At 32.7% G+C, this 57,671-nt stretch carries 51 protein-coding genes and 1 other RNA gene (2 of these 52 cut by a window edge); 19 read left to right on the top strand and 33 right to left on the bottom strand.

What is annotated here, in order from left to right:
* The 3 genes from ytxJ to AAFP94_RS12060 form a co-directional block, all read left to right on the top strand.
* Positions 1–157, top strand: partial view of a bacillithiol system redox-active protein YtxJ gene (gene ytxJ / locus AAFP94_RS12070; protein ID WP_316662992.1) — the 3' end only. It extends 236 nt beyond the left edge of the window; the window shows 157 of its 393 coding nt (coding positions 237–393); its start codon lies beyond the left edge, outside the window; its stop codon occupies positions 155–157.
* A gap of 79 nt (positions 158–236) precedes the next feature.
* Positions 237–1,529: a Na+/H+ antiporter NhaA gene (nhaA, locus tag AAFP94_RS12065; RefSeq protein ID WP_316662991.1), complete on the top strand. Its 1,293-nt coding sequence runs from the start codon at positions 237–239 to the stop codon at positions 1,527–1,529.
* Positions 1,530–1,628: 99 nt separating this feature from the next.
* On the top strand, positions 1,629–3,419 hold the full coding sequence (locus tag AAFP94_RS12060) for a DUF885 domain-containing protein (protein WP_316662990.1): 1,791 nt from the start codon (positions 1,629–1,631) through the stop codon (positions 3,417–3,419).
* Positions 3,420–3,457: 38 nt separating this feature from the next.
* Here AAFP94_RS12060 and AAFP94_RS12055 read toward each other — a convergent pair whose 3' ends face one another.
* Positions 3,458–4,633 carry a hypothetical protein gene (locus AAFP94_RS12055; RefSeq protein WP_316662989.1) on the bottom strand — a complete coding sequence of 392 codons (1,176 nt, stop codon included), beginning with the start codon at positions 4,631–4,633 and terminating at the stop codon, positions 3,458–3,460.
* Positions 4,634–4,743: 110 nt separating this feature from the next.
* The gene (gene fahA, locus AAFP94_RS12050) at positions 4,744–6,039 is read right to left on the bottom strand and encodes a fumarylacetoacetase (protein WP_316662988.1); all 1,296 of its coding nucleotides are present in this window, start codon (positions 6,037–6,039) and stop codon (positions 4,744–4,746) included.
* A 201-nt stretch (positions 6,040–6,240) separates the two neighbouring features.
* On the opposite strand from fahA, the gene AAFP94_RS12045 reads away from it, so the two are divergent.
* On the top strand, positions 6,241–7,512 hold the full coding sequence (locus AAFP94_RS12045) for a serine hydroxymethyltransferase (RefSeq protein WP_316662987.1): 1,272 nt from the start codon (positions 6,241–6,243) through the stop codon (positions 7,510–7,512).
* A 9-nt stretch (positions 7,513–7,521) separates the two neighbouring features.
* Entirely contained in the window at positions 7,522–9,243 is a 1,722-nt protein-coding gene (locus AAFP94_RS12040) for an FG-GAP-like repeat-containing protein (protein ID WP_316662986.1), read from the top strand.
* Here AAFP94_RS12040 and AAFP94_RS12035 read toward each other — a convergent pair.
* From AAFP94_RS12035 to AAFP94_RS12025, 3 genes are all read right to left on the bottom strand, one after another.
* Positions 9,240–10,799 (bottom strand): right-handed parallel beta-helix repeat-containing protein, encoded by a 1,560-nt coding sequence (locus AAFP94_RS12035; RefSeq protein WP_316662985.1) that lies wholly within the window; start codon positions 10,797–10,799, stop codon positions 9,240–9,242. The two genes, AAFP94_RS12040 and AAFP94_RS12035, sit on opposite strands and share 4 nt — an antisense overlap.
* Before the next feature lie 68 nt (positions 10,800–10,867).
* Positions 10,868–11,257, bottom strand: coding sequence for an acyl-CoA thioesterase (locus tag AAFP94_RS12030; protein WP_316662984.1), 390 nt, complete (start codon positions 11,255–11,257; stop codon positions 10,868–10,870).
* Positions 11,258–11,260: 3 nt separating this feature from the next.
* Positions 11,261–12,295, bottom strand: coding sequence for a glutaminyl-peptide cyclotransferase (locus AAFP94_RS12025; protein WP_316662983.1), 1,035 nt, complete (start codon positions 12,293–12,295; stop codon positions 11,261–11,263).
* 88 nt (positions 12,296–12,383) lie between these two features.
* Here AAFP94_RS12025 and ffs point away from each other — a divergent pair.
* The 4 genes from ffs (at position 12,384) to fsa (ending at position 14,578) form a co-directional block, all read left to right on the top strand.
* An RNA gene (ffs, locus tag AAFP94_RS12020) (signal recognition particle sRNA small type) lies at positions 12,384–12,482 on the top strand.
* Between the two features lie 59 nt (positions 12,483–12,541).
* Positions 12,542–13,345 (top strand): SDR family oxidoreductase, encoded by an 804-nt coding sequence (locus AAFP94_RS12015; protein ID WP_316662982.1) that lies wholly within the window; start codon positions 12,542–12,544, stop codon positions 13,343–13,345.
* Positions 13,346–13,389: 44 nt separating this feature from the next.
* The gene (locus AAFP94_RS12010; protein ID WP_316662981.1) at positions 13,390–13,806 is read left to right on the top strand and encodes a hypothetical protein; all 417 of its coding nucleotides are present in this window, start codon (positions 13,390–13,392) and stop codon (positions 13,804–13,806) included.
* Between the two features lie 118 nt (positions 13,807–13,924).
* Positions 13,925–14,578: a fructose-6-phosphate aldolase gene (gene fsa / locus AAFP94_RS12005; protein WP_316662980.1), complete on the top strand. Its 654-nt coding sequence runs from the start codon at positions 13,925–13,927 to the stop codon at positions 14,576–14,578.
* A 67-nt stretch (positions 14,579–14,645) separates the two neighbouring features.
* Here the strand turns inward: fsa and AAFP94_RS12000 are convergent, their stop codons facing one another.
* On the bottom strand, positions 14,646–16,070 hold the full coding sequence (locus AAFP94_RS12000; protein ID WP_316662979.1) for a TlpA family protein disulfide reductase: 1,425 nt from the start codon (positions 16,068–16,070) through the stop codon (positions 14,646–14,648).
* 163 nt (positions 16,071–16,233) lie between these two features.
* Between AAFP94_RS12000 and AAFP94_RS11995 the strand changes: the two genes are divergently transcribed.
* Positions 16,234–17,859 (top strand): ABC-F family ATP-binding cassette domain-containing protein, encoded by a 1,626-nt coding sequence (locus AAFP94_RS11995; protein ID WP_316662978.1) that lies wholly within the window; start codon positions 16,234–16,236, stop codon positions 17,857–17,859.
* Here the strand turns inward: AAFP94_RS11995 and AAFP94_RS11990 are convergent, their stop codons facing one another.
* Positions 17,860–18,096: a putative signal transducing protein gene (locus AAFP94_RS11990; protein ID WP_316662977.1), complete on the bottom strand. Its 237-nt coding sequence runs from the start codon at positions 18,094–18,096 to the stop codon at positions 17,860–17,862.
* A 110-nt stretch (positions 18,097–18,206) separates the two neighbouring features.
* Here AAFP94_RS11990 and AAFP94_RS11985 point away from each other — a divergent pair, with 110 nt between their 5' ends.
* The gene (locus AAFP94_RS11985; protein WP_316662976.1) at positions 18,207–18,398 is read left to right on the top strand and encodes a cold-shock protein; all 192 of its coding nucleotides are present in this window, start codon (positions 18,207–18,209) and stop codon (positions 18,396–18,398) included.
* Positions 18,399–18,457: 59 nt separating this feature from the next.
* Here AAFP94_RS11985 and pheT read toward each other — a convergent pair whose 3' ends face one another.
* The gene (gene pheT, locus AAFP94_RS11980) at positions 18,458–20,884 is read right to left on the bottom strand and encodes a phenylalanine--tRNA ligase subunit beta (RefSeq protein ID WP_316662975.1); all 2,427 of its coding nucleotides are present in this window, start codon (positions 20,882–20,884) and stop codon (positions 18,458–18,460) included.
* 189 nt (positions 20,885–21,073) lie between these two features.
* Between pheT and AAFP94_RS11975 the strand changes: the two genes are divergently transcribed.
* A complete protein-coding gene (locus AAFP94_RS11975; RefSeq protein WP_316662974.1) occupies positions 21,074–22,291 on the top strand; it encodes a peroxiredoxin family protein in 1,218 nt (405 codons plus the stop codon).
* 206 nt (positions 22,292–22,497) lie between these two features.
* On the opposite strand, the gene AAFP94_RS11970 is transcribed toward AAFP94_RS11975, so the two are convergent.
* From AAFP94_RS11970 to AAFP94_RS11960, 3 genes are read right to left on the bottom strand one after another with little or no spacing between them, the layout of a single operon-like run.
* Positions 22,498–22,644 carry a DUF2805 domain-containing protein gene (locus AAFP94_RS11970; RefSeq protein ID WP_409628704.1) on the bottom strand — a complete coding sequence of 49 codons (147 nt, stop codon included), beginning with the start codon at positions 22,642–22,644 and terminating at the stop codon, positions 22,498–22,500.
* Positions 22,645–22,692: 48 nt separating this feature from the next.
* On the bottom strand, positions 22,693–24,000 hold the full coding sequence (locus tag AAFP94_RS11965; protein ID WP_316662973.1) for an ABC1 kinase family protein: 1,308 nt from the start codon (positions 23,998–24,000) through the stop codon (positions 22,693–22,695).
* A gap of 9 nt (positions 24,001–24,009) precedes the next feature.
* Complete coding sequence (locus AAFP94_RS11960; protein WP_316662972.1) at positions 24,010–24,666, bottom strand: TetR family transcriptional regulator C-terminal domain-containing protein; 657 nt, start codon at positions 24,664–24,666, stop codon at positions 24,010–24,012.
* 364 nt (positions 24,667–25,030) lie between these two features.
* Between AAFP94_RS11960 and AAFP94_RS11955 the strand changes: the two genes are divergently transcribed.
* Positions 25,031–26,131: a DUF2911 domain-containing protein gene (locus AAFP94_RS11955; protein ID WP_316662971.1), complete on the top strand. Its 1,101-nt coding sequence runs from the start codon at positions 25,031–25,033 to the stop codon at positions 26,129–26,131.
* A gap of 56 nt (positions 26,132–26,187) precedes the next feature.
* Here the strand turns inward: AAFP94_RS11955 and AAFP94_RS11950 are convergent, their stop codons facing one another.
* From AAFP94_RS11950 to recG, 5 genes are all read right to left on the bottom strand, one after another.
* Positions 26,188–26,631 (bottom strand): YybH family protein, encoded by a 444-nt coding sequence (locus tag AAFP94_RS11950; protein ID WP_316662970.1) that lies wholly within the window; start codon positions 26,629–26,631, stop codon positions 26,188–26,190.
* Positions 26,632–26,786: 155 nt separating this feature from the next.
* Entirely contained in the window at positions 26,787–27,863 is a 1,077-nt protein-coding gene (locus tag AAFP94_RS11945) for an alpha/beta hydrolase (RefSeq protein ID WP_316662969.1), read from the bottom strand.
* Between the two features lie 12 nt (positions 27,864–27,875).
* Positions 27,876–28,379 (bottom strand): hypothetical protein, encoded by a 504-nt coding sequence (locus tag AAFP94_RS11940; protein WP_409628645.1) that lies wholly within the window; start codon positions 28,377–28,379, stop codon positions 27,876–27,878.
* A gap of 24 nt (positions 28,380–28,403) precedes the next feature.
* Positions 28,404–28,868 (bottom strand): hypothetical protein, encoded by a 465-nt coding sequence (locus tag AAFP94_RS11935; RefSeq protein WP_316662967.1) that lies wholly within the window; start codon positions 28,866–28,868, stop codon positions 28,404–28,406.
* 109 nt (positions 28,869–28,977) lie between these two features.
* Complete coding sequence (gene recG, locus AAFP94_RS11930; protein WP_316662966.1) at positions 28,978–31,080, bottom strand: ATP-dependent DNA helicase RecG; 2,103 nt, start codon at positions 31,078–31,080, stop codon at positions 28,978–28,980.
* Positions 31,081–31,156: 76 nt separating this feature from the next.
* Here recG and AAFP94_RS11925 point away from each other — a divergent pair, with 76 nt between their 5' ends.
* Positions 31,157–33,106: a M1 family metallopeptidase gene (locus AAFP94_RS11925; RefSeq protein WP_316662965.1), complete on the top strand. Its 1,950-nt coding sequence runs from the start codon at positions 31,157–31,159 to the stop codon at positions 33,104–33,106.
* 99 nt (positions 33,107–33,205) lie between these two features.
* Here AAFP94_RS11925 and corA read toward each other — a convergent pair whose 3' ends face one another.
* The 6 genes from corA to AAFP94_RS11895 all read right to left on the bottom strand — a co-directional run bounded on the left by corA (position 33,206) and on the right by AAFP94_RS11895 (position 41,330).
* Positions 33,206–34,273: a magnesium/cobalt transporter CorA gene (gene corA / locus AAFP94_RS11920; RefSeq protein ID WP_316662964.1), complete on the bottom strand. Its 1,068-nt coding sequence runs from the start codon at positions 34,271–34,273 to the stop codon at positions 33,206–33,208.
* 67 nt (positions 34,274–34,340) lie between these two features.
* Positions 34,341–35,879 (bottom strand): biotin carboxylase, encoded by a 1,539-nt coding sequence (locus tag AAFP94_RS11915; RefSeq protein WP_316662963.1) that lies wholly within the window; start codon positions 35,877–35,879, stop codon positions 34,341–34,343.
* 10 nt (positions 35,880–35,889) lie between these two features.
* Positions 35,890–38,655, bottom strand: coding sequence for an aminotransferase class I/II-fold pyridoxal phosphate-dependent enzyme (locus tag AAFP94_RS11910; RefSeq protein WP_316662962.1), 2,766 nt, complete (start codon positions 38,653–38,655; stop codon positions 35,890–35,892).
* A gap of 3 nt (positions 38,656–38,658) precedes the next feature.
* Positions 38,659–39,066 carry a VOC family protein gene (locus AAFP94_RS11905; RefSeq protein ID WP_316662961.1) on the bottom strand — a complete coding sequence of 136 codons (408 nt, stop codon included), beginning with the start codon at positions 39,064–39,066 and terminating at the stop codon, positions 38,659–38,661.
* 12 nt (positions 39,067–39,078) lie between these two features.
* Positions 39,079–40,014: a carbon-nitrogen hydrolase family protein gene (locus AAFP94_RS11900; protein ID WP_316662960.1), complete on the bottom strand. Its 936-nt coding sequence runs from the start codon at positions 40,012–40,014 to the stop codon at positions 39,079–39,081.
* A complete protein-coding gene (locus tag AAFP94_RS11895) occupies positions 40,011–41,330 on the bottom strand; it encodes an aspartate aminotransferase family protein (RefSeq protein ID WP_316662959.1) in 1,320 nt (439 codons plus the stop codon). The genes AAFP94_RS11900 and AAFP94_RS11895 overlap by 4 nt, the downstream gene beginning before the upstream one ends.
* A 314-nt stretch (positions 41,331–41,644) precedes the next feature.
* Here AAFP94_RS11895 and AAFP94_RS11890 point away from each other — a divergent pair, with 314 nt between their 5' ends.
* Positions 41,645–42,553 carry a patatin-like phospholipase family protein gene (locus AAFP94_RS11890; RefSeq protein WP_316662958.1) on the top strand — a complete coding sequence of 303 codons (909 nt, stop codon included), beginning with the start codon at positions 41,645–41,647 and terminating at the stop codon, positions 42,551–42,553.
* A 1-nt stretch (position 42,554) separates the two neighbouring features.
* Here AAFP94_RS11890 and AAFP94_RS11885 read toward each other — a convergent pair whose 3' ends face one another.
* From AAFP94_RS11885 to AAFP94_RS11870, 4 genes are read right to left on the bottom strand one after another with little or no spacing between them, the layout of a single operon-like run.
* Positions 42,555–43,076 carry a DUF7935 family protein gene (locus AAFP94_RS11885; protein WP_316662957.1) on the bottom strand — a complete coding sequence of 174 codons (522 nt, stop codon included), beginning with the start codon at positions 43,074–43,076 and terminating at the stop codon, positions 42,555–42,557.
* Between the two features lie 3 nt (positions 43,077–43,079).
* Positions 43,080–44,642, bottom strand: coding sequence for an FMN-binding glutamate synthase family protein (locus tag AAFP94_RS11880; RefSeq protein WP_409628636.1), 1,563 nt, complete (start codon positions 44,640–44,642; stop codon positions 43,080–43,082).
* 9 nt (positions 44,643–44,651) lie between these two features.
* Positions 44,652–45,923 (bottom strand): amidohydrolase, encoded by a 1,272-nt coding sequence (locus AAFP94_RS11875; protein ID WP_316662956.1) that lies wholly within the window; start codon positions 45,921–45,923, stop codon positions 44,652–44,654.
* Between the two features lie 10 nt (positions 45,924–45,933).
* On the bottom strand, positions 45,934–46,476 hold the full coding sequence (locus AAFP94_RS11870; protein ID WP_316662955.1) for a DsrE family protein: 543 nt from the start codon (positions 46,474–46,476) through the stop codon (positions 45,934–45,936).
* A gap of 140 nt (positions 46,477–46,616) precedes the next feature.
* Between AAFP94_RS11870 and AAFP94_RS11865 the strand changes: the two genes are divergently transcribed.
* Complete coding sequence (locus tag AAFP94_RS11865) at positions 46,617–48,932, top strand: ATP-dependent helicase (RefSeq protein ID WP_316662954.1); 2,316 nt, start codon at positions 46,617–46,619, stop codon at positions 48,930–48,932.
* Between the two features lie 13 nt (positions 48,933–48,945).
* On the opposite strand, the gene AAFP94_RS11860 is transcribed toward AAFP94_RS11865, so the two are convergent.
* Genes AAFP94_RS11860 through AAFP94_RS11850 form a run of 3 tightly spaced genes read right to left on the bottom strand, consistent with a single transcriptional unit; the run spans position 48,946 to position 51,726 of the window.
* The gene (locus AAFP94_RS11860; RefSeq protein WP_316662953.1) at positions 48,946–49,797 is read right to left on the bottom strand and encodes an alpha/beta hydrolase; all 852 of its coding nucleotides are present in this window, start codon (positions 49,795–49,797) and stop codon (positions 48,946–48,948) included.
* Between the two features lie 7 nt (positions 49,798–49,804).
* Positions 49,805–50,773: a glycogen-binding domain-containing protein gene (locus AAFP94_RS11855; RefSeq protein WP_316662952.1), complete on the bottom strand. Its 969-nt coding sequence runs from the start codon at positions 50,771–50,773 to the stop codon at positions 49,805–49,807.
* The gene (locus tag AAFP94_RS11850; protein ID WP_316662951.1) at positions 50,770–51,726 is read right to left on the bottom strand and encodes a pepsin/retropepsin-like aspartic protease family protein; all 957 of its coding nucleotides are present in this window, start codon (positions 51,724–51,726) and stop codon (positions 50,770–50,772) included. Before AAFP94_RS11850 ends, AAFP94_RS11855 begins: the two co-directional genes overlap by 4 nt.
* Before the next feature lie 88 nt (positions 51,727–51,814).
* Between AAFP94_RS11850 and AAFP94_RS11845 the strand changes: the two genes are divergently transcribed.
* On the top strand, positions 51,815–52,435 hold the full coding sequence (locus tag AAFP94_RS11845; RefSeq protein ID WP_316662950.1) for an L-threonylcarbamoyladenylate synthase: 621 nt from the start codon (positions 51,815–51,817) through the stop codon (positions 52,433–52,435).
* A 6-nt stretch (positions 52,436–52,441) separates the two neighbouring features.
* Here the strand turns inward: AAFP94_RS11845 and AAFP94_RS11840 are convergent, their stop codons facing one another.
* The 4 genes from AAFP94_RS11840 to AAFP94_RS11825 all read right to left on the bottom strand — a co-directional run bounded on the left by AAFP94_RS11840 (position 52,442) and on the right by AAFP94_RS11825 (position 56,361).
* Entirely contained in the window at positions 52,442–53,854 is a 1,413-nt protein-coding gene (locus AAFP94_RS11840; RefSeq protein ID WP_316662949.1) for a Gfo/Idh/MocA family protein, read from the bottom strand.
* Positions 53,855–53,951: 97 nt separating this feature from the next.
* Positions 53,952–54,809 carry an OmpA family protein gene (locus AAFP94_RS11835; protein WP_316662948.1) on the bottom strand — a complete coding sequence of 286 codons (858 nt, stop codon included), beginning with the start codon at positions 54,807–54,809 and terminating at the stop codon, positions 53,952–53,954.
* 119 nt (positions 54,810–54,928) lie between these two features.
* The gene (locus AAFP94_RS11830; RefSeq protein WP_316662947.1) at positions 54,929–55,918 is read right to left on the bottom strand and encodes a glycosyltransferase family 2 protein; all 990 of its coding nucleotides are present in this window, start codon (positions 55,916–55,918) and stop codon (positions 54,929–54,931) included.
* Entirely contained in the window at positions 55,918–56,361 is a 444-nt protein-coding gene (locus tag AAFP94_RS11825; protein WP_316662946.1) for a type I restriction enzyme HsdR N-terminal domain-containing protein, read from the bottom strand. Before AAFP94_RS11825 ends, AAFP94_RS11830 begins: the two co-directional genes overlap by 1 nt.
* A 26-nt stretch (positions 56,362–56,387) precedes the next feature.
* Between AAFP94_RS11825 and holA the strand changes: the two genes are divergently transcribed.
* The gene (holA, locus tag AAFP94_RS11820) at positions 56,388–57,392 is read left to right on the top strand and encodes a DNA polymerase III subunit delta (protein WP_316662945.1); all 1,005 of its coding nucleotides are present in this window, start codon (positions 56,388–56,390) and stop codon (positions 57,390–57,392) included.
* Positions 57,393–57,622: 230 nt separating this feature from the next.
* A protein-coding gene (locus AAFP94_RS11815; RefSeq protein ID WP_316662944.1) for a DoxX family protein crosses the window boundary here: on the top strand, positions 57,623–57,671 show its start. The gene runs 287 nt beyond the window's last position; 49 of the gene's 336 nt are visible here — the first part of the coding sequence; its start codon is at positions 57,623–57,625; the stop codon falls past the right edge of the window.

Raw genomic sequence — 57,671 nt, 5'->3', positions numbered from 1 at the left:
TCTTATAAAGTTTCGGAATGTATCTAACCATATAGCTTCTCAATTTAACATTAGGCATCAATCACCTCAATTGATGGTAATAAAAAACGGAGAAGTAATTAGTCATTCAAGCCACGGTTCAATTAATGATGTCGACTTAAAAAACCTTATGAAGTAATATCGTATTTCTCAAGTTTTGATTTGCTTCAAGAAAAAGGTTAACTTCGTTAAAATTTAATAATCTACCTTCTTTAAAAATGATTAAAAAGGTCATTTTAACACCATTTCAGAAGTTTGTTAAAATTGAGAGCTTCAGTGGCATTCTTCTTTTAGGAACTACGATTATTGCTTTAGTATGGGCAAATTCTACATTTGGTGATAGTTATCAGTCACTTTGGCAATATAAAGTGGGCTTTTCAGCAGAAAACTTTGAGCTTAAAAAACCCTTGTTACTATGGGTTAATGACGGCTTAATGGCTGTTTTCTTTTTTCTAATTGGTTTAGAAATAAAAAGAGAATTTTTAATCGGTGAGCTAAATTCTTTAAAAAAAATATCCTTTCCTCTTTTTGGTGCTTTGGGCGGAATGACAATTCCAGTCATTTTCTTTTTGTTTTTAAATCAAAATCCAGAAACATTACGAGGCTGGGGAATTCCAATGGCTACAGATATTGCATTTTCGTTGGCAGTACTTAAAGTTTTGGGAGATAGAGTGCCGTTGAGCCTTAAGATATTTTTGACTGCCTTTGCAATAGTTGATGATATTGGAGCTGTTTTGGTAATAGCATTGTTCTATAGTAGTTCAATAAACATCTCTCTATTGGTTATAGCTTTTGTATTATTAGGGATATTGTATGGTTTGTCTTTTAAAGGCTATTATTCGAAATTTTTAATCATTTTGTTTGGAATAATTATTTGGACTTTGTTTTTAAAATCAGGAATACATCCAACATTAGCAGGTATTTTATTAGCGTTTTCTGTACCTGTAAGGCAAAAAATAGACACAAAAGAGTTCATTAATAATTTGGTTAGTATAATTACCGAGATTAAAAAAGCAGAAAATACAAAGAAACCAATTTTATCAAAACAACAAATACAGCAAATAGATGACCTTGAAGATTGGACCAATAAGTACCAGTCTCCACTTCAACATTTGGAGCACCAGTTGCACGATTGGGTAGCTTATTTAATTATTCCTGTTTTTGCTTTGGCAAATGCAGGTGTTGTTATCAGCGGAAACCTTGATTTGGATATTTCTTTAGTGACAAACATTATTATATGTTTAGTTTTAGGCAATAGCATTGGTATTTCTAGTATTGTCTTATTTGCAAAAAAAATAAAACTTATAGAAGTTCCAGAGGATATAAGTAACACACAAATTGTTGGAGTGTCATTTTTGGCTGGTATAGGATTTACTATGGCAATTTTTATCGCAAGCCTTGCTTTTGCAGGTAATCAAATTTATATAGATTCTGCCAAAATAGGTATCATAATAGGCTCATTTATATCTGCTATTTTAGGGTTTATTATTTTAAGAATAAAACCAGCGTAATTTTTTTACCTTATCGTCAATGGAGTCTATAAACACTGTTAATTTTCATTGCTGCTTATATTATCTATATATATATTTGTAAAAATTTAAATAAGCCAAATGAAAAACATACTATTAAACTTTTTATTATTTGTATTCTTATTTTCATGTAAAAATGAAACCGCAACTAATGTTGCAACAGATAACACTAGTGAAAAATTTGCAGAATTGCTCCACAATTATAATGAAGAAGGACTTGTTCTAAATCCGTTAAATGCAACCCAAGCAGGAGACAATCGTTTTAATGACCAATTACCTAATTTCTTATCTGAAGACTATAAAGCCAAGAAAAAAGCTTACTATAATAAATATAAGAAAGCTTTATCAGATATTGATGAATCACAACTATCTGATACAGAAAAAATGAGTAAAGCTGTTTTATTATGGGATTGTGAGATTAATCTTGAAGAGATGACATTTCAAAAAGATTTAATGCCTATCGATCAAATGTGGTCTTTAAATCTTGATTTTAATCAATTGGCAAGTGGTTCTACCTCACAACCATTCAATTTGGTCGAAGACTATAAAAACTGGTTGGAAAGGGTAGATTTTTATTTAGAGTGGTTAGAATCAGCCAAAGAGAATATGAAAAAAGGAATGGAATCTGGATATGTGTTGCCATCTTCTCTAATTGTTAAGGTAATTCCACAGTTTGAAGTTTTGGCTGCAGGGAATGTTGAAGACCATTTATATTACAGCCCGATACTTTTTATTTCTGAAGCGTTTTCTAAAGAAGAACGAGAAGAATTGATTAAAGCTTATACAGATATGGTATCAAATAAAATAATGCCAGCTCATAAAGACATGGTAGATTTTTTAAAGAACGAATACCTACCTGCTGGAAAGGAAAACCAAGGTATAGCCGCAGTAACACCTTTGGGAAACCAATACTATGTTCATCAGATAAAAAAATATACAACTACAAATATGACTGCTGATAAAATTCATCAGATTGGATTAAAGGAAGTAGCTCGGATTCAATCTGAAATGGATAGTGTTAAAAAAGTGATTGGTTTTGATGGTGAGTTAAAAGCTTTTTTCGATTTTGTAAGAACAAATAAAGATTTAATGCCGTTTACTGAAATATCTCAAGTCATTGCATATTATGATAGTATTCATAATGTGATGAAACCTCAAATTGATAAGTTGTTCGGAAAACAACCTAAAACACCTTTTGAAGTTAGACGTACAGAACCTTTTAGAGAAAAGTCAGCAGCTGCAAATTATAGTCCAGGCTCTGTTGATGGGACTAGACCGGGAATTTTTTATACACCTATACCTGATGTAGAATCTTACAATATTTTTGATAAGGAAGACTTGTTTTTACATGAGGCAATTCCGGGCCATCATTTTCAAATATCATTAGCGCAAGAAAATGAAGAATTACCAGATTTCAGAAAAACATTATGGTACAGTGCCTACGGAGAAGGATGGGCACTTTATACTGAATCTATGGGAAGTGAATTAGGATTGTATAAAGATCCATATCAGTATTTTGGTATGTTAAGTTCAGAAATCCATAGAGCCATAAGATTAGTAGTAGATACTGGTTTGCATGCTAAAGGCTGGACTCGCGAACAAGCCATACAATATTCAATAAATAATGAAGCGGAATCTGCCGATAGTATTGAAAGAGAGATTGAGCGTTATATGGCGAACCCTGGACAGGCATTGTCATATAAAATAGGACAATTAAAAATTATAGAATTACGAAACAAAGCTGAAAAAGAATTGGGTGATGAATTTGATATCAAAGAGTTTCATAATCAAATATTAGAAACAGGTTGTATCCCATTACAATTGTTAGAAAATAAGGTTAATAATTGGATTGATTCTTACCAAAAAAGTTAAATTGAATAAAAACTCCCAAATAACTTTGGGAGTTTTTGTTAGAAGTTAAATCTATGAATGATGTTTTTAAGCTTAAGTTTTAAATCTTCACCAGTATCATATACCATCTGCTCATTACTTGGAAAAGGGACTCTGTAATTTCTAGTTAAATCTATATCCTCACGAGTTAATGCTCTTTTATCACCTCTATATGAACCAAAAACGTTTTCAAAAACAAAACCACTATCAATAGGAAAGGTTTTTATAAGTTGATTGGTTTTTAAATCAGCGTATACAACATCTGCTATTATCTGTGAAGATTTTATTTGCACCACCTCAAAGAATCTAGCTCTTACTTCAACAATTTTGTCAATTTTAATATCATTTCCCAGACTATCTTTTGCCACATTACCATTACCATCCAATTGATATTCCCAACCGTCTACGATGTCTCTCTTTCTTAAAAACTCACGTTCATTAATTTGTTCTGGTGAAATATTAATCTGTTTTAATTGCAATTGCATAGAGTAATCATAATTTATGTTACCATCCATGTTAGAATGATAGGCTGTCCAGAATTTGTTGAGTCCATATGTATCAAAATTGAGCAAATCTTCTTCCAGACGTCTGGGAATAATCTGATGAGTTCGATTTTCAATAGACACAATAACATAATCTAATCCTTTTTGATAAGCTTCTTCCATCAAGTCTCTCGTATCAGCGTAATTAGGATTAATAGACTCAATATATTCGTAAGTACTATAGGCTTCGCGAATGTTGTTCTTATGTTCTGAATCCAATAATTTCAGTCCTTTTTCGTATAAATAATCAGATGCTTTTTCACGCCATTCAACTATATCATTACTATAGTCATTAAACTTAAATCTTAAATTCTTCCCATTAATATTTAATGGTAATATTGGTTTTATAGCTTCTTGACGAGCATTTAAATCAGAATAGATTTCGTATATATTTTGATACAATTCAGGATTATTATCTTTTTTAAGATGCGAGATGTCGTTTAAGTCTCTTTCAACAACCTTATAATAGGCATCTTGAAGCATAAAGGCATAGTCTTGCTTACGCTTTTTATCTTTGTTTGTTTCAAGTTTTTTTAGTGCATCATTAATTGCTTGATCGTAATTACCAGAATTTAATGCTTTTTCTACTTGTTTTCTTCCACTACAAGATATAAGTAATGAAAGTATTACAGAAAGGAGTAGTATTTTTTTCATAATGCTGGGGTTTACAATTATGATATTAGATTTTCAAATATGATGCCAATTAAGGGAAAATAATACTAATAAACAACAAATATGGTTTTAAATTGTTTATTATCAACAAGTTATTTTTTTATTTTCTTTGGTTTGAAAACAGGAAGCAACTGCGTTTTAACTTCGCCAAACCCGATTCTAGTACCATCATTTTCACAATAACCTCTCATAATTACCGTGTCAAAATCATTAATGAATTTTCGTTCAGTCCCATCTTTCATTTTAAGAGGTTTTTCACCTCTCCAGGTTAGTTCTAGCATAGAGCCATAAGAATCTGGAGTAGAGCCAGAAATAGTTCCACTACCCATCATGTCTCCTGAATTCACTGGACAACCATTTACGGTATGGTGTGCCAATTGTTGAGACATATTCCAATACATATATTTAAAATTTGATCTACTTACAACAGTTTCTTTAGACCCTTTGGGCTGTATGGCAACCTCAAGATTTATGTCAAAACTCTTTTTTCCTTTGTATTGTAAATAAGGTAATTGTGGTTTTATTGGTTTAGGACCATCTACTCTAAAAGGTTCTAAAGCATCTAAAGTTACAATCCAAGGAGACATAGAGGACGCAAAATTCTTTGCTAAAAATGGTCCGAGAGGAACATATTCCCATTTTTGAATATCACGCGCACTCCAGTCATTAAACAATACAAGACCAAAAATATATTCTTCGGCCTCATCAATAGGAATAGGCTCACCTAAATCATTAGCATCTGTCGTAATAAATGCCATTTCCAATTCAAAATCGACCAACTTACTTGGTCCAAAAACGGGTTCTGTCACTCCAGCAGGAAGCGTTTGTCCTTGTGGTCTGTGAACTGGAATACCGGAAGGAATAATGGACGAGCTTCTACCATGATACCCGACGGGGATATGTAACCAATTCGGCATTAATGCATTATCAGGATCTCTGAACATAGTGCCAACATTAGTAGCATGTTCTATACTAGAATAAAAATCTGTATAATCACCAATTTGTATTGGCAATTGCATTTCAATTTCATCTAATCTAAACAATACAATCTCTTTATGCTTCTTATTGCTCTTTAGAGTTGTATTTTCTGAATCAAAAATTTCTGCTATTCTGTTTCTAACTGCCCTCCACGTTTTTCTTCCATCGGCAATAAAATCGTTTAAAGTATCTTGAAGAAAAATGTCATCAGTTAAAGGAATTCCATCAAAATATCCGAGTTGATGTAATGCTCCTAAATCTATAGCAGTATCTCCAATCCTTGTTCCAATTGTAATAATGTCATCTCTAGTTAAGAATACTCCAAAAGGAATATTCTGTATTGGGAAATCTGAATTTTTATCAACGTGTAGCCACGATTTTCTATCAGGATTATTAGCAGCGATTGACATATGGTTTAAGTTATTGGTTTTATATAATTGATTTCAAACCTACATAATTTTTTTATTTTAAAAGGAAAAAAGCAATAAAAATTATCTTCTTGATAATCGTTAATAAATTAGTTAAAAACTTAAAGGTAAATATATATTTTTTACTGTTTTAAACTAATCTATTTCCTATTTTTGACGAATATTAAAATACAATCTTCAAATATGCAACGGGATAAACAAATTTTTGAACTTATAGAGGCTGAAAGAGAACGCCAACTTCATGGAATTGAACTTATAGCATCAGAGAATTTTGTTAGCGACCAGGTCATGGAAGCTGCAGGTTCTGTGTTAACTAATAAGTACGCCGAAGGGTATCCAGGGAAGCGTTATTATGGCGGTTGTGAAGTCGTTGATGAAGTGGAACAGATTGCTATTGATAGAGCAAAAACGCTTTTTGGAGCTGGTTACGCAAATGTTCAGCCTCACTCTGGAAGCCAGGCAAATACTGCGGTTTATGCAGCATGCTTAAAACCAGGAGATAAGATTCTAGGCTTTGATTTGTCTCATGGAGGACATTTAACTCATGGATCACCAGTTAATTTTTCCGGAAAACTATATCATCCTGTTTTTTATGGTGTAGATAAAGAGACAGGTAGAATTAATTATGATAAAATGGAAGCTATAGCAAAGGCAGAAAAACCCAGATTGATTATTGCTGGTGCTTCCGCGTATTCTCGAGATATGGATTTTGAGAGATTCAGAGAGATAGCAGATTCTGTTGGTGCTGTATTAATGGCAGATATTTCTCATCCAGCGGGTTTAATTGCAAAAGGTATTTTAAATGATCCGATTCCACATTGTCATATTGTAACAACAACTACTCATAAAACGTTAAGAGGTCCAAGAGGTGGATTAATTTTAATGGGTGAAGATTTTGATAATCCGTTTGGATTGAAATTAAAAAATGGAAATTTGCGTAAAATGTCATCTTTGTTAGACTCTGCTGTTTTCCCAGGAAATCAAGGAGGACCACTAGAGCATATTATTGCGGCAAAAGCTATAGCTTTTGGTGAAGCACTAACAGATGATTTTATGCATTATACCTTACAAATTAAGAAAAATGCGGATGCTATGTCTAAAGCTTTAGTAGCAAAAGGATATCATATTATTTCTAATGGTACAGATAATCATATGATGCTAATTGATTTAAGAAACAAAAATATATCTGGAAAAGATGCTGAACAAGCTCTTGTAAAAGCAGATATTACGGTTAATAAAAACATGGTGCCTTTTGATGACAAATCACCTTTTGTGACTTCTGGTATTCGAATAGGAACACCAGCAATAACTACACGAGGACTGAAAGAATCAGATATGCAAGCTATTGTAGAGCTTATAGATGAGGTGATTAATAACTATGAAAATGAAAATGTTTTACAATCGGTTAAGGAAAAAGTGAATGAAATGATGGCTCATAGACCATTGTTTGTTTAAAATCATAAAATGCACCTGAAGTTTAAAATACATATACTGTTTGTATTTTTAGCATCTCAATTATTATACACACAAATTTATTTTGAAGATGTAGCTTCAACTCTAGGTGTTTCAATTACTGGTAACTCAGGTACCGTTCTTGGTGGTGTTAGTTTCTATGACTTTAATAATGATGGTTGGGATGATTTAACATTTGCTAGCAAAGAAACATCGCCAGTTAGGTTTTTTAAGAACTTATCTGGAACATTTGTAGAAGAAACATTCAATATAACAATTACAGGCCATTCTAAACAGGTACTTTGGGTAGACTATGACAACGACGGTGATAACGATTTGTTTGTAACTAAAGTAAATGGCGTTAATGCTCTTTATCAAAACAATGGAAGCTTTGTTTTTAGCGATGTTACAACAGCGTCTGGATTTCCTGCGTTAACTGTACTTTATACTTATGGAGCCTCTTTTGGAGATTATGATAACGATGGTTTTTTAGATCTGTTTTTGTGTAATAAAGATAATAGTTATGTAATACCAAATCAATTATATCACAATAATGGTAATGGGACTTTTACGAATGTATCAGCAGCTGCTGGGATAAGTGATGTAGGGCATTTATCTTTCTGCTCTTCTTTTTTTGATTATGATAACGATGGTTTTCAGGATATTTATATTTCTAACGATAGATTTGATAATACAAATATCCTATATCATAATAATCAGGATGGTACCTTTACAGATGTAAGTATAGATTCAGGAACTAATGTTGCTGCAAATGCTATGTCCACAACTATAGATGATTACAATGATGATGGTTGGTTAGATATTTATGTTACAAACACTGTTGAAGGGAATTATCACTTACAAAATAATGGCGATGGTACATTCACAGATGTGGCTTCAACTGTTGGAACTATTTTTAATAGTATTGGTTGGGGTGCCAATTTTTTTGATGCCGATAACGATTCAGATATGGATTTGTACGTGAGTAGCATGGTCAATAATCCTGGAGCCGGTTTAATTATGTCAGGTTTTTATGAATGTGACCAGAGTTATAACTATTCCATTCCTAGTAATGCTGGTTTTGATAATGATGAATACATCAGTTTTTCAAATGCCATTGGCGATATTAATAATGATGGATATCCTGATTTTGTTGTTTCAAATCAAGCACCAGATAATCATACACTTTGGAGAAATTCTGCTGGATCTAACAATTGGTTAAAAGTAAAACTTCAAGGAAATGCGAGTAACAGAATGGGTATTGGTTCTTGGATTGAAATACTAGTCAATGGTAAAATGATGTATAGATATACACTTTGTGGAGAATCTTTTTTAGGACAGAATTCTGGCACTGAATTTTTTGGAGTTGGTAATGCGACCAATATAGATTTTGTTAAGGTAACATGGTTAAGTGGTATTGAAGACACATTTTTTAATGTTACAACAAATCAAGTTCTAAATATTGTTGAAGGTACTGGAGAGCTCTCCAATGAAGATTTTCGTCTGAATGCTATTAAATTAGTTCCAAATCCAACCAATGGTTGTGTAAATGTTACTAATTTTGAGCATGAACTCAACATCATTGTCAGAGACTTTTTAGGCAGAAAAATTAAAGAACAGGTTGTTAATTATAATAATCGAAGTATTGATTTAAAGGAATTATCTAAAGGTGTATATTTCTTTGTCATAGAAAACGGAAATAACGCAATAACTAAAAGAGTTATATTAAATTAATCTTCAAAGATAGTATGCTGATATGCGCCTAAATCTGGCGATGCAATTCTACTTTCATTAAGAATATCAAAAGGTACTTGACTAGCAAATGTAGAATGTCCAGCACCATTTGCACCAGAATCCTGGCCGATAATTAAATCGTTGGTTTCGGTATTACGAAAATCTGGCTCCTCATTAAAAATATTACCTTCGTAATGCGTTAAATCATTAAAATCATAATTAGGTCCAGTAAAGTTATTACTACTATTATCAAACCGAATTAAACAATTTGTAAATTTAAAATTAAAAGCAACGGAAGGATCTTCAATTTCGTCAAGGAAAATTTCGGGATTATCGTTGCCGTAAATAATGCAGTTATTAAAGTTGGCTTCAGATAAATCTGTTAAAAAAGCTGTACCTTCTTCATCTTGTACATAATTATTTAATAAAACTGAAGCAAATTGCCTAAATCCATTATTCCAATAGTTTGCTATGGTTGAATGTGTGAAGTTATATTTACCTCCAAAAATTCCGGCAAAAGACGATTGTCCAGAATTGTTAATGACTACATTTTCTCCTTTAATAGAAGTATTCCGTCCTAAAATTCCGAAGTTGCTAGAATTGTAAATTTTTGAATTTCTTATGGTTAACTTATCATTCATTGCATTTGGATTGGCATCGCTTAAAATACCAATGGTCGCATTTTTAATAGTAGCATAATTAATAACATTATTCATACTGTTTTCGAATAACCAAATAGTTCCCCATTGTCCTGGAATATCAGAGAAATCAGATTCTAAACGGTCGCCTTCAAAAATGACCTCATTTTCCAATGTGCCTTGGTCTGGACTAAAGCTGCCATTTACTTGCAAGGTGCCATTTTCTGCAATCAATAGGCCAGAATCGGTATGAAAGTGAACTCGTGCTCCTGCATCAACAGTTAGTGTTTCTCCATCGGGTACCGCTGCATAACCATAAATGACATAAGGTTTTTCATTAGTAAATGTTAGTTCTGTTGGTAATAGGTAACGCCCTTGAATTTCAGTATCCAATTGTTCTCCATTCACATTAAGGGTTAATGTCTCAATAACCTTTGTGGTATTGTCTCGATCGGGATATATAAATACAGCATCTTGAACCAAAGTAACCAATTCCACTGTTTGTAGATTCGCTCCTGAATCAAACTCTATTTTATCTGTGTATAAATAATTTCTGTTTGGGTTTGTAAAATTGTTAAAGTCTATGGTGGTTTCTATAAAAACAAACATACTGTCTTTTGCAAGAATTTCTACGTTTTCAAAAGATTTGCCAGGTAAGCCATCAACATTCAATCTGTATTCTGAAGTTTCACCAGAAGCTAGTCTTATAGAAGGTACGAGAATATCACTATTACCCTTGTTATAAACCTTTAAATTATAAGTGCTTGAACCAATATTGGTAAATACGGTATCTAAATAAACGGTGTCTTTTGAAAACTCTAGTTGACCTGTACTTGGTGAGAATTCGAAATCGTTACGGCAGGAACTCCAAAACACTAAAATAGAAAGGGAAAGAATAAAATAGAGGCTTCGTTTCATGTATTACAAATCAATTTTGGTAAAAATATAACTTTTGAAATTATGATATAGTATGATGTAAAATTATTTTATTTAAATAAGTCAATGACTTCTTGGGTTATTCTAGTAGGCTTTTTTGTTTGACTATTCATAAAACACCAATTGGTTTCAGATCTTGCAATGAGTTTTTCATTTTTTTCATTGTACATTTCAACAACTCTTGTTGAGGTCACACCTTCAGATTTTATAACAAAGGTTTTTAGTTTAACCTGATCATTTAATAATGCAGATGATTTATACTCTATGCAGTGGTTTATCATTACCCAAAAGTGATCTTTCAACATATTTGGTGTAGCATTTTTCTGCCAATGTTCTTTTGCGATATCATTTACCCATTGCACATAACGAACGTTGTTTACATGATTAAGACTATCTAAATCTGAATCGGAGACAGTAATGAAGTTTTCATAGACTTGCATATACTATTTTTCTACGATTTCAACTTCAAAAAGTTTATCCCAATTTTTCCCAGTAACAAAAATAGTATTGGTTTTAGAGTTATAGGCAATGCCATTTAATACATCAAGTCTGGCATGTTGTTTTACTTTATTTTTTAAAGAAGTAAAATCAATTACTGCTTCAATGGCTCCATTTTTTGGGTTGATAATGGCCACACCGTTTTTTTGATATCTATTGGCATAAATTTTGCCATCAATCCATTCCATTTCATTTAAACCAATAATTTTTCCTTTATTGGTATAAGCTTGTATTTTATCTTTTTCAGTCAAGGTTTCAGGATCTAAAGTCCAAATATTTTCAGTGCCATCACTTTTGTATATTTTTTGAGAGTCGTTGCAAAGTCCCCAGCCTTCTTTACTTACACCATATTTAAAACTACCAGTTCTTTCAAAAGTATGAACATCATAAATAAAACCAGTGCCACTTTCCCAAGTTAATTGATATATATTGTCATTTAAAATAGTTAATCCTTCTCCAAAGAATTCGTTGGATAAATTTAAATTTTTTAAAACCTCACCAGTTTTATAATCTACCTTACGAAGTTTAGACGAACCCTTTTGTCCAGTACTTTCATATAGCTCACCATTGTAAAACTCTAATCCTTGCGTGTAAGATGTAATGTCGTGAGGATATTCGTTTATGATATTGAACGTATAAACTTTAGGAGCTATACTATTTAAAATTGTGATATGAGTTGTTGTGGTTTGCTGATCATCTGAATAGTAAACGGTAGCACTAATTGTATGCTGACCAAGAGGCATATCATTTAATTTTGTTTCTTGCTCAATGGTCTTATCATTCATTTTATACTTGACAGAATCTATAATATGGTGCTTTGGATTTTCTATATCAAGTATTAATATGTCACTATTGGGAAGCGTATTTTTTTTGGCATTTACATTGATTGAAAAATCACTTTTTATATGCCCAGAATTAGAACCACATGAAAAGATTATGATTCCTAAAAACAAGAATAAGAGGAGCTTATAGGTTTTCATTTTTTATTCAAAATTTTCAGCAAGTTATTTATTAAAATTCAGTTTAAAAAATCATTGTGAAAGTTTTAAAAGGTTGTATCTTTGCACTCGGCAAGTCCTACACAACCAGCTCCTGCTTAATCCTCCAGGGCGGGAACGCAGCAAAGGTACGCGGTCGTAGCGGTGTGATGTAGGTAGCTTGCCTTTTTTTGTGCTCATTTCTTTCCTTTTATTATTGTATTTTTGAATTTATAATTTTAAGTGAATATGTCTAAAGTTGTTTTAATAACTGGAGGTTCTTCTGGTATTGGTAAATCTATAGGAGAGCTTCTTTTAGAAAAAGGATACATTGTATATGGTACCAGCAGAAACCCACAAAACTATCCTAATAGTAGGTTTCCAATTTTGGCCTTAGATCTTACCCAAAAAGATACGATTAAGTCTTGTATAGAAATCCTATTTGAAAAAGAAAACAGGTTAGATGTTCTAATTAATAATGCAGGAAAGGGAATCACAGGTCCAATTGAAGAAATATCTGAAGTTGAAATTAAGAGAAATTTTGAAACAAATCTCTTTGGGCCTATCAATACTATTAAATTTGTTTTGCCTCACATGAGAAAGCAAAACTCTGGACTCATAATCAATATTACATCCATAGCAGGTTATATGGGTTTACCATATAGAGGAATTTATAGTGCTAGCAAAGGTGCTTTAGAACTGATTACCGAAGCTTTTAGGATGGAAATTAAAGACTTTAATATACAAATGACCAATGTGGCACCTGGAGATTTTGCCACCAATATTGCAGCTGGTAGATATCATGCGCCGGTTTTAGAGAATTCTCTATATAAAATACCTTATGGTAATACCTTAACGTTAATGAATGAGCATGTTAATGGTGGTAGTAATCCAACAATAATGGCTAATGCAATTCTCAAAATAATTCAAACCAACAAGCCTAAAATTCATTATAAGGTTGGTGGTTTTTTGGAAAAAATCTCAATAGTTTTAAAACGAATTCTTCCAGATAGGGTCTATGAAAAAATGCTTTTGAAATTCTATAAGTTATAATCTTGGTACATTAATTGATATGTAAAATTCATAACTTCTGAATTATGAGGCAAATTAATATTGTTTTCATTTTTATTTCCTTTTTGTGTCTAACTAGTTGTGAACAAATTATTGAATGTATCATAAACAAAAGCCCCGAATTACCTGATAAAGTTTTAGAGGTTGGACTTGTAAATGCTTATTATTCAGATTTTATTAATGCTGAAATTAAAAATGAACCACGGGATGATGACTATGGTTATTATTTTGAACTTTATGGTGAGTTGCCTGAAGGTATTGAGATGCTTGTAGATTACAGAAAAGTTTATTTTGAAGGCATACCTGTTGAATCAGGTAGCTTTGATTTTACAATATTGTTAAGTGTTGATCCGCCATTGTTTTATGATTTTGAAACTGACGAATATGAAGATTCATTATGTTCTTACAGTACAACCAAAGGTTATACAATAAGAATTCAATAATACTTATCTTTATTGAAAAGGTTGTTAATTAATTTTGAACAAAAAAAGATAGTATAGTTTCTTATTATTGTAAATTCGCAAACTTAAAAGCTAGTTTAATTTTTTTAAAATACAGATAATGAAATTTTTTATCGACACAGCAAATCTTCAACAAATTAAAGAAGCACAAGATTTAGGAGTCCTTGATGGAGTTACAACTAACCCATCATTAATGGCAAAAGAAGGGATTACAGGACATGATAATATTATGAAGCATTATGTAGATATTTGTAATATTGTGGATGGTGATGTGAGCGCAGAAGTTATTGCTACCGATTTTGAAGGCATGATTAGAGAAGGTGAAGCTTTGGCAGAATTACATGAACAGATTGTTGTTAAGTTGCCAATGATAAGAGATGGTGTAAAAGCCTGTAAATATTTTTCAGAAAAGGGTGTAAAAACCAATGTTACTTTGGTGTTCTCTCCAGGTCAGGCATTATTGGCGGCAAAAGCAGGTGCTACTTATGTTTCTCCATTTATTGGAAGATTAGATGATATTTCTACGGATGGATTAAATCTTATTTCTGAAATAAGACATATTTATGATAACTATGGTTTTGAAACACAAATTTTGGCTGCGTCTGTAAGACATACGATGCATGTTATTGATTGTGCAAAGCTCGGAGCAGATGTTATGACAGGACCTTTAAGTTCTATTGATGGACTATTAAAACATCCTTTAACAGATATTGGTTTAGCCAAGTTTCTGGAAGATTATAAGAAAGGAAATTAATGCATTAAAAGAATAAAAAAAGCCACAACATTGTTGTGGCTTTTTTTATTTATACCTATTCTTTTGTTTATTTATTGAGTAAACCTAAAAGTTGTTCTTCAAAGTTTACATTAAACATATTACCATTGCTAATTGCAATTTTTCCCTTACCATCTACAACCATAACTTTATTTATAGAATTAAGTGCCATGGCATCTTTAGCATCGTGTGGATTTGCAAATTGATATTCATTTTCAAATGGAAAATTATATTGTTTTAAAGCATTTTTCCAATTTTTAGTTTCATCTATATTTATATTAATTCCAACAAATTTTAATTCTGGATATTTTTGCTTCAACTCTATTACTTTGTTGTGACTTTCTATAAAGTGACCTTTCCATGCATAGGTCCAGAAATAGACTACGGTTGGTTTACCTTTAAAAAGTGAACTAGTAACCAATTCAGAATTGTTGTAATCTATCAATTTTATATTTGGAAAATCATAGCCAGGTTTTAATTTCTTAAGCGACTCTGTTAAATAAGCCAACTGTCTTTTATTGGGTTCACTAGAACTTCTACTTAAAAACTCTTTTAAGATTTTATCACAGCTTTCAATATTTTCTGTTGAATTCACATATCGAATAGCATAATGATACAATAATCTATTTTTGATATCAACATCAGTTGAAAGGCTGTCTATAAGTTTGATTTTATCTAGATTATAACATAAAGAGTTTCTCTTAAAATATTGGTCATCAGAATGTTTAAAATGTTCAGCTAATGCCAGATTATCAAAATGATATCTTAAAAAAGCATTATATGGGTAATAATCTTTAATTAGCGTATCGTTATAATCAATATCTTTTCTGTAGTCGTAAAAATGTTTAGGTAAAGACTCTAAATTTTTAAGTTCATTATGTCCATAATAAGCAAAAGGATAAATCTCTTTACTGGCATAATAGTTATAATTTATATTGTCCTTTGCAATTTTATAGAAAACTTCAGAGTCACCATTTTTAGCATAAAAGGTTTCTAATTTTTTAATTTTTTCATCGCGAAGCGAGTCTAATTTTTGTTCAAATTCTAATGGAGTTAATTGACTAAATTTCAACACATTTTCATATTCTGCTTCAGAATCAATAAACATATTGATAAGATAGTTGTTCTTTTTAGCTCCTTGTCCAGTAAAAACCAAAGATTCGTCAAATTCCATTGTATTGAGCCTGAACATAATGCTATCTCTAGGCTCTAACAATACAATTTGATATTCACCACCATGGAAAAATGAATAAAAACCAGTGGTTAAATCTTCAATTTTATATAAAAAACGGTTTTTATCATCAAGATAAATAGTATCTAATGGTTCTTCAGATTTTGATAAGACTACAAAATCACTGTTCGGATTTATAATCTCTCCACCAAAGTATGCATAATCTCCTTTTTCTGAAGTGACATTCTTTTGACACGCCACTAGTGTAAAAAGAATTATAAAAAGTAGGTAATATTGTTTCATAAATGTCTTCATCTAAAAAATAGATGTTATTTCTTTCTCAAACAAAAATATGTTTTGATTATGAAATGTGCTGTTAATACGCTGTTAAATATTAATATAATGCTATTTCTTTCGTCTAATGGATTGATTTTTTTACTTTTGCGCCAAATTTAAAAATTCAGCAATGCTAACAGTTTCGAATCTTTCAGTTCAATTTGGTAAACGCATCTTGTTCGACGAAGTCAATACAACCTTTAACCAAGGAAATTGCTACGGAATCATCGGTGCAAATGGTGCTGGAAAATCTACATTTTTAAAGATCCTTTCAGGAAAGCAAGATCCTACTTCAGGACATGTTTCACTTGAATCAGGTAAAAGAATGTCCGTATTAGAACAAAACCACAATTTGTATGATGAACATACGGTTCTTGAAACTGTTTTAATGGGAAACAAACCATTATTTAAAATTAAGACAGAAATAGATGCTTTGTATGCGGATTATTCTGACGAAAATGCTGATAAAATAGGGGAACTACAAGTACAATTTGAAGAAATGAACGGTTGGAATGCAGACAGTGATGCCGCTGCTTTGTTGTCTAATCTTGGAATTAAAGAAGATTTTCATTACACATCAATGTCTGATTTGGATGGAAAGCAAAAAGTACGTGTACTTTTAGCACAAGCCTTGTTCGGAAATCCTGATGTGCTAATTATGGATGAGCCTACTAACGATCTGGATTACGAAACGATTTCCTGGCTAGAAAACTTTTTAGCAAACTATGATAATTGCGTAATTGTCGTGTCTCATGACAGGCATTTTCTAGATGCTGTTTGTACCCATATTTCCGATATAGACTTTGGAAAAATAAATCATTATTCTGGTAATTATACCTTTTGGTACGAATCCTCTCAATTGGCAGCGAGACAAAGAGCACAGCAAAATAAAAAGGCTGAAGAGAAAAAGAAGGAATTGGAAGAATTTATTCGTCGTTTTTCTGCAAACGTTGCCAAGTCCAAGCAAGCTACGAGTAGAAAGAAGATGATAGATAAGCTTAATATTTCAGATATTAAACCATCAAGTCGTCGTTATCCGGCTATCATTTTTGAACAAGATAGAGAAGCAGGAGATCAAATCCTAAACATTGAAGGGCTTGCTGCTTCAATTGATGGCGAAACACTTTTTCAGAATATAGACTTAAATTTGACAAAAGGAGATAAAGTAGTTATCTATTCTAAAGATTCTAGAGCCGCAACCGCCTTTTATGAAATATTAAACGAAAATCAGAAAGCGGATTCCGGAAAGTATTCTTGGGGAATTACAACTTCTCAATCGTATTTACCATTGGATAATAGCTCATTTTTCAATAATAAATTAACCTTGGTAGATTGGTTAAGGCAATGGGCAACCACAGAAGAGGAAAGAGAAGAAGTTTATGTTAGAGGATTTTTAGGAAAAATGATTTTTAGCGGAGAAGAAGCTTTAAAAACAGCTAATGTACTATCTGGTGGAGAAAAAGTACGTTGTATGTTATCAAGAATGATGATGGTTAGGGCTAATGTCTTAATGCTTGACGAACCAACTAATCATTTGGATTTAGAAAGTATCACGGCATTCAATAACTCACTTAAAAATTTTAAAGGCACTGTTTTATTCACAACGCATGACCATGAGTTTGCTCAAACAGTTGCTAATAGAGTAGTGGAGTTAACTCCAAACGGAATTATAGACAGATACACTACTTTTGACGAATATATGCAAGACCCGAGAATTAAGGAGCTACGTCATAAAATGTATTCAGTAACAGTATAGTTAGTTTTGTAATTCTGAAGTTACATTTTCTACTACAGGAACTGCAGTATCCAATTCATCTTTGGTAACATAAACTTCTTGTAGACCAGGTATTGAAGACCCAAAACCAGCAAGTCTTGCAGATTCGGTTTCGTCTTTAATGACAGGCGTAATTCCTATGGCTTCTAGATGATCAGTAATAAGTTGAGCAATAATAAAACTTCCTGTATATATTTTGATGTAATTTGATTCTTTCATAATTAATTGTTCATCGTTCTTACAAGATACGAAAATTAATTCTGAATTAAAATATCGTAATCAACATTAATAATATTACATTTGTACTTTATTAATTTATATTTATTACAGTGAAAAACGGTACAGTAAAATTCTTCAACGAGTCTAAAGGATTTGGATTTATTATTGAAGAGGGATCGTCTAACGAGTATTTTGTTCATGTTTCTGGCTTAATTGACAGAATCTCTGAAGGAGATAACGTTGAGTTCGAATTAAAAGAAGGTAAAAAAGGATTAAACGCAATAAATGTTAAAGTAATTTAACGCATTAATTTTTTTAGAGTTTTGAAAAAGCCTGCTAATTGCAGGCTTTTCTTATAATATTAACGCAACTCTGCACCAAGCTCTTTTTCAAAATTGGTTTGAAGCTTCTTCATTATTTTATCTATTTGTTTGTCTGTAAGTGTTTTCCTTTCGTCTTGTATGGTAAAACTCACAGCATAGCTCTTTTTCCCCTTGGGTAAATTCTTACCTTGATAGACATCAAACAAATCAACATCTTTCAATAAATCCTTTTCAGTTTTCATTGCGATTGAATCAATTTGCTCAAAAGTAACTTGGTCATCAATTAGTAACGCAAAATCACGTCTTACTTCAGGATATTTTGGAATATTCTTAAAAACAATGGTATGATGTTTAATCAATTGTAAAAGATTATTCCAATTAAAGTTGGCAAATAGTACATCTTGTGAGATACCAAAATGTTTTAAAATCGGTTTTTTAACCAAACCAAACTCCACAATTAGTGTTTTGCCCAAAGACAGATTAATGCCTTCACTAAACACATCATTGGTAAATGGAGAAACTTTATAATTAGAAATGCCTAAACGGTCCAAAATAGAAGAAACAATACCTTTTAAATAAAAGAAATCACTTTGTTGAATTGGAGAATTCCATCGTTCTGTATTTTTATTTCCGGCAACAAACAAAGACAAATATTTATATTCTTCACGATTTTCATTCAATTGATGATAGGTTTTTCCAAACTCAAACAATTTCAAGTCATTTTGTTTTCTATTTAAATTATAACTTACAGCTTCAAGTCCAGAAAACAATAAACTTTGTCGTAACACACTTAAATCTTTGCTTAACGGATTTAACATTTCTACACTATGCTCACTTTGCAATTGCTCACTTAAATTCGTATAGCTTGGAGTAGTCAACGAGTTGGAAAGAATTTCGAAAAAGCCTTGGGCAACCAATTGATTTCCAATAATATTCTGAAGTTTATAGTCTTCAAATTTTGAGGAATTAGAAATAGAAGCATTAAGTTTTTGAGTTGTATCAACATTGTTATAACCGTAAACTCTTAAGATTTCTTCAATAATGTCTGCTTCTCGTTGTACATCATTTCTATAGGCAGGCACTGTTAATCCGAGTCCTGTTTCTGTTACATTATTAATTTTAATATCCAATGACATTAAAATGCGTTTTATAATGTCTCTAGGAATTTCTTGACCTATTAGTTTTGCAGCATTCTCAAAGCTTAAACGCACTTGGAAGTCTTCTATTTTTTTTGGATAAATATCCACAATATCACTTGTTATTTCGCCACCTGCTATATTCTGAATGAGTAGCGCAGCACGTTTTAGTGCATATTCTGTAATATTTGGGTCTATACCACGTTCAAATCTAAATGAAGCATCAGTATTCAATCCATGACGTTTTGCAGTTTTTCTGATACTTATTGGACTAAAATAGGCGCTCTCTAAAAAAATACTCGTTGTAGTTTCGGTGACTCCAGATGCAATACCTCCAAAAACACCTGCTATACACATTGGTTTTTCAGCATTGCAAATCATAAGATCATCTTCGTGCAATTCACGTTCAACACCATCTAATGTTACAAATTTTGTACCTTTTGGTAAGGTTTTAACAAGAACTTTGTTGCCATTGATTGTATTGGAATCAAAAGCATGTAGAGGTTGTCCCAACTCGTGCAACACATAATTGGAAATATCTACTACATTGTTTATTGGGCTCAATCCAATGGCTCTTAATCTATTTTGAAGCCACGTTGGAGAGCTCTCCACTTTAATACCAGAAATGGTGACACCACAATAACGTGGTGCTAAATCTTTATCAATAACTTCAACATCTATTTTCAGTGTGCGATTGTCCACATGAAATGAACTTGCGGATGGTGTTATAAGTTCTACATTTATGTCTTTCTGCAACAAACCAGCTTTCAAGTCGCGAGCCACTCCTAAATGACTCATGGCATCTGCTCTGTTTGGTGTCAATCCAATTTCAAAAACCTGATCATTCTCTACCTTAAAAACGTCTGCAGCTTTAATACCAACCTTTAACTTTTCATCTAATACCATGATGCCATCATGAGACTTGCCCAATCCAAGTTCGTCTTCAGCACAGATCATTCCATGACTTTCCTCTCCACGAATCTTTCCTTTTTTAATCGTCCATGCCTCGCCTTCAGGAGTGTACAATGTTGTTCCTATGGTAGCAACAGGTACTTTTTGACCTTTTGCTACATTAGGTGCGCCACATACAATCTGTAAATGGTCTTCAGTACCAATATTGACCGTAGTAATTTTTAGCTTGTCTGCATTTGGATGCTTTTTACAAGTTAAGACCTCACCAATAACGACACCTTCTAAACCACCTTTTACAGATTGAAATGTTTCAATACCTTCAACTTCAAGTCCCAAATCAGTAAGTAATTCACTTGTTTGCTCTGCTGGCCAGTTTATTTTAATAAATTGCTTTAACCAGTTATAAGAAATCTTCATGTACCATTTGCTGTTTAAGTGAGCAAAGATAAAATATTGAAGTCAGCATTCAAACAATGGGTTGCAAATTGTGAATGCAATTTTTACTAGCTCAATATATAAATCATAAAAAGAGGTTAAATAATGAGTCTCTGTTTTATTTATGCATTTTTTATTGTTTATTAGGTCAACAATTTTAGTATTGGTTTTATGATTAGATTTTTATTTTCCTCAATAATATTATTTTCTATTCTTTCTTGTGCTGATAAACCAACTAAAACCCTTAAAAAAGGTTTGTGGAGAGCGACATTGGAGGTTATGGATAATGAAATCTTGCCTTTTATTTTCGAAGTTAAAGGCGAAACAGAATTACATATTTATAATGATAAGGAGGTTATAGTTGTTGATGAAATCAACTACAAAGGAGATTCGGTGAATATAAAAATGCCTGTGTTCCAAAATTATATTGCTGTAAAGTTTTTAGATGAAAACAACTTGTCTGGCATTTTTATTAATCCAGAAAGAGATAGAATAGTAACCTTTAATGCTGAATTTGGTAATGAGAAAAGGTATTTTGTTTCTGATGAACCAAAAAGAGATTTGACAGGCAATTGGGAAATGCTTTTTAGCCCAAGAATTGAAGATGATGAATACATTGCTAAAGGTATCTTTAAGCAACAGCAAAATAAGCTTACGGGTACTATAAGAACCACGACAGGAGATTACAGATATCTGGAAGGAGTAGTAGAAGGAGAACATTTTGAACTCTCTACCTTCGATGGTTCTCATGCCTTTTTATTTACAGGCACGGCAACAGATAGTACTTTACAAGGTATGTTTTATTCAGGTAACCATTTTAAAGAACCTTTTATAGCTACGCGAAATGAGAATTACGAATTACCTAACGAAAATGAATTAACATTTCTAAAAGAAGGTTACGATAAATTGGCGTTTACTTTTCCAGATGCTGAAGGTAATTTAGTATCATTAGAAGATGACCAATTTAAAAACAAGGTAGTGATCGTGCAGCTTATGGGAACCTGGTGCCCTAATTGTCTAGACGAAACAAAATTTTACTCACAATTTTATAGAGAAAACACAAATAAAGATTTAGAGATAGTGGCTTTGGCTTTTGAGTATGCTAAAACGAATGAGATTGCCGTTGAAAACATAAAACGATATAAGGAGAAAGCGAATATTAACTATCCTATTTTGCTTGCACAAATTGGTGGTTCAAGCAAAGTAAAAGCACAGGAAAAACTGCCCATGCTTAATCATGTATGGTCTTACCCAACAAGTGTTTTTATTGATAAAAAAGGTAAGGTTCGGAAAATACATACTGGTTTTAATGGTCCAGCGACTGGAGAAAAATACGACGCTTTTAAAACCGAGTTTTATGCCTTTGTAAATTCTTTGTTGGAGGAATAAATTAGTCTTACACCATTCTATAGTATTAACGAATTTAGAATTATCAAATTAAATACTCATGAGACACTTACTAAGTTATAAATACTTAAAGAGACATTGTTTAAGGAGGTAGTTTATCTTTTTGAAATTTTGTTATTTCAATTGAGTTTTTGGCTAAAATATTAAAAAAGGGAAATATTATTATCATTTCTTTTGTTTTATGATTTTTAAAGATAATACTGTATTGACCCTTTTCGGCAAATCATGAATAAGGAAGATTTTAACTCACAACGAATGTTTTCTATAACTTTCCTTATAGAAGTTGCAAATTGAAGTTTAATTCCTCCAAATGATGTCCAATCTTCTTGAGCTATTTCAAAAATTCTATGTAGCTCTTTGAGTCCATGATTTGTTGAATTTATCTAGTTTGCGATATTGTTGATTTTTATATTTTGAGATTTTAAATCAAACATCAAATTATACAATCCAAAAAATGTACGATTCATATAGATAAAGTGTTTAGAACCTCTATTTCCATTCATTTTTCTTAATTCGGTATTCTTCGAATATTTTTCGCCTAAAGCGGCAATTTTTGTAAAAAATTCAGGATTTGAAAAATCAAAAACGTCTTGATGAAGTGGCATTGTGAATAAACTTAACATTTCGTGGAACATTTCGGTGAAAAATGAAATTTCTTCTTGAGTATCATCAGTTTTTAGTATTTCGAGTTCATACAATTTGTTAATAAAGCTAACTTTATTATGAATATTTTCTTCAAGAGCTAATTCAAAATAAGGCGTATAAAATTCATCAGGAATTTGTTTCATACAACCAAAGTCTAAAACAATCAAATTACCATTTTTTGATACAAGAAAATTTCCAGGATGCGGATCTGCATGCACTTTTTTAAGCTCATGTATCTGATACATATAAAAATCCCAAAGTGCTTGACCTAGTTGGTTTGATAATTCTTGGTTGTCATTATAAGCAGTAAATTCAGAAAGATGTTCACCTGCCATATAATCCATTGTAATTATGCGTTCTGAAGACAAGGCTTCATAGTATTTTGGAAATTTTAAATTGGAAATATGTGAACAAGCCTCTGCAATTTCCTTGCTTTGCTGAACTTCAAGAATGTAATCCGTTTCTTCGATAAGTTTATTTTCAACCTCTTTAAAATATTGGTCAGATCCTTTACCCTTAATATTAAACATACTCATTGCAATAGGTTTCACCATTGCTAAATCAGAGGCAATACTTTCTGAAACACCCGGATATTGAATTTTTACAGCTAACTTTTTTCCATTTTTTTCTGCAAGATGCACTTGACCTATACTCGCTGCATTCACTGATGTTGCATTAAAAGTATCAAATATTTCATAAGGTGATTTTCCAAAATATTTTTTAAAAGTTTTTATTACTAATGGAGGTGATAATGGGGGCACTGAAAATTGAGCTAGCGAAAATTTTTCAACATAAGCCTGTGGCATAATACTTTTTTCCATACTTAACATTTGTGCAACCTTTAGAGCACTTCCTTTAAGTTGTTTCAGGCCATCGTAAATATCAGATGCATTATTCTCATTCAACCTGTCTTTAGCTTCTATTTCTGTTTTAGTAAGTTTGTCTCCATAATATTTAATATAGTTAACGCCGACCTTGGCCCCTGTAGAAACAAGTTTAGTTGCGCGTTGTAATTTTGAAGTGGGTATTTTATCTATTGTTATCATGTGAGTGTTTTAGGACAATTGTACTTTTTCTTTAAATATAAATTTTCCGAAATCTATTAAGCTTTTAATTGGAGCCACATTTAGTACATCAAAACTTGTATTAACAGATTTCTCAATAAAAATGTCGGTCCTTTCAAAACTTGCCGATGTATCGTCCATCCAAAATTTTAATGTCAGTAACAGTTGTATCCATGCACTTTCTTTTAAACCATTCTTTTGAATTTTATCTAGCTGATTCTGTTTAGTTTCGATGAGTTCAATTCCTAGCTTCTCAATGTATTGTGTAAATGAATGCTTTAGTTTTGAAAGTTGTTTTAAGTTGCTTATATTGTTTATATCACTGCTTAAGGCATATTTTACATAGCTTCTATTTGCGGTTAAGTTTTCGAAAAAGGTGAAATAAAAACTTAATAATTTATTACGCGTTTCAAAAGCCTCATAGTCATTGCTTTTATGAAGAGTTTCTATGGTGTTATCAAAAAATGCTTTGAAAATATATTCTTCAACAGCTTGAAAGGATCCAAAGTATTTATAAAAATCTTGCTCTTTAAAGTTATTAGCTTTTGCAAAGGCATACACAGTTGGAGGTTGCTGATTATGTTCTAAAACATAATTCATATAAAAATCTATAATGTTTTTATTGGTAATGCTTTTTTTGTTTGACATAACAATATATTTTGTTTAACTTTTAGTAAAAATAGTTAGACAAAAATACAATGAATATTTTGTATTTCCGCATTTGAGAGCATGTATTTTTTTACTTTAACTCTTTTTTATGATGTAATCTGCCATTTATGATTTATCAGGGATTTTTAAATTGCAAATTATTCTTAACAAATAGTTAATTAACAGTTTACCAATTTACTTTAACATATTGCTAACAAGACATGATGTTTTAAGCAATTACTTTTAAAAAACGAATCAATAACAAAATCAATATGAAATTAGCAAACCCTTAAGCTAGAGATAGTGTTCGAGGCTTTCTTTTGCGAACTTCATATGACTTTATTAACCAATTAAACAATTACGCATGAAACATTTAAACAATTTATTTGGTGCAGGAGCTTTAATTTTTGCACTTTTTTTATCAACATTCTCACAGGCTCAAATAAATCAACCTCGTGGTAGTCAACAAGCAACAGTTTCACAACGTGTTGGTACTTCAGACGTTTCCATTACCTATGCAAGACCAAGTGTAAATGGTCGAGACATTTATGGTAACGTAGTGCCTTATGGAATGAACAATCTTGGGTTTGGAACATCTACAGCTGCTCCTTGGCGAGCGGGAGCAAATGAGAATACTACGATTTCATTTTCTCATGATGCCAAAGTAGAAGGAAAAGATATTAAGGCGGGTACCTACGGACTTTTTATAGAAGTTAAAGAAGGAGATCAAGCCACACTTATTCTATCAAACGATACTGATGCTTGGGGAAGTTTTTTCTATGACCCAAGCCATGATGCTTTAAGAGCAGATATTACAACCAAAACAGTGCCCAGTAGAGAATTGCTAACCTATGAATTTAATACTGTTAATCCTACATCTACGGTTGTATCATTGGTTTGGGGAACAAGAGAATTTCCTTTTACAATAGAATTTGATGTTACCGAAATTGTTTTAAATGAATTTAGAGAGAAAAGTAAAGGTCAATTAGGTTTCAATAGACAAAATTGGGAGCAAGCCGCTAATTTTGCTTTAAACAATGGAGGTGATTTAAATGAAGCATTAGGATGGATTGATGGCGCTATTGCTGGTAATTTCTATAGCCAGCAAACCTTTAATAATTTAGCAATTAAAGGGCAAATCCTTAATAAGTTGGGCAGGACGGCCGAATATGTAGCAGTTATGGATGAAGCATCAAGTACAGCAAATGCAAATCAATTGAACGTGCTTGGATATCAAATGCTGGGTGCAAAAGATTATGATAGAGCTTTAACTTACTTTAAAAAAGCTGCTGAACTAGATCCGACAAACCCAAATGTCTATGATAGTTTGGGAGAATGTTATAAAACCATGGGAGATAAAAAGAATGCAATAAAGAATCTTAGAAAGTCATTATCAATGAATCCGCCAGCTAACGTTAAGGCAAATTCAGAAAAGCTTTTAAAAGAAATGGGAGAAAGTATTTAGAAAAATCAACCAAAATACGATCAGTAATAAAAAAGGCTCAATTATTTGGGCCTTTTTTAATCCCAAACATATTTCCAACTGCCGTCTTTTTGTCGTTTCCAAACCGTATGAAAAATACCAGTATCTACCTGCTCATTCCCGATGGAGTCTTTGTATGTATAATAGTATTTGCCATAAGTGTAGGCGAGATCACCTGAATTTGATACTTCTACAAAGTCTGGTTTCCAATCCAGATTTTTTGAGTTTAAATTGCTGTAACGTTTGTCAATTGCTTCTTTACCAATGACGAGGTCATTATTTCTCATTAAGACAGCGTCATCAGCAGCAAAAGCTACAAATGCATCATGCATACCTTTTTCTTTGAGAAAGTTTGCAAATTTTGTTTCAGCATCAATGATTTCTTTTTTCCATTTTACTTTGTTTTCCTCATTTTTGTTTTGTTTACAAGAAAGAACAAACAATAAGCAAAGTTGGAAAAGTATGATTTTAAATCGAGTCATAAACTTATATTTTTTAATTAATAATTGTTAAAATAGTTGGTTTATTGGTTGAAGCTACAAAATCTACTTTCCATTTACCGTTATACTTCTTATAAATACCAGCCATAGAAGTATAGTAAAACATATGTAAGCTGAATATTATTCATTATTAGAGATTATTTTATTTTAATTAAATCAAGCCATTCTATTTGAGCATTGTTGTCTTCCTTTAAAAAGGCATCAATAAAAACACGTGTAGTATAACACATATTTAAATAGGCATTCGTTAATATTTTGTCTTGGTTTTCGGAAACCAAATTATTAATAATACCAAATTGCGGTGTAAAATGTTGATGAGCGAAAGGTTTTATAATTAATGAATATTTTGCAACAGATGGAATAGAATCAAATAATTCATTTGTCTTTTCAACAACAAAACGATCAGGCTGTGTTCCAGTAAAGTGTAAATATGGGATATTTAGCTTTTTATAATCAAAGTAAGGAGATTCTTTAAGCATTTCAATACCATATTTGCGTCCAATGCCAGAATCAAGACTCACAAACATATCAATTCCGGAATTCTTCATGGCGTAAATTGTTTGAGAAACACCACCAACACTCCAGGATGCCAAGCAAATTTTATCAATATTAATTTGAGCCATTTCATGCTTTAAATAATTGATTGCGAATGACATATCATCAATATGTAGATTCAAGCCAGTCTGATCAAATGGCCATCTAGAATTCACATTATTACCTAACGCCGAAAGTCCAACGACGATATAGCCATAACTTGCAAGATATTCTCCAAATACAGAATGTAAATATCCTGGAGTCGTTCCTCCTGGAGCAAATAATATTAAAGGAAAGGAGCCATTAGCGATTATGGCATTTTTAGTTGCCGATGTTTTTAAACCTTTATAGTTATTCAAGATTAGATTTTTATCCTTTGAAAGTCCTGAATCTTCAATAGCTTTCAATATTAAAGAATCAAGGTTTTTGTTTTTATCTTTAATTTGAATATAATTTGTATAATTAAATGAAGTATCAATTTTATCATCAGAAGGATACCAAATAAAAAGCTCAACTGGTCTATAAGTATTCCCAAATGACCTAGAATAATCCGTTACAATTTTATGTTTAAATCCAACATTGTAACTACCTAATAACGAATCTTGTAAAATGTTATGTTGTGAATAAGAATAATTAACAAAGGTTATAATTAAAACGAGTATAAATAATAGATGCTTCATATTTTTCATGAATTAGTTAATAACGCTAGTAACACTTTCTTGATTGGTAGATGCTACACAATCGGTTTTCCAAACACCATTTTGTTTTGTGTAAATTGCTACCCATGAAAAGAGTGTTGATTCTCTTATATTTTCATTGTTTTCATTCGTGTAGGTCAATACAACCTCCTTGTTTACAATAGTATACGCCATGGAATAGTCATCTGAAAAACGAATAATTGGCGGTTCTATATCATCCCATTTTTCAAACTCTACACTATCAAAATACTGCTGTACTTGATTGGTTTTTTTCTCTCTTTGTAGCTTGGACATTTTGCCTCTATTTACCGAAATATGTTTATCCGATAGCTGTGAAACGAATTCGTTGACCATCTTTTCAACATGGTATTTTCTCGCAAGCTTATGCACTTCCAATAATTCTTGCTCCATAGCTTGGTGATCAATCACTTCGCTTTTATTGCACGTTAAAAATAATGTTAATGACAAAAGGGGCAATAGTAAAGTTTTTGATTTCATTATGTTGGTCATAATTAGTTGTTATTATTCTGGATTTTTAAGATTCCTAATATAAATGCTCAATATTTTCCATATCCCAGAAATCTTTCCGAGTTGATAAACCACTTCTTCATTTTTCCAGGATCTAAATTTGTTACTTCCGGATTCTTCCGTTACTATTATTGCCGAATTAGATCGCATATGCTGTGCTTTAAAAGTTATATCATTTTTAAATGGACCAGCATTTTCAATCATCCATTCTAACCATTCTTTTATTTCCCCAGCTTGAAGAAACATATGTGCTTCCCAATCTGAAGCATTTGCTGATGAATTGCCATTAAACATATTCAATTGACTACTTATAGCAGATCTTGATAAATTAGGATTTTGCTCAATAAAACCTTTGTGGAAGCTATTTACGGCTAATTGTAAACTATCTGATTGTTTGGTATTTTGACTAAATAAATTTGTAAAAAGAATGCATAAGATAAAAGTAAAAATTGCTTTCATTCTATTAGAAAGGATTTGAAATTAACGTACTTTTAAAGATAGCGAGATTGGTGTTTTGATTAAAGCTGTTTTGCAGAACTTTAACAGTAAAAGGATAATATAAGCTTAATTAACTAATATAATTCCAGATATTTTTATACTTACTCAATTGTTTGTAGGTAAATAAAAGGGTTTTATTTTCTGGTTTAGTAAGAGTAGGGTCGTCTTTTAAAATCTTTTTCGCATAAAAACGTGCGTGCTGTAAGATATCATTATCCTTTACGATATCAGCAATTTTTAAGTTAAGTACACCACTTTGTTGTGTGCCCATAATATCCCCTGGACCACGCAAACGTAAATCAACTTCAGCAATTTCAAAGCCATCATTAGTTCTTACCATGGTTTCTAAACGTGTTCTGCTGTCATGACTCAATTTATGTCCGGTCATTAAAATACAGTAGCTTTGTTCTGCACCACGACCAACACGACCACGCAATTGGTGTAATTGCGATAATCCAAAGCGTTCGGCACTTTCAATAATCATGACTGAAGCATTTGGAACATCTACACCAACTTCTATAACCGTTGTAGCTACCATAATTTGTGTTTCGCCTTTCACAAAGCGTTGCATTTCGTAATCTTTATCAGCAGCCTTCATTTTACCATGAACAATAGATACTTGATATTTTGGTTTTGGAAAATCACGCTCAATGCTCGCATAACCATCTATCAAATCCTTATAATCCATTTTCTCGCTTTCCTGAATTAATGGATATACAATATAAACCTGTCTTCCCTTGCTTATTTCATCTCTGATAAAAGCAAAAACTTTTAATCGATTATTATCATATCGGTGTACAGTTTTTATATCCTTTCTTCCTGGCGGTAATTCGTCAATAATTGAGATATCTAAATCGCCATAAATAGACATAGCCAATGTTCTCGGAATTGGTGTTGCAGTCATCACTAGAATGTGTGGAGGCGACATATTTTTTTTCCATAATTTACTTCTTTGGGCAACTCCAAATCTGTGTTGCTCATCAATAATTGCAAGGCCTAAATTTTTGAATTTCACCTTATCTTCAAGTAGGGCATGAGTACCAATTAAGATCTGTAATTCTCCATTTTCGAGAGATTCATGAATTTTTCGCCTTTCTAAAGTTTTAGTTGAACCAGTGAGTATTTTAATACTGATATTCAATTTATTACACAGGTCATATAAACCGTTATAGTGCTGGACTGACAAAATTTCAGTCGGAGCCATTAAACAGGCTTGAAAATCATTGTCAAGTGCTATAAACATTGACATGAGCGCTACTATGGTTTTTCCAGAACCTACATCACCTTGCAATAGCCGATTCATCTGTGCATTGCTGCCTAAATCTTGACGAATTTCTTTAATGACCCGCTTTTGTGCATTGGTCAATTCAAAGGGTAAATGCTCCTTAAAAAAGGTATTGAAATAATGTCCAACAGTTGTAAATGGGAAGCCCTTAATTTTTGTTTTATGAATTAAATTTTTAATAATCAATTGTAATTGAATGTAAAATAATTCTTCAAATTTTAGTCGGTATTGAGCCTTTGATAATAACGCCTGACTTTTCGGAAAATGAATATTAAAAAGTGCTTTGTTTTTAGAGATTAATTTGAGTTCAGATAGTAGATTTGCAGATAAAGTTTCGGTAAACTTTCCTTTAGTTTCCAAAAACAATTGCTGCATGATTTTACATATAGTATTATTAGTAACACCTTTATTGGATAACTTTTCTGTTGATGGATAGATAGGCTGCATTGCAGAACGCAGATTTTTTTCATGCTCTTCCAAAAGCTCCATTTCAGGATGAGGCATGTTATATCTGCCATTAAACCAATTGACTTTTCCAAAAATGACATATTGTTCGTCAAACTTTAAATATTCTCTAATCCATTTATGTCCTCTAAACCAAACCAGTTCCATGATTCCAGAATCATCTTTAAAAGTGGCTACAAGTCTTTTTTTTCTGGCTTGACCAACCTCTTCAACCTTTGTGATTTTACCAATAATCTGTACTTCGGCATTATTAAGCTGTAGTTCATTGATTTTGTAATAACGTGTTCTATCAATATAACGATTTGGAAATAAATTGATCAAATCCTGATAGGTGTGAATACCCAATTCACTGCGAAGAAGATCAGCCCTGTTTGGGCCAACACCTTTTAAGTAATTGATAGGGGTTTGAAGATTGGTATTCACAGAACTAAAATAATTCTTTTAAGTGTATTGACAAGTATAATTATTATTTTGGCTTGACGTTTGTAGTATAATGATAATGAGAAAATATATACCAATACTCTTTTTCTTTTTTTGTCTTGCTTTATCAGCACAGCAAACAGACTATGTTGATTTTAAGAATGGAGATGTAGAAATAGAGATTTATCCTATAAGCAAATACATTAAGGGCTGTGTAACTTACACATTTGATATAACAAGAGATACAGATTCAATAGATATTGATGCAAAGGATATGACATTAATTACTGTTTTATTGAATCAAGCTAAAGTGAATCACCATTATGATGATAAAAGGATTAAAATAAGTCAACTTTTTAAAGAATCTAAAAATAATGAATTAGTTATATGCTATAAAACACTACCTAAAAAAGCTATGTATTTTGTGGGTTGGGATAATGATGCTCCAAATCAAGTATGGACGCAAGGGCAAGGTAAATATACAAGCAACTGGCTACCAAGTATTAATGACATGAATGATAAAATAGAGTTTGATTTAACGATTACAATTGATAAAGACTACGAAGTTATAGCTAATGGTAAACTAATAAATGAACAAATCAAGGAATCAACAACTGCTTGGCATTACGATATGCAAAATCCTATGTCTAGCTACTTGGTAGCAATAGTTATTGGGAAATACAATAAAAAAGTTGAAACGTCTAAAAGTGGTATTTCGCTAGAGATGTATTATTACCCCGAAGATTCCAACAAAGTAGAACCAACATATAGGTACACTAAAGAGATATTTGATTATATGGAAGATGAAATAGGTTTTCCTTATCCTTGGCAAAACTACAAGCAAGTGCCAGTACATGATTTCATGTATTCTGGTATGGAAAATACTGGAACAACCATTTTTGCAGATACTTTTGTGATTGATTCTACAGCGTTTGTCGATAGAAATTTTGTAACCGTAAATGCGCACGAAATGGCACATCAATGGTTCGGTAATTTAGTAACCGAAACATCTGGAACGCACCATTGGTTGCAGGAAGGATTTGCAACGTATTATGCATTGCTAGCTGAAAGAAAATTGTTTGGAGATACACATTATTACTGGAAATTGTACGAATCTGCCAATCAACTGTATCAGCAAGATCTATCAGGTCATGGAACATCATTATTAAACCCAAATTCCAGTAGTTTAACGTTTTATGAACGAGGTGCTTGGGTGTTGCATGCTTTGAGAGATAAAGTAGGAGATAGGGCGTTTAGAAAAGCTGTTGTAAGTTATTTAAGAAAACACCAATTTAAAAATGTAGAAACCAATGATTTTATTAAAGAAGTTGAGCAAAGCAGTGAGCAGGATTTAAGAGATTTTGTTAAGTTTTGGATTGAAAATAAAAGCTTTCCTTATGACAAAGCTTTAGAAAGTTTAAAACAATCGGTTTTCATTCAGGAATATTTAATGGTAGATTGTGAAGCTTTAAATTCACGATGTGATTATTATTTAGATTCTACGATTTCAGACCAGGCAAAATCAAAGATTATTTCGCAAGTTCCAGACAGAATTACTCCAGATGTTTTTAGAAACAGTTTAAAGGTGCGTCAAGCTATTGCTGAAAGCTTAACTGAAATCCCTTTAAAATTAAAAAAGGATTACGAATCACTTTTAAAAGATAAGTCCTATAAAACAATTGAGACGGCCTTATATAATCTTTGGTTAAACTTTCCTGAAGAGAGCTCTAAATATTTAAACCAAACTAAAGATATAATTGGTTTTAACGATTATAACGTGAGATTGTTGTGGTTGGTATTGCATTTAAATACATTTGAATATCAAACCGATAAAAAGCAAGAAATTTATAGCGAATTGGTTAATTATACCAATCCTCAATTCAATGTGGAAGTTAGAATTAAGGCTTTTCAATATCTTGAAATGCTAAAACTTTGTAACGAAAATTGTCAAAAAAACTTAAAACAAGCTACAAGCCATCACAATTGGAGAATGTCTAAATTTGCTAGAGAGATGTTAGAAAAAATATAAATTCTTAAAGTCGAATCTTTTAGCTTATATTATCAAGCTATAAGAAACTTTTAAATCTTTTACTTATAAAAGTGATCATAACTTCATATTGATTTTGTTTTAAAACCATTTTCTTTTTCTAAAATAAATTAACATTCCAATAGCCAAAACCAACATAGCAGCTAGCATAATGAAATAACTATATTTATATTGTAATTCAGGTAGTACTTCAAAATTAGTCCCATAAATTCCAGCGATGAAAGTTAAGGGTATAAAGATAACCGAAAATATAGTTAGAAATTTCATAATGTCATTAAGCTTGCTGCTAATTGTAGTATGGTATAAGTTTAACTGATCGGTTAAAATCTCACGATAACTATCTGTCGAATCGTTAGCCTGATTGATATTGTCCAAAAGCTCTTTATAATGAACATAAGTGCTTTCAAAAATAAATTCAGATTCCATTTTTGATAGGGATAGAATCATTTCCTTTGCTGGCCTAATGTTTCTTCGTATAAAGTTCAATTCTCTTTTATAAGTATTAATTTTCTTAATAATTGATTTACTGGGTTGGTCATGTCCAAGGTTTTCTTCTAATATTTCTATTTTCTCTCCCAGGACACCGATAATATAGATGTAGTTGTCTATAACTATGTCCAATAAAGCAAAAGCAAGATAATCTGTCCATCCATTCCGAATTCTTTTTTTCTTTTTTCTAATTCGTTCCCTAATAGGCTCAAATACATCTCCTCTTTTTTCTTGAAAAGAAATTAAAACAGATTTTGTCAAAATCAAACTTAAATTCTCAACTGAAACCAAACCCGTATTCTCATTCAACTGAAGCATTTTAACTGAAATTGAAATGCAGTTATCGTGTTCAAAAACTGTAGGGCGTGCTGTAGTATTCATTACATTGGCCAGAACTAAATCATCCAATTTAAATACTCGAGCAATTTCTTGCATTAAAGTGGAATTATGAAGGCCATCTATATTTAGCCAGGTAACCGTCTTTTTTTCTTGGTATTTTTGTATTTCTGCGATCTCTTTAAGGGCATTTTCTTCCAGATTTTTAGCATCAAAGTCAATGACCCTGATAGTTACCTCTTCAACCTTTTTTTCGCCTCTAAATAAAAGTTCGTCAGGAGACAGTCCTATTTCATGTTTTTCTTTTCTTATAAATCTCGCCATTGAAAATTCAAACTTCGGTTGTTTTCACAAGTCAGACATATCCTATGCCTTGTACTTTGATTATACGTTATTTTGTTAAACTTCCAGTAAGTACAATCTTCTCTCTTTTGTCTTCTACTATCTGTGAAACGTACTTTGAACGAATAGCTTTTATCCAGTCTTTAGCTCTTTTATTCAATTTAAAATCGTCAGTCATCATACGACCACGAGATACTAATATTCCCATATCGGCTCCTTCATAGAGGTAGTCTCCCTGCTTGGAAATATGCAAAAAGAAAGCTTCGTTTTCTGTTTCAACAGCTCTTCTATGTGTATCCATACGGTCGAATTGTATATGCCCATTATCGAACATTTTATAAATACCAGAAACAGGAGCTTCAGATACATGTTCAATCGTGTCTTCGGTATGTTTGATAATTAACTGGCTCCAACTGTCTATATTTTCTTGTTTGGACCAACGTGTGTTAATTTCTTTAATATTTAACTTATAATCAACATCCATCCATTCTAGAATATGAAATACAAAAAGTGGAGCGTCAGCCAATGCAAAAACCGCATGATTAGTGATAGAACTTGCCCCAGTGACCCTAGGGTTTAGCTCTCCAAGATAAATTTCTCCATTGTCTTGATCAATTAGAAAATCAAGTTCAAAATAGCCTTTATATCCTTCTTCACGCAATTGGTTTCCAAAAAGTTGAGTGTATTTAATTGCCTTTTTTCGAAGCTCAGGAGTGAATGCATTCGGGTAAATCTCATTACCACACCATCCTCCTTTATAAGGTGTTAGTTCTTTAAAACCTACAAGTTCTGTCATCAATGGTGCTACAATGGTGCCATGTCTAGTAACACAGGCCTCAATAGCCGAACCTCTACAATTGATGCGTTTCATGATTTTAACTTCTTTCTCTTTAACAATGTCCTCTTCATATTTTTTAAATTCTTCTTCGTTGGTAATAAAGAAAGTGGTATGTCCAGAATCTCCAAAAGGTGTTTGAATAACTAGATCAGTCCCCAGAGATTTCGACACTTTGTTTAAATGGGCATAATCTGTTACAGGAGATAGCACATAGGGTACACATGGTACACCTGCCTTTTCTGCAATACGGTTGGTATTCACTTTATTGTCCATAAACGTACGCATCTTGGCAGTTGGGAACATGACTTGCAATCCTAATTTTTTAGCTAGTTTCTCTGTCTTTTCGTCAAACATTAGAAACATAGCCTTACCAGTATTTTTGCCTTTTTTTCTAGTCTTTAAATAATCCTGTACTTCTGGGTGTTGTAGCAAGTAGTTATTAATATCCTCAATACTTGTGAATTCATCATGCGGAATTTCCTCTTTTGGTGAGAAAACGTTTGGATGCTGGCCATCAAAACATTCTATATGACATATAAATTTAAATCCTTTGATCCATTCATCGGCACCCAACATATTGAAGTTAGTAGCACTTATAAAATATAAAGGCACTTCGTTCTTATAAAAAAAACGTCGTATATCAGCAACGCCATTTAGCATTTCTGGTCCTGAAGTTGTTTTGACTGTCGATGATTTAAGATCTTTAACAGCTGTTTTATTTTTTTTAGAAATTACTTTTGAATTACTCATATTTTAATTTTTAATTTTTAATTTTTTTGTTTTTTGAATTTTTATTCAATTTATTCATACCCATGGCTCCCATGGACGTTATTGTTTTATGACGGTTCAAAACATTGTCCTTGAATACTCTTAAGCCAAGGTCGGCTCTATACCCATGGATCTCGCTAACATCAAGAACGGTTAAAAAATTGATAATTTCTTCGCTTACTACTTGTCCAGGAACAAGTACAGGGAAGCCGGGTGGATACGGAATTACAAATGTAGACGCGACTAATGTTTTACCTTCTTCCATGACTTTCAGGCATTTGTTTAATGGAACATATTCATAGTTTTCTTCTTCGTAAGCTAAAAAATATGCTGCTCGAATATTCCCACCAGGAACTCCTGGAACTGCTTGAAACGATTGATGGAAATAACTAAAATCGGGCAATGGAGGTACTTCTTTAGTTAAAGAATGTATCCGTTTCTGCAGAATTTCCTTTTCCTTGGTATTCAATGATTTAAACTCTTCATCCAATTCATCAGCAATTCTTAATAATGCATTAGTTAAATAGGTAATACTCCCACGAGTTGTACCAATGTTAGTCATAAAAAGAACCGTATTTCTAGAGGTTTTATTGATTTGGATATTAAATTTATCCATCAAATACTTGTTCTTAAAAGTGTCTCCATCAACGCCAGTCCTACCAATATATAAAGTAATTTTTGTGGGGTCAAGTACAAATTCATCACCTTCCCAAGCATCTTCCATTCGGTTCCAGCCCTCCGCTTTGGTATAATATTCTTTAAAACCTGTTTGTCTATAATTAGTAGGAATGAAATCCTGAACTGTTAAGATGTCAAAATATTTACTCAATTGAGGGTTATCATTTATTTTAGCTCGGAGTACCATAGCAAGTTCGATACTTTTTTCAACCAACTCAAAACCTTCTAACTGAACTTGTCGCCGTCCCACATCTAAAGAAGCCAGCATTTGATAATTTGGTGATGTAGAAGTGTGTGTCATATAAGCTTCCAAAAAAGTCTCCTCACTTTTTCGTCTAAAATCTTCGTCCCAAATATGAATCATTGAGCCTTGCCTAAAACTACTTAAGGTTTTGTGTGTACTCTGCGTGGCATAAACCCTTATACGAACTTCATCGGGATTTGGCATTATTGAAACATCATTTATATCCAGCGATTTGGTATAGGCAGAATATTGTTTTTTATAGGCATTGCTTTTGTATTTTTCATACAACTTGTTTGCAGTAAACATGCCGGTTCGTTGCTTATAATTGGTGCCAAAACTAGCAAAAGCGAACCAAGCTTCATCCCATAAAAAAATCATATCAGGCTTAATGGCCAAAACTTCTTCTATAACCCTTTCAACATTATATACAAGACCATCAAAAGTGCAATTAGTTAAGAGCAACATTTTTACCTTTTTCAATCTTCCAGCGGCTTTCAACTGTAATAATTTGTTTTTGATTTGTCCAAGAGGAACTGCACCATACATGGAATACTCTTCAATAGGATATGAATCGAGATATACAGGGTATGCCCCTGATAAGACCAAACCATAATGGTGTGATTTATGACAATCCCTATCAATCAGAACCACATCACCTGGTTGTACAAGAGCTTGCATCACAATCTTGTTTGCCGTTGAAGTTCCGTTAGTAACAAAATAGGTATGTTGAGAACCATAAGCATCCCGTGCCATTTCTTGAGCTTTTTTTAACGGCCCTGTTGGTTGTAAAAGTGAATCAAGTCCGCCTGTTGTGGCAGAAGTCTCTGCTAAAAACATATTTCTGCCATAAAAATCTCCAAAATCATTAATCCATCGCGATTTAAATACCGAATTTCCACGAGAAATAGGCATCGCGTGAAAAACACCGGTAGGCTTCTGACTATATTCTACTAAAGCCGAGAAAAAGGGCGTATTATACCTTTCTCCAATACCACGCATAATGGTAAGATGTAATTCTTGAATATCTTCCGTTTGATAGAAAATACGTCTAAAACTTTTTATGGTGCTATCCTTTAAATCTCCTAAAGCGGTATCGGTCACATAATAAGCATCCAATTCAGGTCTGAATTGTTTAATTAAATCACCAATCAACGGACCAAGTTCTGTATCTGGTTTTGATGAAAAATCTAGCTTCGTTATCTGTTGTATATATGGCTTAATTAGCGGAGTAATAAGTTTAGAATGATAAGGTGGTGCATACCTTACGACTACAGCCTGTATATTATGGTTAAAAAGCAAAGCAATCATGGCGTCTTGAAAAGAGCGTTGTACAACAATACCATAGGTGAATTTATCCTGCGGTACATGAAGGCTTCTAAAACTTTTTTTGAGTTCATTTTCCTCTTCCATAGACATATTGTCTACAAACAAGACTTCAAAATGATTCTTTCTAACGGTGTTAAACTGATCGTGCTCCTCAACAGATTCGATATTGTGTTCATCAAAATTTAAAAATTCCGGATTACTTCTATAACTATCCCCAACCAATTGTTTTGTGGTTTCGGATACTAAATAAGCCAGAGAAACGAATTCATGTTTTGAAAGTGCATTTTCAAGTTTTTGAATACGAGCAAGCCCTGGAGTAGCATAGTAAACGGCAACACCTTTTAAATCATTTAAAAGAGATTTGGTATCACTTATATGTTTTTTCTCATTTGCCGAGCCACTATGACATCTTGCCAATTCAGCCGTTACAATTTTTAATTTGTTCCAGTAATCAACTCGTAATTGACCTATATTATAATATGGCGTTGTTTTTGTTTTTGCTTTAATCACAGTTTAGTTTTTAGAATATAAGGCCAATTTATTACCTTGAGAATCAATAAAAATGGCGAAGTAGCCCATCTCCTCATTTATAAGTGTTTTTGGCATTACAATGCGTCCACCTGCTTCTTCTATTTTTTTCAAAATCTTATTTAAATCCTCTCCACCGTTAAGATAGATCAAAGGACCAGAATCGCTTGGCACATAGCCTTGGCCTGTAACTACACTTCCACCAATACCTTTAGTTGTAGGAAAAAATGCCATCGAATTGTATTCAGTAATGTTTTGTTCCATTTCAATCTCGAAGATATGGTTGTAAAAATCAACTGCTTGCTGAAAGTCAATTGCAGGTATTTCAAACCAACTTACATAATTCTTTATGTCCTTTTTATTTCGTTTATTATTTGTGGATATGTTGCCCATTATATTATTAATTTATATCGATCCATCACCCTTATAATGAGTCGGGGTAATTGGATGCTCAAGTTTGTCTTCCTTTATAATTAATTCTGTCAGTTTATCAAGTCGATTAGGTTTTATAAGTGGTCCGAGTGAATCAAGATAGGGATGTGGCGTTCCAGGTTGATATACAGTGAATTGCCCCAAATGGTCTCTAAAGCTTTTCAACGGTTGTCCCAGTCTAAGTATGCCCAATTCACGGCTTCTTTTCACTCTGGAGATATTTAATTCAAGTGGAATAATTTCTTCAGTGCCTTCAGACTGGTGAATAACAAGTCCGTCTGGGCCACATATTATAGAACGGCCTGAACCTCCAGTGTCCAATCCGTTAATATCAAAAAAGTAACATTGATTCACAGATGCCATGGCTCTTACTATCGATAATTCGATATCACGGTCAATAGTACCCGACATGGTTGGATGCATGATAACTTCAGCACCCATAGAAACCAAAGTTCTGATGGTTTCAGGAAACCACATATCATAACATATAGATACACCAAATTTGGCAACCCCTGGCACTTCGAAGGTACAAAATTCTTCTCCTGGAGTTACACCAACTTCATAAGGATAGAATGGAAACATTTTACGATATCGGGTTACTATTTCACCTTGTGGATTAATAACCGTTGCCGTATTATATATTTTTCCCTCACTCTTCTCAAAAATAGAACCAGGCAAAATCCAAATGCCGTATTTTTTTGCTTTAGCCTGCATTTCCGCTTCAAAATTATTAGGAATCGGCTGTGCGGTATGGGTAAGCGGACCATAAGCACATAACTCACTAAACATGATCATCTCAATCCATGGATAAAGATTCATTGTAATGTCTATTTTCAGCTTCATCATTTCCACATTGGAAGTTACGGCCGACACTTTCATCTGTATTCCTGCTATTGCGAATGGCTTCATATAATTTGGCTTATTGCCTTTATTATTTCGTTTTCCAAAATGGTTAACCCTTTATTTAATTGTTCGTTGGTAATGACTAATGGAGACAGTATGCGAAGAACATTCTTATAAGTTCCGGCGCTCAATACGATTAAACCATGTTCAGCACAGCCTTTTACTATAGGTCCACAAACTTCAGAATTAGGCTGTCTAGGATCTCCGTTTTTTACAAACTCAATCCCAATCATAGCACCGATACCTCTTACATCTCCAATTTCAGGACAATCTTTCTTGAGATTATTCAATCGCGTAGAAATAATATTTCCAACCTCTACAGCCCTTTCGTTCAAATTAATGTCTTTCATATATTTAATAGTTGCAGAAGCTGCAACACAACAAATAGGACTGCCAATATAAGTACCGCCAATAGATCCGGAAGCCGCAGCATCCATAATGTCTGCTTTTCCAACTACTGCTGCAATCGGAAGCCCAGAACCCATAGATTTTGCGTAGGTGCTTATATCTGGCTGTACCCCATAATGTTGCCAGCTAGCCCAATGTCCAGTACGACAAAATCCACTTTGGACCTCGTCCATGATCAACATAATACCGTGCTCATCACAAAAAGATCTTAAGCCTTCAAGATATCTTTGAGGTGCTGGATTAAAACCTCCTTCGCCTTGTATTGGTTCAATAATTATGGCTGCAAGTTCGGTTACATCTACTAGATTTAAAGCACTTTCATGAAGTCTCTTAAGTTCATCATCTACAAACTCATCCAATGTTTTTGTACCGCTATAACGATAAAAATTTGGAAAAGGAAGTCTATAAACTTCCGGAGCAAAAGGTCCACAATCATACTTGTAGCTCACCTTACTGGTCAAGGTCATAGCCATCATCGTTCTTCCATGATAAGCACCTGTAAAACAAAGTATGGCAGACTTTTTAGTGGCTTGTCTTGCTATTTTAATAGCATTTTCTACAGCTTCAGCACCTGTGCTTACTAGCATTACTTTTGTTTTCTCTCCATGTGGGAGAATCTCTGCAAGCTCTTCGCATAATTGTATATAGGGCTCATAGGTAACTACATTAAAGCTCGTGTGCAAGTATTTACCCGCTTGCTCACGTATGGCATCAACAACTGGTTCAGGGCAATGACCAGCATTTACAACGCCAATACCACCAGCAAAATCAATAAGCTCATTCCCATCGGCATCAGTAATAATCGCACCTTTAGCATGTTTAACGGTAGCTGTATTAAATACACCTACACCATTGGCTACCACATTTTTTCTCCTGTCAAGGAGTTCTTGTGACTTGGTCAATTCTTCAATCATTTTAATTATTTTCTTTATATTATAATATATGCAAATTACTACAATTAAATGGTAGTTTTAAAAAAAAATTACACGCTTATTGAATAAATTAAACTCTTTAAATATTTGGCGTAATTATTTAAAATATGAGTTTTGTGATTATTTATAATTCTTATTGAGCATTGTACATGTAGCTTTATAAACCGAATGCACAAAGTCAAAAATTAATGCTCCAGCGTTAATAGGATTATGCCAGAAATTTATAACAAGCTTCAAGCCATCACAATTGGAGAATGACTAAATTTGCAAAAGAGTTTTTAGAAAAACTATAAAGAATGAAAGCATTAGTCATATCTGGAGGAGGAAGCAAGGGCGCATTTGCTGGAGGTGTGGCGCAGTATCTTATTGAAGAACGAAAAAAGAATTACGATCTCTTTATTGGCACCTCTACCGGAAGCCTTCTGGTTTGCCATTTAGCGCTAGGTAAGGTTGAAAAAATAAAGAAAATTTACACTAGTGTTAATCAAGACAGCATATTTAACCATTGTCCTTTCACTATTAAAAGCAAACATGGTACAGAAACTATTGGTATTCATCATTTTAATGTCATTAAAAACTTTTTACGAGGGCGTAAGACCTTTGGCGAAAGTGAAAACTTAAGATCATTAATTAAAGAAACACTAACAAAAGAGGAGTTCAATACCTTAAAGTATTCTAAAAAAGAGGTATTGATTACGGTTTCTAATTTATCGCTCAATCAGGTGGAATATAAATCGATTAGAGATCACAATTATGAAGAGTTTTGCGAATGGATTTGGATATCGTGCAACTACATTCCATTCATGACGCTTCAAAAGAAGAATGGCTGTGAATATGCCGATGGTGGTTTGGGCTCTATGGTTCCTATAGAAGAAGCGGTAAAGAATGGAGCACAAGAAGTAGATGCCATAGTTCTTCAAACAGAAATAACACAATTAAACAGAATGCCATCCATAAATCCGTTTTCACTACTTACCAATATGTTTGCGTTTATGTTAGATAGAATAGAGGCTCAAAATATTAAAATTGGAAAGTTTGTTGCATCAAATAATAATGCGATTATCAATTTCTATTATACTCCAACGGTTTTAACGACAAACTCACTGATCTTTGATAAAGAAAAAATGACCAAATGGTGGCAAAGTGGATTTGTTTTTGCAAAAGGCAAAAATGAAGAGACTAGCCAATTGGAAAACGAAACATAGATTACCAGAGCTCACCAACCTCTTTTTTAATAAAAGATAAAGCGGCATCACTAGGCGCTCTTTTTTCTAGCATTTCCTGTAATATAACTTCTCGAAGTTTATTAGCGGTTTTTGTTTTTTGTAGTAAACCAGCTTTTCTAATGAGTTGAATGGTAGCATTTTTTGCGGCAGTAATGATGTTCCAACATTCGTCGCTTAAATAGATTTGTTGTGACAAATTATGTTCAAACTCTTGTTCAATTGAAGATATAAGTAAACGTTCATAATCTTCTTTATTTGAAGTGTTTGGAGATATTCGTATAAGTAATTTGCTAGGTGTTATTCTTTCTAAAAATAATGCCATACGTTCATAAGCCTGCAGGCGAATAGGCATTGCCGTAACTTTCATATCTTTATGTAAAAGATAGCGTCTTCTGCCATCTTCATTTTTGGTATGTTCTTTAAAAAAGTAGTAGGCAATCATACCAGTAATAAGAGCTGGTACAGCATAAAGAAACATTTCTAAAATTTTTTCAATTTCCATGGTTTAAGATTTTAAGGTATGGTAATTACCACCCAAATATAGACAATCTTTTAAATCTTGCATACTAGAGAAAGGTACTGCAGTTTTTTCATAAGAATATGTCCTGTTGAGTTCTTTAGATAAATGATGGTCATCAACATTCATTTCTATATCACTCATTTTAAATTGACATGGATGTTCATATCCGGCAGCATGTGTAATTTCAATGAGTTCTTTTCTAAAGGTTTTAAAATATTGTGCTAGTCGTTCAGATTTCAATGGAATATTGATGCCATTTTGCAACCATTTGTTTTGTGTTGCAATACCACTTGGACAACGATTGGTATGGCATACTTGCGCTTGAATACAACCAATACTCATCATGGCTTCTCGTGCAACATTTATGCAATCTACGCCCATAGCAAATGCCATTGCAGCTTTTGCAGGAAAACCAAGTTTACCGCTGCCAATAAATACAATACGTTCTACTAAACCTTTAGACTGGAACAATTTATACAAATCGCTAAACCCGTAAACCCAAGGTAAGGATACATGATCTGCAAAACTTGGAGGCGCAGCACCTGTTCCGCCTTCACCACCATCCACGGTTATAAAATCTGGTCCTTTGCCTGTTTCTTTCATTAAGTTGGCAAGTTCATTCCATTGCTCCAATTTACCTATAGCGGCTTTAATGCCAACAGGCAAGCCTGTTTTTTTCGCAATGTCTTCTATAAAATCCAGCAATTCAGAGACATTAGAAAAAGCAGAATGATTTGGAGGTGATAAGACATCTTTTCCTACTTCGACGCCTCTTATTTTGGCTATCTCATGAGATATTTTTGCACCCGGTAAGACACCACCTTTACCAGGCTTTGCACCTTGAGAAAGTTTGATTTCTATTGCTTTTATAAAAGGATTCTTTTCAACGAGTTGAACCAACTTGTCCATTGAAAAATTTCCAATGTTGTCTCTTACTCCAAAGTAGCCTGTTCCGAAATGAAATATAACATCACCTCCATGACTATGATAAGGAGATAATCCACCTTCTCCAGTGTTATGATATGCTCCAGCTAATCTAACACCTTTGTTTAATGATTCTATAGCTTTGGCTGAAAGGGAACCAAAACTCATAGCTGAAACATTAATTACAGAAGCAGGTCGGAAAGGTTTTTTGCGTTTATTGTATTGTCCAATAACTTTTGCACAAGGAAGAAAAGACTTATCAATGGTATTTGGATGTCTTTCACTGATCTTAAAAGGCATCATAGCGTTATTGACAAAAATATGATGGTGCGCATAAATATCTCTATCCGTACCGAATCCTTCGTAGTTATTTTCGCGTTTGGCTGAAGCATAAATCCATCCGCGTTCTATTCGATTAAAAGGCAATTCCTCTCTATTATTTGCAACTAAATATTGCCGTAATTCTGGTCCTATTTTTTCTAATACATAGCGAAGGTGACCAACTATTGGAAAGTTATGACTAATGGTATGCTTTCGCTGTATAAATATATCTCTTATGGCTATTAAAACTAAAATGATTAAAATCCATTGCCACCAATTGATATTGCCTAAAAAATCTAACATTTGTTTGATTTAATTATTTAAATAGTCAAAAGTTATTTGAGTGAAAGCTTTGACGCCTAGCAGTAATCCACTTTCATCTATAAAAAAATCTGGAGTATGATGCGGAAAGGCTTCGGTAGCGCCTTTTGTCATGCCTCCTAAAAAAAAATAAAATCCTGGAACTATTTCTTGAAAATATGAAAAGTCTTCTCCGCCAGTCACTGCCTTTCTTAAAACAACATTCTCTGCTCCAGCAACTTTTTGAAGTGATGGCAGCATTTGCTCAACCAGTGCAGGATCGTTATAGGTGATGGTTGTATTTTCTTGAAACTCTATTGTGGCTTCACCGCCATAAGCTTTGGCTATGGTCTCTGTCATTTCGGTCATACGCTTTATAATAAAATCTCTCATATCAGGATCAAGAGTTCTAACAGTGCCAATCATTTCTGCACTTTCAGGAATGATATTAAATCTTACGCCACTGGTTATTTTACCAACTGTTATAACCGCTGGTTCAATCAATAAATTAGATTCTCTACTAATAATGCTTTGATAGCCATCTATTATTTTTGCTGAAATATAAATGGGGTCCACACCACTCCAGGGTTGAGAGCCATGGGTTTGTTTTCCCTTTACATTCACTACAAAACGCTCTACAGCAGCCATAGTTCCACCTGGTTTGTATTTAATAGTTCCTACATCAGTACCAGAATTTATATGCAAACCAAAAATAGCATCAACCTTTGGATTTTCAAGAACACCTTCTTTGATCATTAATGGAGCACCTCCTTCTTCGCCTGGAGGTGGTCCTTCTTCTGCAGGCTGAAAAATAAATTTCACAGTGCCATGTATTTTATCTTTATGTTTTGAAAGAACTTCTGCAACACCCATTAAAATGGCTATATGAGTGTCGTGACCACAAGCATGCATCACTCCAGTTTTTTCACCTAAAAACTCTGAAGTCACAGACGACTTAAAAGGTAAATCATTTCGCTCGGTTACAGGTAAACCATCAATATCTGCACGTAAAGCAATAACTTTACCAGGATGGTCACCTTTTAATAAACCTACAACACCAGTTATTGCAACACCAGTCCGCACTTCCATACCAAGGGATTTTAAATGTTCTGCTATTTTTTCTGCGGTTTTAAATTCATGATTTGATAGTTCTGGATGTTCATGAAAATAGCGTCGCCATTCTATAACTTTAGATTCAATAGCAGTATAATCCTGTTCTAACGAAGTTTGTGAAAAAGTAAAATTTATTAATAGTAGTAATAGAGCAATGATTGTTTTATTCATAGTAATGATTTTAGTATTTAATGAACCTATAACCTTGGTTTTGATATTGAATTAATGCAGTTGTGGCAGATAGCGCAATTTTTACATTGGGTATAATATCGTCTCTGGACATTTCCCTTTTAGCTGCTGCTTGCCCACAAATAATAATATCAACGCCAGCTTCACTTAATTCATTTATGAGTTCAAGGTTAGGATTAGCTACTCCAAATTTTTCTTTATACACTTCATTATTTAAAACATCCTTCCAAGCACTAGCATGAATAGTCATGGCTACATTTAGTTGTTCGGGTTTCATTCCTGCGTGAGCATGCATATTCAAAAAATTGGCAGCGACTTCTATATATTTATTGACTTCAGATTTGTCATCTGGAGATTTATCAACATCAAAAATCACTTTGAATTCAGAATTGATTTCGGTTTTGTATTCTGGATTTACAATTTCAAAAGTTTTACCATATTCTTTGATTATTGTTCCTTTCACTTTTTTTGGCTGTTGTGCTAATACAAATAAAGAGAATAGTAAAGCACCAAGTAGAGCAGATTTTTTTTTCATTTTCGGAATTTATTAAGGAGCTTAAATATATTCAAAATTTAATAAACCATTGGAAGTTCTCAATTGTTTATAATTATTCATTATTCTATTTAATAAAACGCACAACATTGGTTATTTTCACAGCTTAAACACAATGAAGTTTGGAGACGTTTTTAAAACAGTTAAATGAGGCACAATTGGCACCAACTTTGCAAAAAGATGGCGCTATGATTGTTATTGCTGGAGCTGGATCTGGTAAGACAAGGGTACTAACGTATAGAATAGCTTACTTAATGCATCAAGGTGTCGACCCTTTCAATATTTTGGCCCTTACATTTACCAATAAGGCTGCTCGTGAAATGAAAAGTAGAATAGCAACCATTGTTGGTGAAAGTGAAGCTAAAAACTTATGGATGGGAACCTTTCACTCTGTATTTGCCAGAATTCTTCGTTATGAAGCTGATAGATTAGGTTATCCAAGCAATTTCACCATTTATGATACCCAAGACTCACAGCGTTTAATTTCTTCGATTATTAAAGAATTGAAATTGGATAAAGATGTATATAAGTATAAGCAGATTTATTCCAGGATTTCATCTTATAAAAATAGTTTGATTACCGTAAAAGCCTATTTTCAAAATCCAGAGCTGATAGAAGCAGACGCCATGGCTCGAAGACCTCGTTTGGGCGATATTTATAAGGAATATGTGGATAGATGTTTTAAAGCTGGTGCAATGGATTTTGATGATTTATTGTTAAAGACCAATGAGCTTCTCACTCGTTTTCCCGATGTTTTGGCGAAATACCAAGATAGATTTAGATATATTTTAGTAGATGAGTATCAAGATACCAACCATTCACAGTACTTAATTGTTAGAGCATTGTCAGACCGTTTTCAGAATATATGTGTTGTTGGAGATGATGCTCAAAGTATTTATGCTTTTAGAGGTGCTAATATTAATAATATTCTAAATTTTCAGCGTGATTATGACGATGTAAAAGTGTTCAGATTAGAACAGAATTATCGTTCAACAAAAAACATTGTCAATGCGGCCAATTCTATTATTGATAAAAACCAAACCAAATTGGATAAAGTTGTTTGGACAGCTAATGAAGAAGGAGCAAAGATAAAGGTCAATCGTTTGATGACCGATGGTGACGAAGGTCGTTTTGTAGCAAGTTCAATTTTTGAAAATAAGATGCAAAATCAAATGCATAACAAAGATTTTGCTGTTTTGTATAGAACTAATGCACAATCCAGAGCTATTGAAGATGCATTGCGTAAACGCGATATACCTTATAGAATATTTGGAGGTTTATCCTTCTATCAGCGTAAAGAAATTAAAGATGTGTTGTCTTACTTGCGTTTGGTCATCAATCCTGCAGATGAGGAAGCTTTAAAACGAATTATCAATTTTCCACCAAGAGGTATCGGGCAAACTACAATAGACAGATTGATAGTTGCTGCAAACGGTTATGATCGATCTATTTTCGAAATACTTCAGAATTTAAATAAGGTAGAGATCAATCTTAATTCAGGTACACGAAATAAGCTTCAGGATTTTACAACAATGATTGAAAGCTTTCAGGTCATGAACAAATCTGCAAATGCGTTCGAGCTTGCTGAACATGTGACGAAAGTTACAGGAATACTTAAGGAATTTAATAAAGATGGCACACCAGAAGGTATTGCCAGAATGGAGAATATTGAGGAGCTTTTAAATGGAATGAAGGACTTTGTTGAAGAGCAAAAAGAATTGGCTGATGCAACAGGTTCTTTAACCGAATTTTTAGAAGATGTTGCACTTGCAACCGATTTAGATAATGAAAAAGGAGATATTGATAGAGTATCACTTATGACCATACATTTAGCTAAAGGATTAGAATTTCCTTACGTGTATATTGTTGGACTGGAAGAAGATTTGTTTCCAAGTGCTATGAGTATGAATACGAGAAGCGAGTTGGAAGAGGAGAGAAGATTGTTTTACGTAGCACTTACTAGAGCTGAAAAACAAGCGTATTTAACTTATGCCTTGTCTCGTTATCGTTGGGGAAAATTAATAGATTCTGATCCAAGTAGATTTATTGAAGAAATAGACGATGAGTATCTTGAAATTCTCACACCTATAGAAGAAAGACGATTTAATCCTATGCTTGATGCTAACATTTTTGGAGACGTTGAGCCAAATAAAATCAGGTATAAACCAGCAAAAACGATTCGCAAGAAAACTGAAGTGCCAAAAAAAGTAATTAATACACCAAAAAATTTAAAACCTTTATCTCAAACCAATGGAAATACTAATTTGTTCGATAGTAAACTAGTTGTTGGGAATGTCGTTAAGCACATTAGATTCGGTAAAGGAGAAGTGCTTAAAATTGAAGGAAAAGGTGCAGATATAAAAGCAGAGATTGATTTTGAGAATGGTGGAGTTAAAAAACTTTTACTACGTTTTGCAAAGTTGGAAATATTGAGTTAGTATGTCATCAAGATTAAAAGTAGTTATTAATAAAAGCATGTAATTTTGCGGTTGTATCTAGTAGGTTTATACCGACCCAACCATGACCTTCGTTTGGATACAAAGTAAACTCATAAATTACACCAAGTTCAGATAATTTATCGCGCATAGCCGTACCTTGAGTAATAGGGACTAACGGATCTATGCCTCCATAAAATAAAATAGTTGGAGGAGCAATTGATGTAACTTGATGGTAAGGGCTAACCTCTTCTAAAAATGACAAGGTAGCTTGATCATACAAATCTAGAAGTTCTTGTAAATCTGGATTTGTGTTTTCTAAATACGCTGGGTCTGTAAAATTTGTTGGGCCAACTATGCCACAAACCATATTAACTTGATCTTGAGAATCAAAGGCATAACTCCATAATAATGATAGATGAGCACCAGCACTGGTTCCAATAAACCCTATGCGATCTGAAATAGTATATTCATCCATTCGGTCTTTCAAATACAGCACGACATTACTTATATCATTAATTTGCATAGGATAAGGAGGCGTAGTTTGGTTTGCTAATCTGTAATTCATATTAACAAGAGCAATATCAGGAAATTGTGTTAATAAATAATCCTTAAAAGGATTCATGTCGTTTTTATCTCCTGAAACCCAACCACCACCATGAACCAATACCATTACTTTGGTTTCATTAGTTCTATTTGCTGGAAGATACAAATCAAACACCTGTTCCGAATCGCTTGCGTAAGAAATATTTAATTCTTGATAAAAGTCTAAAGGAGTTAAAACGGTATTATTCTCGTTATTTTTTACACAAGAATTAAAACTTAATATTGCTATTATAGATAAAATTGCAAATATTATATTCTTCATAAAATAGTTATTTGACCATTAGAACAGAATTGATGTTACCTTCGCCATCATATTCCTGAATTTTATTGTCAGGATCTACTATCCAGTTGCCATCAATAATATATTTATAATGATGTTTCCCTCCAGATAAATCTGTAGTAAAAGTCCAGCCATTATCAACTTTAGTCATAATATAGTCGCTTTCAGACCAATCGTTAAATGAGCCAGCTAAAATTACTTTATTGGCATTTAAATAACCATTTAAATGAAATGTCACAGGAACTTCTATGCTAATCAATGAGTTATATTCATCAAATTCATTTTCCCTTTTAGAAGGGTTGTCAGGGTCTTCAATCCAATGACCATCTATTATAAATCGGTATTCATACTCACCTGGTCTTAAATGCAAAGTAACTTCCCAACCATTTTCGGTTTTATGCATCATAAATTGGTTTTCACTCCACCTATTGAATGTTCCGCTTAAGATTACTTTTTTTGCGTTTTCAAAACCTCTTAATTTGAAACAAGCATTACCATTTTCATCTGGATAAGCAGAAAACATTTTTAAATTATAAACATAAAGGTTTTCTCCTTTTACGTCTTTGGCTGGAGCAATGTTACTTGCATTTTTGGTTGGCTCTGCCCAAAATTTCTCATTGATTACAAACTTAAATTCCCAAGAAAAGGCATCTGAAAAATCTGATATTTTTTTGGTAAGCTGATACGTAAATTGGTCAACTTGTTTCATTTTCCATTTATCTCTTGACCAAAGGTTGAACTCACCAGAAACAGCAACGCTTTTTAAATTGAGGTCATCAAACTCTAACCTTTCACTTGAATATTCATCAGTAAAAAATTTATAGTCCCTTATATCAAAAGTGAAGACAACAGAGTCTCCTTGTATTGTGTACCCTTTAACTTCTTTTTTTTGAGCATTTAAGGTAAAAGTTAAAAGAACAATAATTAAACATGTAGTATATGTTATTATTTTTTTCAATAGCTGCCTAAAGGATAATCTATAAAATATAATTTTTCCTTTTTATAATTTATTATAGTTCTCTTTTGCTGAAAAAACTCGTAGCCAAGAACACCATCTACTTCTGTTCCGAAAGCTTCGTTCATTTTTCGTAAATTGGTTAAAACAGTATGCATTGGACCAAAGTATATTGTTTCACTCAATTTAACTCTATGCAACTTTCCTGCCAAAACTTCAATGTTATGGTCACTTGCACCAGATAAAATTAATCGTTTTTTTGGTTTAAAAAATTTTAAGACTTTTTTATTTACGCTTTTGTTGATTTGATTGTATTCTGCTCCGCTATCCAAAGCAAATTTAACAGATTGATTGTGCACTTGACCTTTTAGTATAATGCTATGATTTTTTAAGATAAAATCTATACTATCTATTATTTTTTCTAAATAGACCTTTTCATCAATTTTGTTACCAAGTTTGTCAATTTTTGACAGTGTGATTTGATTCAAGTATAGATCAATAAAGACTTCATAATCTTTTAATATATTAAACCCTATAATACCTAAAAGATTCATTTTTTTGGCAGTTTCAATATGTGAAAGGTCAATGACATCAGATTTTACATTGGAAAGACTTAAACTATGAATCACAAAGTCTTTAAGCTTCCTTTCTAAAGGATTATCAATAGTACTTAATATGCCAGAAGTCGTGTTATTTTTTTTGCCTAATAACTCATTAAAATCGAAATGTACTTTATTTAAAATCAATGATTCAGAACCAGTATCTATAATGAAGTTTCCTTTTTTGTTAAGTAATTCTGCTTCAACGACAATTAAATGATCGATTATTTTAAAAGGAATTCGAGTAGTAAACTCGCTTAAAACTTCTGCTTCAGAAAACACAATTGAATCGTCATCAGCATGAACAATGATATTGGTTAGAAGAAAGAATAGTATGCAAGAAAACGTTTTGTACATATTATTATGACTATAAATCACTAAAAATGTTACATAATATGTTAACTTTCGAAATTATTTAACACCATTTTAATGATCCTTCTTTTTTATGGCAGAATTTATTAAAATCTATAGAGATAATCCGAATCCTAAAGCTATTGATAAAGTGGTAAAGGTTCTTCGTAAAGGAGGACTCATTATTTTTCCAACAGATACGATATATGGATTAGCCTGTGATATCAATAATACTAGAGGCGTAGAGTTGATGGCCAGGATAAAAGGTGTGAAAGTAAACAATGCTAATTTTTCGTTTATATGTTCAGACTTAAGCAACTTAAGTGATTATGTTAAACAAATTGATTCCAGAACTTTTAGAATTTTAAAGAGAGCATTACCTGGACCGTACACCTTTATTTTACCGGGAGCTAGAAGCTTGCCAAGTATTTTTAAAAAGAAAAGAACGGTAGGTATTAGAATACCAGATAATGCAATTACTTTAGAGATTGTAAGGCAATTGGGCAATCCTATTATTTCAACGTCCATTAGAGATGAAGATGAAATTGTTGAATATACAACAGATCCAGAACTCATCTATGAAAAATGGAAAAAGCAGGTAGATTTAGTTATAGATGGAGGCTATGGTGATAATCAGCCATCAACGGTAATTGATTTATCTGAAGATGAACCTTTAATTATTAGAGAAGGTAAAGGAACGATCGAAATTTTTTGATAGGAGTTAAGTTATAATATCTAAAGGTAGTGTTGTTTCCCAGTCACCGCGAGTAAAATCAGGAAATTCTTGAGGAGTACCGTTTTGAGCTACAGAAATTTCACTTAAAGGTGATACGGCACTCCAAAAACAACCTTCATATACATTTTGATCCAAAGGCTCGCCTTGCTTCAAGCATTCAATAATGCGATAGAGCATTAGGAAATCCATACCTCCATGTCCACCCATTTTTTTAGAGATTAAGCCCATTCTTTTATATAGCGGATGTTCATACTTTTCAAATATTTTTGCCAATTGTTCACCCATTACCCAAGAGTGATGGTTTTCTGAAGCACCTTCAATACCTCCTTCTAAAGCAACCCGAGTTGGAAATCCTGCCAAAGTTCCAGAAGTACCTTGTATTAAATTATGTCTAGAATAAGGTCTTGGACTAGTTTCGTCCCATTGAACCATAATTGTTCGTCCTAATTCGGTCTTAATAATAGATGTATTTATGTCTCCGCTCATAAATTCTATTTGATTCCATTTATGATCATCAGGAAAGTTTTTATTGGCATACAATTTTCTACCTATACTTGGGGACGAAAATGAGTTAATAAATTTAAAATTATCATCAGTTCTAGCTAAATTCATGTATTGGGATACAGGACCTAGTCCATGTGTAGGATATAAATTACCATTACGATTTGAGTAATGATATGTCCTCCAAGAGCCTGTACCTCGATTATTCTCATTCATTTGGAATCTTAATTCATGAATATAAGCTGCTTCAGCATGAAGCAACTCTCCAATTACACCTTGCCTGCACATATTTAGATAGAGTAATTCTTCTCTACCATAATTTACGTTCTCCATCATCATACAATGCTTTTGCGTAGTTTCAGAAGTGTTTATTATTTCCCAAATTTCATCCAGGGTTAATGCAAGAGGAACTTCGACAAAGGCGTGTGAGCCATGTTTCATTGTTTCAATTGCCATAGATGCATGCAATTCCCAAGGTGTACTTATAATAACAATATCTGGTTTAATGTCCTTAAGCATTTTTTTCCAGTCGTTATCTCCATTGGTATAAATTGCAATGTCTTTATGCCGAGTACCTTTCCCTATAGATTTACATTTATCATATGATCTTTTTGCTAAATCTTCGTATAGGTCGCAAATTGCCACTACTTCTGTGTCTGCGATATTAGAAATTTGTTCGATGTGACTAGAACCACGGGCACCAACACCAATGAATGCACATCTAACAGTTTCAAGTTTTTCGGCTGAAAAACCGCCCATGTATTTTGCCTCTACAGGTCTACTATTAATTTCTTGTTTTGTAGACTCTTGGCATGCTGTCAGAATGGTTGGTGTTAAAGATAATCCAGCACTAACCAAAGATGCTTTTTTTAAAAAATGTCTTCTATTGGTACTCATGTTCTCTTTACATTTGGTCAATAAATTAGGTATTATTTTAATATAAAAAAAGCCCAATCTTTCGATTGAGCTTTTTTTTATAAATAGGTTACTTCATTTAATTTCCGGCAGAAAGATTTTTCATTTCTTGTTCTATCATATCGTAGAACTCGTCAATTTTTGGTAAAATAACTATTCTAGTACGTCTGTTTGCAGCTTTACCTTCTGCAGTATCATTCGATGCAATAGGAACATATTGCGAACGACCAGCAGCAATAAGTTTTCCAGAAGCAACACCTAAATCTTCTAAAACTCTAACAACAGAAGTAGAACGTTTAACACTTAAATCCCAGTTGTCGACTAAAGGAGGTTTGTTATATGGTACTGGATCTGTGTGAGCTTCAACCATACATTCAAAATTTGGTTTGCTTTTAACAACTTTAGCTACTTTAGCTAATACTTCTTTTGCTCTCTCATTTACAATATAGCTTCCACTTTTAAATAGTAATTTATCAGCAATAGAAATAAATACAACGCCTTTTTCAACATTGACTTCAATATCTGGGTCGTTTATACCAACTTCTTTTTTCAAGCTTGTTACTAAAGCCAGCATAACGCTGTCTTTTTTGGTGATTGCATCTTGCAAACGAGAAATTTTTAAATCTTTCTCTTTCAAACTTTCAAGTGTTTTTTCTACGTTAGAAGCTCCTTTAGAAGTTAACATAGTTAAATCTTTATTGCTTTGAATTAAATCTTGATTTGTCTTTCTAAAATCTTCTAATTGTTCAGCTAATGCTTTTGCCCTTGCAGTTGCTGATGCTCTTTCTTCTAGACAGGAATTAAGCTTAACCGTTGCAGTGTTAAGTAAATCTTGAGTTTCTTTTTGTTTGGCTTCAAGCGCAGCGTATTCTTTTTTAGATACACAGGCACTTAACATTAACATCATTGTTACACTAAATAAAATGAGTTTTTTCATTATGAATTTGGATTAATTTTTATTTGTTAATTATTTACTTTTTTGTCAAAATAAAACTGCTCAAAATTATGCAAAATTTGATACTAATCTAAATTTTAACAAAACTTTTACTAAGAGACTTATAAACGATTATATTCTTTAATATGATTAATAAAAAAAGACCATACAATAGATGTTTTATGATAATAGTTCCTTTTATTTTTAATTGATTTTCTTTGTATTAAAAGTCTCGGTAAATGCATGTAAAAACTAAAATGTGATTTTAGTATTGCAAATGCATGGAGACCATGAAAATCTAGAAAAAATTTTATAGTAGCAATACCATCTAAAAACAATCTTGTTATTAAAATTAAGAAGATATTACCATTGGCATTTTTGGTTAATCCGTATAAACTATTTCTAAAATTGAGATAGGTTTTCTTTGAGCTAGACTTATCTAAAGTTGCTCCACCAACATGATATACAACAGATTGGTATGCAAATTTTATGTCATAACCTAAATTATTGATGCGCCAGCAAAGGTCAATTTCTTCCATGTGCGCAAAAAAGGCTTCATCAAAACCATTAAGCCTATTAAAAATGTCTCTTTTAACAAACAAACAAGCACCAGATCCCCAAAAAATTTTAGAATTGTCATCAAATTGACCTTTGTCTTTTTCTATACTGGTAAAAATTCTTCCTCTGCAATATGGAAATCCATATTTGTCTATAAAACCGCCAGCTGCACCGGCATATTCAAAATAATCTTTGTTATTAAAATCTAAAATTTTAGGTTGAACGGCTACCGTGTTAGTATCGTAATTAAAGATTTTAGGAATTGAATCTAACCAATTTGAAGCCACTTCTACATCATTATTCAATAAACAAAACACATCTGCTTCTACCTGCTTTAAGGCCTCATTATATCCTTTGGCAAAACCAAAGTTCTCTTTGTTTTGAATGATATTTACACCAGGAAAAGTAGTTTTTAAATATTCAATAGAGTCATCTGTTGAAGCATTGTCAGCAATATAAATATCAGCTTCTTTAGAATACTGTACAACAGTTGGTAAAAATTGCTGAAGCAATTTTTTTCCGTTCCAATTCAGTATAACAATAGCTATTTTCATTACTTATATTCTGGGAGTTCTTTTAAAAATTGGTAACGTTCATGTTCATAATCCATGATGCAATAATAATGATTTAATCCATTGGTGATCATTAAATAATTGGCTTTTAAGGCTAAATTATACCTTGCGATCTGATCAAAAGTATCTTGATGTATTGAAATGTGTGGCGCTTTACACTCTACAACTAAACGAATGCTTCCATCAGAATTGTATACAACAATATCATAACGCTTTTTTAGACCATTGACCAGTAACTCTTTCTCTACATTGATTAAAGATTTTGGATATTTTTTGGCTTGAATCAAAAACTGTAAACAGTGTTGTCTTACCCATTCTTCAGGTTGTAAAACCACGAATTTTTTACGAATATCATCAAAGATAAGCCGTTTATTTTTGCTACTTTTGAGTCTAAAGTTGTATGGTGAAAAATTAAGTTTTTGCACAACACAAATTTGGTGAATTTTTTTTAATGGAAGAAGTTAAAGCTTTAGTAAACGATATAAAGAACGGGATTTTTAAGCCTGTTTATTTCTTAATGGGAGAAGAGCCTTATTACATTGATAAGATTTCAGATTTTATAGAAGAACATGTTTTACCCGAAGACCAAAAAAGCTTTAACCAAATGGTGCTTTATGGGCGTGACGTAAGTATTGATGATATTGTTAGTAATGCCAAACGCTATCCAATGATGGCAGATTATCAGGTTATTATAGTTAAAGAAGCACAAGACCTATCAAGAACCATTGAAAACTTGGAGGCTTATTTGCAAAACCCACAACTCACGACGCTGTTAGTCATTAATTATAAATATAAAAAATTAGATAAACGTAAATCTCTCTTTAAGACTTTAAAGAAGAACAGTGTCGTTTTTGAAAGTAAAAAACTTTACGAAAACCAAGTACCAGACTGGATAAGGAGAGTCTTGTCGCCAAAAGATTATACCATTACTCCAAAAGCCTCGCAAATGCTTATTGAGTTTTTAGGTACAGATTTAAGCAAAATAAACAATGAGCTGGAAAAACTTCAGATTGTTTTACCAAAAGGTACTCAAATAACACCAAAACATATAGAAGAAAACATAGGTATTAGTAAGGATTACAACAATTTTGAATTACGGAAAGCCATTGGAGAAAAAGACATGGTCAAAGCGTTTAGGATTGTAAACTATTTTGGGCAGAACCCAAAAGACAATCCAATGGTGGTGACCATTGCATTGCTGTTTAATTTTTTCTCACAGATATTGCATTTTCATGGGTTGAAAGATAAGTCGCCACGTAATGTATCTTCTGCATTAAAGATCAACCCTTATTTTGTAAATGAGTATATCACAGCAGCACGTAATTTCCCAATGAAAAAAGTAAGTGGCATAGTGTCCTCGTTAAGAGAGTTTGATGTAAAAGGCAAAGGCGTAGGTGCTAATGCCGTACCTCAAGGAGATTTACTAAAAGAATTGCTAGTTAAGATTATGAATTGATTTGCTAACTCTTTGTTGAAAAGTATTTTTTGTTTCTAATAGTTACACCTTGATTAACAATTTTTAAAAAACTAACTTCGCTTATCGGCTGATATAAATCATTAAAACGATACATATTATATCGTTAGCTGTAATTATACAACGTAACTAAAAAGTGAGACCAGAAGCCTATTTAAAAACGGGGCGAATTCCGAAAAGCCACATGAGTAGGAAAAACTAAATAAAATAAAATGGAAAATTTAATAAATTTATCACAAATTATTGTTGCAATATCTGTTG

Source organism: Gilvirhabdus luticola (assembly GCF_040117515.1).
Taxonomy (GTDB): Bacteria; Bacteroidota; Bacteroidia; order Flavobacteriales; family Flavobacteriaceae; genus Gilvirhabdus; species Gilvirhabdus luticola.
This window is presented reverse-complemented; position numbering and strand designations above follow the sequence as displayed.

Excerpts from the sequence above, each read along its gene's own strand:
- nhaA (WP_316662991.1), top strand. The coding sequence starts at position 237 with ATGATTAAAAAGGTCATTTTAACACCATTTCAGAAGTTTGTTAAAATT.
- AAFP94_RS12060 (WP_316662990.1), top strand. The coding sequence starts at position 1,629 with ATGAAAAACATACTATTAAACTTTTTATTATTTGTATTCTTATTTTCA.
- AAFP94_RS12055 (WP_316662989.1), bottom strand. The coding sequence starts at position 4,633 with ATGAAAAAAATACTACTCCTTTCTGTAATACTTTCATTACTTATATCT.
- fahA (WP_316662988.1), bottom strand. The coding sequence starts at position 6,039 with ATGTCAATCGCTGCTAATAATCCTGATAGAAAATCGTGGCTACACGTT.
- AAFP94_RS12045 (WP_316662987.1), top strand. The coding sequence starts at position 6,241 with ATGCAACGGGATAAACAAATTTTTGAACTTATAGAGGCTGAAAGAGAA.
- AAFP94_RS12040 (WP_316662986.1), top strand. The coding sequence starts at position 7,522 with ATGCACCTGAAGTTTAAAATACATATACTGTTTGTATTTTTAGCATCT.
- AAFP94_RS12035 (WP_316662985.1), bottom strand. The coding sequence starts at position 10,799 with ATGAAACGAAGCCTCTATTTTATTCTTTCCCTTTCTATTTTAGTGTTT.
- AAFP94_RS12030 (WP_316662984.1), bottom strand. The coding sequence starts at position 11,257 with ATGCAAGTCTATGAAAACTTCATTACTGTCTCCGATTCAGATTTAGAT.
- AAFP94_RS12025 (WP_316662983.1), bottom strand. The coding sequence starts at position 12,295 with ATGAAAACCTATAAGCTCCTCTTATTCTTGTTTTTAGGAATCATAATC.
- AAFP94_RS12015 (WP_316662982.1), top strand. The coding sequence starts at position 12,542 with ATGTCTAAAGTTGTTTTAATAACTGGAGGTTCTTCTGGTATTGGTAAA.
- AAFP94_RS12010 (WP_316662981.1), top strand. The coding sequence starts at position 13,390 with ATGAGGCAAATTAATATTGTTTTCATTTTTATTTCCTTTTTGTGTCTA.
- fsa (WP_316662980.1), top strand. The coding sequence starts at position 13,925 with ATGAAATTTTTTATCGACACAGCAAATCTTCAACAAATTAAAGAAGCA.
- AAFP94_RS12000 (WP_316662979.1), bottom strand. The coding sequence starts at position 16,070 with ATGAAACAATATTACCTACTTTTTATAATTCTTTTTACACTAGTGGCG.
- AAFP94_RS11995 (WP_316662978.1), top strand. The coding sequence starts at position 16,234 with ATGCTAACAGTTTCGAATCTTTCAGTTCAATTTGGTAAACGCATCTTG.
- AAFP94_RS11990 (WP_316662977.1), bottom strand. The coding sequence starts at position 18,096 with ATGAAAGAATCAAATTACATCAAAATATATACAGGAAGTTTTATTATT.
- pheT (WP_316662975.1), bottom strand. The coding sequence starts at position 20,884 with ATGAAGATTTCTTATAACTGGTTAAAGCAATTTATTAAAATAAACTGG.
- AAFP94_RS11975 (WP_316662974.1), top strand. The coding sequence starts at position 21,074 with ATGATTAGATTTTTATTTTCCTCAATAATATTATTTTCTATTCTTTCT.
- AAFP94_RS11965 (WP_316662973.1), bottom strand. The coding sequence starts at position 24,000 with ATGATAACAATAGATAAAATACCCACTTCAAAATTACAACGCGCAACT.
- AAFP94_RS11960 (WP_316662972.1), bottom strand. The coding sequence starts at position 24,666 with ATGTCAAACAAAAAAAGCATTACCAATAAAAACATTATAGATTTTTAT.
- AAFP94_RS11955 (WP_316662971.1), top strand. The coding sequence starts at position 25,031 with ATGAAACATTTAAACAATTTATTTGGTGCAGGAGCTTTAATTTTTGCA.
- AAFP94_RS11950 (WP_316662970.1), bottom strand. The coding sequence starts at position 26,631 with ATGACTCGATTTAAAATCATACTTTTCCAACTTTGCTTATTGTTTGTT.
- AAFP94_RS11945 (WP_316662969.1), bottom strand. The coding sequence starts at position 27,863 with ATGAAGCATCTATTATTTATACTCGTTTTAATTATAACCTTTGTTAAT.
- AAFP94_RS11940 (WP_409628645.1), bottom strand. The coding sequence starts at position 28,379 with ATGAAATCAAAAACTTTACTATTGCCCCTTTTGTCATTAACATTATTT.
- AAFP94_RS11935 (WP_316662967.1), bottom strand. The coding sequence starts at position 28,868 with ATGAAAGCAATTTTTACTTTTATCTTATGCATTCTTTTTACAAATTTA.
- AAFP94_RS11925 (WP_316662965.1), top strand. The coding sequence starts at position 31,157 with ATGAGAAAATATATACCAATACTCTTTTTCTTTTTTTGTCTTGCTTTA.
- corA (WP_316662964.1), bottom strand. The coding sequence starts at position 34,273 with ATGGCGAGATTTATAAGAAAAGAAAAACATGAAATAGGACTGTCTCCT.
- AAFP94_RS11915 (WP_316662963.1), bottom strand. The coding sequence starts at position 35,879 with ATGAGTAATTCAAAAGTAATTTCTAAAAAAAATAAAACAGCTGTTAAA.
- AAFP94_RS11905 (WP_316662961.1), bottom strand. The coding sequence starts at position 39,066 with ATGGGCAACATATCCACAAATAATAAACGAAATAAAAAGGACATAAAG.
- AAFP94_RS11900 (WP_316662960.1), bottom strand. The coding sequence starts at position 40,014 with ATGAAGCCATTCGCAATAGCAGGAATACAGATGAAAGTGTCGGCCGTA.
- AAFP94_RS11895 (WP_316662959.1), bottom strand. The coding sequence starts at position 41,330 with ATGATTGAAGAATTGACCAAGTCACAAGAACTCCTTGACAGGAGAAAA.
- AAFP94_RS11890 (WP_316662958.1), top strand. The coding sequence starts at position 41,645 with ATGAAAGCATTAGTCATATCTGGAGGAGGAAGCAAGGGCGCATTTGCT.
- AAFP94_RS11885 (WP_316662957.1), bottom strand. The coding sequence starts at position 43,076 with ATGGAAATTGAAAAAATTTTAGAAATGTTTCTTTATGCTGTACCAGCT.
- AAFP94_RS11880 (WP_409628636.1), bottom strand. The coding sequence starts at position 44,642 with ATGTTAGATTTTTTAGGCAATATCAATTGGTGGCAATGGATTTTAATC.
- AAFP94_RS11875 (WP_316662956.1), bottom strand. The coding sequence starts at position 45,923 with ATGAATAAAACAATCATTGCTCTATTACTACTATTAATAAATTTTACT.
- AAFP94_RS11870 (WP_316662955.1), bottom strand. The coding sequence starts at position 46,476 with ATGAAAAAAAAATCTGCTCTACTTGGTGCTTTACTATTCTCTTTATTT.
- AAFP94_RS11860 (WP_316662953.1), bottom strand. The coding sequence starts at position 49,797 with ATGAAGAATATAATATTTGCAATTTTATCTATAATAGCAATATTAAGT.
- AAFP94_RS11850 (WP_316662951.1), bottom strand. The coding sequence starts at position 51,726 with ATGTACAAAACGTTTTCTTGCATACTATTCTTTCTTCTAACCAATATC.
- AAFP94_RS11845 (WP_316662950.1), top strand. The coding sequence starts at position 51,815 with ATGGCAGAATTTATTAAAATCTATAGAGATAATCCGAATCCTAAAGCT.
- AAFP94_RS11840 (WP_316662949.1), bottom strand. The coding sequence starts at position 53,854 with ATGAGTACCAATAGAAGACATTTTTTAAAAAAAGCATCTTTGGTTAGT.
- AAFP94_RS11835 (WP_316662948.1), bottom strand. The coding sequence starts at position 54,809 with ATGAAAAAACTCATTTTATTTAGTGTAACAATGATGTTAATGTTAAGT.
- AAFP94_RS11830 (WP_316662947.1), bottom strand. The coding sequence starts at position 55,918 with ATGAAAATAGCTATTGTTATACTGAATTGGAACGGAAAAAAATTGCTT.
- holA (WP_316662945.1), top strand. The coding sequence starts at position 56,388 with ATGGAAGAAGTTAAAGCTTTAGTAAACGATATAAAGAACGGGATTTTT.